Source organism: Kovacikia sp. CALU 1929 (assembly GCF_056784235.1).
This window is the reverse complement of sequence record NZ_JBXBCF010000074.1, coordinates 1-57,671: the sequence shown is the minus strand read 5'-3', so window position 1 is coordinate 57,671 and position 57,671 is coordinate 1. Positions and strand designations below refer to the sequence as shown.

General features: G+C 48.7%; 39 protein-coding genes, 1 tRNA gene, 2 pseudogenes and 1 CRISPR repeat array (1 of these 43 running past the window's edge). Of the genes and pseudogenes, 16 read left to right on the top strand and 26 right to left on the bottom strand.

All coding sequences use genetic code 11. The features are described 5' to 3' along the window. On the top strand, positions 1 to 389 hold the end of the coding sequence (locus tag AC1S52_RS18405; RefSeq protein WP_482030499.1) for a TniB family NTP-binding protein. Its footprint begins 442 nt before the window's first position; only the last 389 of its 831 coding nucleotides appear in the window; its start codon lies off the left edge, out of view; its stop codon occupies positions 387 to 389. Next, on the top strand, positions 389 to 892 hold the full coding sequence (locus AC1S52_RS18400; protein ID WP_482030498.1) for a TniQ family protein: 504 nt from the start codon (positions 389 to 391) through the stop codon (positions 890 to 892). The genes AC1S52_RS18405 and AC1S52_RS18400 overlap by 1 nt, the downstream gene beginning before the upstream one ends. Before the next feature lie 119 nt (positions 893 to 1,011). On the opposite strand, the gene AC1S52_RS18395 is transcribed toward AC1S52_RS18400, so the two are convergent. After that, positions 1,012 to 1,353: a helix-turn-helix domain-containing protein gene (locus AC1S52_RS18395; RefSeq protein ID WP_482030497.1), complete on the bottom strand. Its 342-nt coding sequence runs from the start codon at positions 1,351 to 1,353 to the stop codon at positions 1,012 to 1,014. Positions 1,354 to 1,436: 83 nt separating this feature from the next. On the opposite strand from AC1S52_RS18395, the gene AC1S52_RS18390 reads away from it, so the two are divergent. Then, positions 1,437 to 1,721 carry a phage integrase central domain-containing protein gene (locus tag AC1S52_RS18390; RefSeq protein ID WP_482030496.1) on the top strand — a complete coding sequence of 95 codons (285 nt, stop codon included), beginning with the start codon at positions 1,437 to 1,439 and terminating at the stop codon, positions 1,719 to 1,721. Between the two features lie 213 nt (positions 1,722 to 1,934). On the opposite strand, the gene AC1S52_RS18385 is transcribed toward AC1S52_RS18390, so the two are convergent. The 8 genes from AC1S52_RS18385 to AC1S52_RS18350 form a co-directional block, all read right to left on the bottom strand. Beyond that, the gene (locus tag AC1S52_RS18385) at positions 1,935 to 2,117 is read right to left on the bottom strand and encodes a hypothetical protein (RefSeq protein ID WP_482030495.1); all 183 of its coding nucleotides are present in this window, start codon (positions 2,115 to 2,117) and stop codon (positions 1,935 to 1,937) included. Positions 2,118 to 2,485: 368 nt separating this feature from the next. Next, positions 2,486 to 7,825, bottom strand: coding sequence for a DEAD/DEAH box helicase (locus tag AC1S52_RS18380; RefSeq protein WP_482030494.1), 5,340 nt, complete (start codon positions 7,823 to 7,825; stop codon positions 2,486 to 2,488). A 9-nt stretch (positions 7,826 to 7,834) separates the two neighbouring features. After that, positions 7,835 to 9,946, bottom strand: a complete 2,112-nt coding sequence (locus AC1S52_RS18375) for a 3'-5' exonuclease (RefSeq protein ID WP_482030493.1) — start codon at positions 9,944 to 9,946, stop codon at positions 7,835 to 7,837. A 131-nt stretch (positions 9,947 to 10,077) separates the two neighbouring features. Continuing rightward, positions 10,078 to 13,050: a hypothetical protein gene (locus AC1S52_RS18370; protein WP_482030492.1), complete on the bottom strand. Its 2,973-nt coding sequence runs from the start codon at positions 13,048 to 13,050 to the stop codon at positions 10,078 to 10,080. 120 nt (positions 13,051 to 13,170) lie between these two features. After that, positions 13,171 to 14,940 (bottom strand): DUF262 domain-containing protein, encoded by a 1,770-nt coding sequence (locus AC1S52_RS18365; protein WP_482030491.1) that lies wholly within the window; start codon positions 14,938 to 14,940, stop codon positions 13,171 to 13,173. A gap of 238 nt (positions 14,941 to 15,178) precedes the next feature. After that, positions 15,179 to 16,372 carry a hypothetical protein gene (locus AC1S52_RS18360; RefSeq protein ID WP_482030490.1) on the bottom strand — a complete coding sequence of 398 codons (1,194 nt, stop codon included), beginning with the start codon at positions 16,370 to 16,372 and terminating at the stop codon, positions 15,179 to 15,181. Next, positions 16,372 to 20,298 (bottom strand): Eco57I restriction-modification methylase domain-containing protein, encoded by a 3,927-nt coding sequence (locus AC1S52_RS18355; RefSeq protein WP_482030489.1) that lies wholly within the window; start codon positions 20,296 to 20,298, stop codon positions 16,372 to 16,374. The genes AC1S52_RS18360 and AC1S52_RS18355 overlap by 1 nt, the downstream gene beginning before the upstream one ends. Further along, complete coding sequence (locus tag AC1S52_RS18350; protein WP_482030488.1) at positions 20,295 to 23,147, bottom strand: helicase-related protein; 2,853 nt, start codon at positions 23,145 to 23,147, stop codon at positions 20,295 to 20,297. The genes AC1S52_RS18355 and AC1S52_RS18350 overlap by 4 nt, the downstream gene beginning before the upstream one ends. A 674-nt stretch (positions 23,148 to 23,821) precedes the next feature. Here AC1S52_RS18350 and cas12k point away from each other — a divergent pair. Further along, complete coding sequence (gene cas12k / locus AC1S52_RS18345) at positions 23,822 to 25,729, top strand: type V CRISPR-associated protein Cas12k (protein ID WP_482030487.1); 1,908 nt, start codon at positions 23,822 to 23,824, stop codon at positions 25,727 to 25,729. 517 nt (positions 25,730 to 26,246) lie between these two features. Beyond that, a CRISPR array of direct repeats spans positions 26,247 to 26,785; the repeat unit is 37 nt; unit sequence GTCGCAACCACCTGTCCTTTCGGGGGCAGGTTGAAAG. Between the two features lie 280 nt (positions 26,786 to 27,065). Here cas12k and AC1S52_RS18340 read toward each other — a convergent pair. Next, a tRNA-Gly gene (locus tag AC1S52_RS18340) sits at positions 27,066 to 27,136 on the bottom strand. 61 nt (positions 27,137 to 27,197) lie between these two features. Beyond that, the gene (locus AC1S52_RS18335; protein WP_482030486.1) at positions 27,198 to 28,175 is read right to left on the bottom strand and encodes a hypothetical protein; all 978 of its coding nucleotides are present in this window, start codon (positions 28,173 to 28,175) and stop codon (positions 27,198 to 27,200) included. Positions 28,176 to 28,397: 222 nt separating this feature from the next. On the opposite strand from AC1S52_RS18335, the gene AC1S52_RS18330 reads away from it, so the two are divergent. Beyond that, entirely contained in the window at positions 28,398 to 29,282 is an 885-nt protein-coding gene (locus AC1S52_RS18330) for a glycoside hydrolase family 19 protein (protein ID WP_482030485.1), read from the top strand. Positions 29,283 to 29,338: 56 nt separating this feature from the next. Continuing rightward, positions 29,339 to 29,779 (top strand): GNAT family N-acetyltransferase, encoded by a 441-nt coding sequence (locus tag AC1S52_RS18325; RefSeq protein WP_482030484.1) that lies wholly within the window; start codon positions 29,339 to 29,341, stop codon positions 29,777 to 29,779. An 11-nt stretch (positions 29,780 to 29,790) separates the two neighbouring features. Here the strand turns inward: AC1S52_RS18325 and AC1S52_RS18320 are convergent, their stop codons facing one another. After that, complete coding sequence (locus AC1S52_RS18320; protein WP_482030483.1) at positions 29,791 to 31,206, bottom strand: DICT sensory domain-containing protein; 1,416 nt, start codon at positions 31,204 to 31,206, stop codon at positions 29,791 to 29,793. Positions 31,207 to 31,383: 177 nt separating this feature from the next. Here AC1S52_RS18320 and argS point away from each other — a divergent pair, with 177 nt between their 5' ends. Further along, positions 31,384 to 33,144, top strand: a complete 1,761-nt coding sequence (gene argS, locus AC1S52_RS18315) for an arginine--tRNA ligase (protein WP_482030482.1) — start codon at positions 31,384 to 31,386, stop codon at positions 33,142 to 33,144. A 110-nt stretch (positions 33,145 to 33,254) separates the two neighbouring features. Beyond that, positions 33,255 to 33,689: a hypothetical protein gene (locus AC1S52_RS18310; RefSeq protein ID WP_482030481.1), complete on the top strand. Its 435-nt coding sequence runs from the start codon at positions 33,255 to 33,257 to the stop codon at positions 33,687 to 33,689. A 189-nt stretch (positions 33,690 to 33,878) separates the two neighbouring features. Here the strand turns inward: AC1S52_RS18310 and AC1S52_RS18305 are convergent, their stop codons facing one another. Then, a complete protein-coding gene (locus AC1S52_RS18305) occupies positions 33,879 to 36,581 on the bottom strand; it encodes a M1 family aminopeptidase (protein ID WP_482030480.1) in 2,703 nt (900 codons plus the stop codon). 175 nt (positions 36,582 to 36,756) lie between these two features. Here AC1S52_RS18305 and AC1S52_RS18300 point away from each other — a divergent pair, with 175 nt between their 5' ends. Further along, a complete protein-coding gene (locus tag AC1S52_RS18300; protein ID WP_482030479.1) occupies positions 36,757 to 37,734 on the top strand; it encodes a class I SAM-dependent methyltransferase in 978 nt (325 codons plus the stop codon). A 12-nt stretch (positions 37,735 to 37,746) separates the two neighbouring features. Here the strand turns inward: AC1S52_RS18300 and gatA are convergent, their stop codons facing one another. Continuing rightward, the gene (gene gatA, locus AC1S52_RS18295) at positions 37,747 to 39,195 is read right to left on the bottom strand and encodes an Asp-tRNA(Asn)/Glu-tRNA(Gln) amidotransferase subunit GatA (RefSeq protein ID WP_482030478.1); all 1,449 of its coding nucleotides are present in this window, start codon (positions 39,193 to 39,195) and stop codon (positions 37,747 to 37,749) included. 212 nt (positions 39,196 to 39,407) lie between these two features. Here gatA and AC1S52_RS18290 point away from each other — a divergent pair, with 212 nt between their 5' ends. Beyond that, positions 39,408 to 39,869, top strand: coding sequence for a PPC domain-containing protein (locus AC1S52_RS18290; RefSeq protein ID WP_482030477.1), 462 nt, complete (start codon positions 39,408 to 39,410; stop codon positions 39,867 to 39,869). Between the two features lie 6 nt (positions 39,870 to 39,875). On the opposite strand, the gene AC1S52_RS18285 is transcribed toward AC1S52_RS18290, so the two are convergent. From AC1S52_RS18285 to AC1S52_RS18270, 4 genes are all read right to left on the bottom strand, one after another. Then, on the bottom strand, positions 39,876 to 40,832 hold the full coding sequence (locus tag AC1S52_RS18285; RefSeq protein ID WP_482030476.1) for an RluA family pseudouridine synthase: 957 nt from the start codon (positions 40,830 to 40,832) through the stop codon (positions 39,876 to 39,878). Between the two features lie 66 nt (positions 40,833 to 40,898). Continuing rightward, positions 40,899 to 41,684, bottom strand: coding sequence for a uroporphyrinogen-III C-methyltransferase (gene cobA / locus AC1S52_RS18280; protein WP_482030475.1), 786 nt, complete (start codon positions 41,682 to 41,684; stop codon positions 40,899 to 40,901). Continuing rightward, a complete protein-coding gene (locus AC1S52_RS18275; protein ID WP_482030474.1) occupies positions 41,681 to 42,577 on the bottom strand; it encodes a sirohydrochlorin chelatase in 897 nt (298 codons plus the stop codon). The genes cobA and AC1S52_RS18275 overlap by 4 nt, the downstream gene beginning before the upstream one ends. 173 nt (positions 42,578 to 42,750) lie before the next feature. After that, entirely contained in the window at positions 42,751 to 43,137 is a 387-nt protein-coding gene (locus tag AC1S52_RS18270) for a hypothetical protein (RefSeq protein ID WP_482030473.1), read from the bottom strand. Between the two features lie 366 nt (positions 43,138 to 43,503). Between AC1S52_RS18270 and codB the strand changes: the two genes are divergently transcribed. After that, positions 43,504 to 44,796, top strand: a complete 1,293-nt coding sequence (codB, locus tag AC1S52_RS18265) for a cytosine permease (RefSeq protein WP_482030472.1) — start codon at positions 43,504 to 43,506, stop codon at positions 44,794 to 44,796. A gap of 136 nt (positions 44,797 to 44,932) precedes the next feature. On the opposite strand, the gene AC1S52_RS18260 is transcribed toward codB, so the two are convergent. Continuing rightward, entirely contained in the window at positions 44,933 to 45,130 is a 198-nt protein-coding gene (locus AC1S52_RS18260) for a hypothetical protein (RefSeq protein WP_482030471.1), read from the bottom strand. Between the two features lie 194 nt (positions 45,131 to 45,324). On the opposite strand from AC1S52_RS18260, the gene AC1S52_RS18255 reads away from it, so the two are divergent. Beyond that, entirely contained in the window at positions 45,325 to 45,900 is a 576-nt protein-coding gene (locus AC1S52_RS18255; RefSeq protein ID WP_482030470.1) for a thioredoxin family protein, read from the top strand. Here AC1S52_RS18255 and AC1S52_RS18250 read toward each other — a convergent pair whose 3' ends face one another. Together AC1S52_RS18250 and AC1S52_RS18245 are read right to left on the bottom strand one after the other, a co-directional pair. Continuing rightward, positions 45,901 to 46,275 carry a nuclear transport factor 2 family protein gene (locus tag AC1S52_RS18250; RefSeq protein ID WP_482030469.1) on the bottom strand — a complete coding sequence of 125 codons (375 nt, stop codon included), beginning with the start codon at positions 46,273 to 46,275 and terminating at the stop codon, positions 45,901 to 45,903. A gap of 435 nt (positions 46,276 to 46,710) precedes the next feature. Then, the gene (locus AC1S52_RS18245; RefSeq protein ID WP_482030468.1) at positions 46,711 to 47,406 is read right to left on the bottom strand and encodes a hypothetical protein; all 696 of its coding nucleotides are present in this window, start codon (positions 47,404 to 47,406) and stop codon (positions 46,711 to 46,713) included. A gap of 249 nt (positions 47,407 to 47,655) precedes the next feature. Between AC1S52_RS18245 and AC1S52_RS18240 the strand changes: the two genes are divergently transcribed. Continuing rightward, a complete protein-coding gene (locus AC1S52_RS18240) occupies positions 47,656 to 48,804 on the top strand; it encodes an AI-2E family transporter (RefSeq protein ID WP_482030467.1) in 1,149 nt (382 codons plus the stop codon). Positions 48,805 to 48,932: 128 nt separating this feature from the next. Here the strand turns inward: AC1S52_RS18240 and AC1S52_RS18235 are convergent, their stop codons facing one another. Together AC1S52_RS18235 and petH are read right to left on the bottom strand one after the other, a co-directional pair. After that, a complete protein-coding gene (locus AC1S52_RS18235) occupies positions 48,933 to 51,200 on the bottom strand; it encodes a protein kinase domain-containing protein (protein ID WP_482030466.1) in 2,268 nt (755 codons plus the stop codon). Between the two features lie 426 nt (positions 51,201 to 51,626). Further along, positions 51,627 to 52,862, bottom strand: a complete 1,236-nt coding sequence (petH, locus tag AC1S52_RS18230) for a ferredoxin--NADP reductase (RefSeq protein WP_482030465.1) — start codon at positions 52,860 to 52,862, stop codon at positions 51,627 to 51,629. Positions 52,863 to 52,909: 47 nt separating this feature from the next. Here petH and AC1S52_RS18225 point away from each other — a divergent pair, with 47 nt between their 5' ends. The 3 genes from AC1S52_RS18225 (at position 52,910) to AC1S52_RS18215 (ending at position 55,546) form a co-directional block, all read left to right on the top strand. Then, positions 52,910 to 53,035 (top strand): hypothetical protein, encoded by a 126-nt coding sequence (locus AC1S52_RS18225; RefSeq protein ID WP_482030464.1) that lies wholly within the window; start codon positions 52,910 to 52,912, stop codon positions 53,033 to 53,035. Between the two features lie 384 nt (positions 53,036 to 53,419). Continuing rightward, positions 53,420 to 54,427: a phosphoribulokinase gene (locus tag AC1S52_RS18220; RefSeq protein WP_482030463.1), complete on the top strand. Its 1,008-nt coding sequence runs from the start codon at positions 53,420 to 53,422 to the stop codon at positions 54,425 to 54,427. A gap of 519 nt (positions 54,428 to 54,946) precedes the next feature. Further along, on the top strand, positions 54,947 to 55,546 hold the full coding sequence (locus tag AC1S52_RS18215; protein ID WP_482030462.1) for a hypothetical protein: 600 nt from the start codon (positions 54,947 to 54,949) through the stop codon (positions 55,544 to 55,546). Positions 55,547 to 55,719: 173 nt separating this feature from the next. Here the strand turns inward: AC1S52_RS18215 and AC1S52_RS18210 are convergent, their stop codons facing one another. From AC1S52_RS18210 to AC1S52_RS18200, 3 genes and pseudogenes are all read right to left on the bottom strand, one after another. Next, positions 55,720 to 55,920, bottom strand: a complete 201-nt coding sequence (locus AC1S52_RS18210; RefSeq protein WP_482030461.1) for a hypothetical protein — start codon at positions 55,918 to 55,920, stop codon at positions 55,720 to 55,722. 270 nt (positions 55,921 to 56,190) lie between these two features. Further along, a pseudogene (locus tag AC1S52_RS18205) lies at positions 56,191 to 57,401 on the bottom strand (ISL3 family transposase). Positions 57,402 to 57,555: 154 nt separating this feature from the next. Then, a pseudogene (locus AC1S52_RS18200) lies at positions 57,556 to 57,671 on the bottom strand (IS1 family transposase); the annotation flags it as partial.

Here is a 57,671-nt window from a genome sequence, read left to right as displayed (position 1 = left end):
GCCTCAAACCCGAAACCTTTGCCGATGTGCGAGATATTTACGACAAATTGGCAATTTCAGTGGTTTTAGTGGGCACTGATCGTCTGGATGCCGTCATTAAGTGCGATGAGCAGGTCTATAACCGTTTTCGTGCCTGTCATCGCTTTGGCAAGTTGTCTGGTGAGGACTTTAAGAGAACGGTTGCCCTGTGGGAACAGAAAGTATTGCAACTCCCTGTTGCCTCTAACTTAACCAGTAAGGAAATGCTGCGAATTTTGACAACAGGTACAGAGGGTTATGTCGGGCGGATGGACGAGATCTTACGAGAAGCAGCCATTCGATCGCTCTCGTCTGGTTACAAGAAAGTGGAAAAGAAAATCCTTGAGGAAGTCGCAAGAGAGTACAAGTAATGGTCGATTCAGGAATTCAGCCCTGGCTATTTCAAATCGAACCTTATGAGGGTGAGAGCTTGAGTCATTTTCTAGGGCGCTTTCGCCAGCATAACCATTTGACTCCCAGCGGATTGGGACAGTTAGCAGGAATTGGGGCAGTGGTTGCCCGTTGGGAACGATTTCATTTGAACCCACCTCCCAGCGCAAAAGAGTTTGAAGCGTTGGCGAAAGTTGTTGGAGTCAGTGCAGAGCGACTTACAGAAATGCTGCCGCCCAAGGGAGTTGGGATGCAATGGACTCCGATTCGGTTATGTGGGGAGTGTTATGGAGAAACACCTTGCCATCGGATGGAGTGGCAATACAAGTCAGTTTGGAAGTGCGATCGCCACCAACTCAAGCTTTTATCAAAATGCCCTGAATGCGAGGCACCCTTCAAAATGCCTGCGGTTTGGGAAGAAGGTGCTTGTCACCGATGCCGGACACCGTTTTCCGAAATGGCTAAGAGGCAAAAGCTCGGTTAGGTTGGTTGAATTTTTCTATAGGCTTTACCACAGTAAGGACAGAAGCAGAATTTGAGGGAAGGAATTGGCTCATTGCAGTTCCAACAACGATCTCCCAACTGGTCTCCACAAGCAAAACATTACTTAGCACGCGGATGAGTCCACATAGGATCAGGGGGTGTGCCCGGTGCCCAGCATTTAGGACAGAACTTAAGCGAAGCGATCTCCTCTAAAGTCAAGCCTTTGCAGACTGCATCTAGATAATTTGCCGGGATGCCTAAAGCATACGCCAACCCACTTTTGGGCTTTTGCTTCAGTCGGGTCGTTTGCCCCCGCTCAATTTTGCCGACACTTTGAGGATGAATCCCTGCTTTTCCTGCCAGTTCCTTCTGACTTATACCCAGGCTAATCCGCACTCGCCTGACGTAATCTGCTAGGGATTCCTCGCGGTTTGGAGCTAATTCCTGATGTAAAAGCTGCATTGAAGTATAGATAAATCAATATCTTAAAGACTATATTAGTTGCCAGTCTTTGCAGTTGTTTTAACCACGAATCAAACTATGGAATGACTATTTCACTTGCTACAGTCGTAACCGATTTTTTGCAGCGTCCGGATTTGGCTCCAACCACCCTGCGTCCCTATCAATCAACCTTGATGCCGTTGCTCCAGGAGTATGGGCGATCGCCCATCGAAATCCTGACTCGACAAGCTTTGCAGGATTATCTCAATAGTCTGATGGAGATTTCCTACACTACCCATCATCGCCACCAGGCAATTATCCAGGCGTTGTTTAACTTTGCAGTTGAGCAGGGCTACCTGAAAACCAACCCGATCGCCCAACTGAAATGACGAAAACCAGACCAGAATAAAGGTGAACACACAACCGATGCGCTCATTCGCTACCTGACTCCCGATCAACTCAAAATTCTCTATCTTGTTATTGCTCCAAATCTACGGATGAATGCGCAGCAGAATGATGCGAGTGGTGTTGAGGTGATCGCTAATTTTAGGTACTGGGCGGGCAACTTACTTGGAGGGTTGAACTGCAAACAAGTTGATTGCCTATCCAAAGTTTGTCTTGTGAGAAAAGTTACCAATCCCAAAGATTCTTCGCAAATCCTTTTGTCGCCACAAGTAGGCAGGCTGTTGCAGGCGTTTCCTGAAAAGATTCACCTGGTAATCCTCTACCGCCTTCTGGAGCAGTTCCAATCCATACTGCGGAGTGAGGACAAACTCACGAATCATATCCGATTAGGTACGGTGAGTTCTTCGCAGTACTGTCTGAGAACTTCCATCATGGAGGTTGGCACTCTTACGTTTAAGTGTTCGATGTAACACTTGTCGCACTTGGACATTTTGTAATGGAAAGTTAGTTACACAGTGCGTCAACTATAGGACAAGTTTTCCCTTTTCTCTGCAACGGTAAAGATTTACAAAGCCGATGCTTGAATTGTGATCGTGAACAAGGCACTCAAGGCGGAAAGTCGAAATAGTCAGTAACGGTAAAAATGACCTAAAGGCTTTCTGCATCAATTTGTGGGTGCAGGATTAAAGAGCTTGAGCAATCGCCCTGATCGCCCCTTCACAATTCCTCGACCTGAAACGATTCTTCACTAGAATGAGTTCAACACATGCAACTTTGCCCTCCAATCTTCGTTGTAGCGGAAAGTAAGAACGTAGTATCCAGCAGAATATTTGAGGTTTTCCCTGGCAATGCGATCCTGCTCCTGTTGGTCAGGATGGTCATGAACTGAACCATCGCAGAAAATCGCTACCTTAGCGTCTCGATATAGGAAGTCAGGCTTTACATTAGCCTCTGGAATCAGTTCTTGGGCTGAATCTGGTAACTTCATGCCCTGGTTGTATAATTCATCGAGGAATTCTCGTTCAAAGGCTGAATTTGGGTCTGTCTGTGCGCGTAATTGTTGGTATTGTTCCTCACGAGACATCCCTTGAACATGACGGTTTATCGTGCTTTGTGTAAGCTGATCAAGGTACCCACGGATTGCATGGCGATCGAGTAATGGATGGTCAAATTGGTTGCGATAGGAGAGTAGACACTCATAGCAAGCCTTGGTGCAGCTCTCTTTTTCATGAACAAAGTGGCAGATATCTAGAGCTTCTTTTGCTAATGACTGGAATGCCGTTGGATTCTCCAGGATTTGAGAGAGGACACCAGCACCTCCCTCGGAAGCTTCCCAGAACAGAAGATATTGCCCCTGTCCCAGTCGCTCAGATGCAAGTTCGTTTTCTTCAAGCTTATATACAGCCTGAATAGCCCTTTCCATCGCATATTGGAAACTAGCCAGGAACTTATCTGAATGCTGTATCGGGATGTTGAAAGGTTTAATGAGGAGTACATTGCAAACATCCTCAACCATGAGATGTACTTCTGTTTGCAATGTATCAGAGTTCTCCTCACTGTTTGTATCTCCCCAAATCCCCGTTGCACGATCGACTTTGAATCCTCTTTCCTGACTACTCCTTAAGCCTCGGTTAACCCGCCAAATATTTGCTGTATCGCCATAGGTGATCTCCAGTAGCTTCGTGCCATCTTTGGCAGTAACAACGGCTAACTCTCGTTTTTGCTGTTCAAAACGGAAGTGGGTTGTGACGTTATAGCCGTACTTAAGCCGTTCTTCCTCATCACAAGTGATTCGTTCGCGTCGTCGAGTGAGCATCGTCTCCATACTCAATACTCGATTGAGTTTTGCAGGATTGCCATAGCTATCCGGTGCAATCTTGGTATTACAGTTTTCACATAAGTCTCGCTGCCAATCATCCCCCGCATGGAAATACCCACACTGGGGACAAAGTGCGACCCGCTGATACCCGCTTTCAATACCCTTTACAGGAATACGGGTCTTGGAGATCTGGAATTTACTTCCTTCATAATAAAGAATGTTTCGAGGCGCAAATTCACGAATCGCCACTACTCGTGGTCGGGAAACAAATTCTCCATCTTCCCCTGCCTGGATGTAGGCTCGCACTGGCAAGCGCGGAAAGTTATAACCTGGTAAGAAGCCTTCAGAAGCGAAGTAGCGATAGGGATAAAACTCTAACTGCGACTGATTCTTGCCTTGATTTGTCTGCCCCACCAGTAAGTCAATTTGTCGTTTTGCTTCTCGTTCTTGAGCTTCAGCATTATTGCGCTCTTCCTGAGATGCCAAACCTCGTGTAGCTTTATCAATCGTTTGCCGAGATACTTCAAGCTGTGTGACTGCATCGCGGTAAAGTTTTCGCCACCGATCGCAAGCTCGATCAAAGCTTGTCAGGGCATCCTCAATGACTTGGTGGAGAAAGTCTTCTGTATACCAAGTTGCCCGTCGTAAATCAGCCGTACAGAATGCATCCTCTAAAATGACTTTTGTTGCTTGAAAGCACCGATCCAAAGCGTCGGATGATAAAGTAAGCTGGTTGCGAATCGTCTCCTTGAGAGGGTAGCCATTCCCCTCCAAATCAAGAATTTGGTTCATTGAACTCTCAAGGTAAAGACCTGTATGAGCCAACCACAAAGAGTGAATATGCGATTTGATCAGATCCTGGTTTCCTAACTCCAACTTAGGCGGCACAACCACACCAGCAACCATTTGCTCCGGTCGCTTGAAGAAGTATTGATCATGTCCACTGCCAACGGAGGCGTAGGTAATGACTAATGCCTCCTGTCCACTTCGTCCAGCTCGTCCACTTCGTTGGGCATAATTGGCCGGACTGGGCGGTACATTTCGCATGTGAACGACATTCAGATCTGAAATATCAATTCCAAGCTCCATCGTGGGAGAGCAGAAAAGGGTTGAAAGTTCTCCATTTCTGAATCGGGTTTCTCTTTTTTGCCGATCTTCATTCTTCACTTGACCCGTATGCTCTCGCCCTTCCATATTGTGAACATTTGGGCCACTTCTGCCATAGAACTCCTGGAAAAACTGGTTAACCTCTAACTGCACATCTTCAGTCCCCTGCAATCGTTTTGAGGTCATCGGATCTGGCTTGATATGGCTAGCTTGCTGTGCCCTCCAAATCATCGCATCAACCCGAATTTGGATATCTTGCCCCTCTTGGAGAAGATAACCAGCATCTGCCAGCGCTGCTATGAGAGTTTTGATTAAGCTGTCATAGTCCGCCTCAGAAATATTTTGGTCACGCCAAGACCACGTTTGGGCAGAACGTAGAAATTTACCGATCTTGCTACGCGCTGTAAGCTTAATTAGATCTCTCCCTGCTTTCGCTGTTGAGATTGAGGCCCATCGCGCTTCGTTGAGACGCTCATATTCATCAAAGCACCACGGCTCTTTAATTGCCTGCCTCACCTCTTTCTTGAGCTGCTCGACCCGTTGAGGTTGTAGAAGTTCTGCATCCAGCACTAAATCCTTACGAAGCTGGTCAAGTACAGCTTTAATTACTTCGTAGCGTTGTTCCGGGCTGGCTTGAAGCAAAATTGGGTGGGAGTGTTTCTGCCACAATTCTGTTGCTCCACAGACCTCTTCAAGCCCCTCATATTCAATTCCCAAGAGTCCACACTGTTCTAAGTTCGGCTGAACGATCCGCCATCCTTTTCTCAGATCTTCGTAGAGTCGATATTCAATGAGATTGCGAAATGCCTCTTCATTCCGACGTTTACCAGGGCCATAGTCTGCAACCTGCTTGGCGTAATCTACCTGAGCTAGCCCCATCTGCTCCACCACCGCTTGGGCTAACTCTGTATGGGTTAGTTTTTGCTTAGCCTGCATTGCACCATTCAAGGAAGCCCGCAACAAACTCGTTTGCACGAAGTCGTTAAAATGGCCTGCCTGAAGTGAGGCATCCTGACGGTTATCGGTGAAACTCAGAATTTTTTGTGCCTGTGGTGATATTGCTCCGCTTGTCTTCAATCGATTCACGGTTGAAAGACAAAGCAAAGTTGTGGCGGTACTTCTACCTTCGCTACTAAGGCGCGAAAGTTTCGTGAATTCGTTTTTCTTTTTGTCGTGAACGACTCCACAGTTTAAGCAGGTCAGGAATGGCTTAGGGGTAAACCAGTAAGACGTACCCTCTAAAAGAGATGAAACGACTCGACCACTCGGCAGCACCCGCAACCGCTGAGGAATAAAGTCAGCGTATTCTTTCTTGGGAACCCTTCCCTGACGCTTCGTTTCATTGAACCAGGTATCTGGAAGGCGATCTTCTTCACTCTCATCCCATAATCCTGGTTCATCCAGGGTGATATATCCCTCTTGAATATTGGAATCTTCCAAACTGGAACTCAGGGCAGTTGGTAGAAGCGGTTTTACTTCGTTTTGGTCGCGATCGTAATGAACAAGATAATAGTCTTGACCACACTCCCGGCAAAATACGAGGGGATAGAGCAGTCGATCCTCAGTCGTTGAGTATTGCCCTTCGAGGGTCAGTAAGCGATCGCCCCGTTTCTCAGCCGTGGCATATACGCTTCCCCCTTGGGAAATGAATTGGTGTAACCGGAAAGCAAGCCCCTTCGTCTTACTCCCCCAAAAAAACATCTCCCGTAACAGTTCCAAACAATGGGCGACATCGGTTTGGGTCTCTGTTGCGAGTTTGGCTGCGCCAGTGGCTAGCGAAATGGGTGTTCGTCGAACTAGATGCCCTTCTTCTTCCTGAAGTCCAAAGGCCATCTCCATCCAGGCAGCTAGAGGGTGCGATCGGAATGCTTCTAAAGTTTGTTCTTCTTCTGGGGGTAGCCCTACGGCGATCGCCTCCCGTAGTTCATCCACTGTCGGATCGGGACGCTGAATCGTCCGTTCTAACGTTTCATCAATAACATTCTCTGCTTTAACCTCAATGCCAAAGAGCTTACTGGCGACAGCCGCAACGGTTTGATTTCGATTCGATCGCGTTCCTTCCGTAGACATCGTGGCACTGGTGCCAATGCACAATAGCTTCTGTCCACAGCGTTGTCGCAATTTACGGATCAGGATGGCGACATCTGCACCCTGACGACCCCGGTAGGTGTGCAATTCATCCAAAACCAGAAATTTCAGGTCAGGCGATTCGACCAGCTTCTCCTCCTGATTACGGCTGAGCATTAGCTCCAGCATCATGTAGTTGGTCAGAATAATCTGAGGTGGGTTGTTTTGAATCTCAGTCTTTTTTGCTAAGCTCTCCTGCCCTGTATACTGCTCAACTCGAATATGGGTTCCAGGTACCTGGCTTAAGAATTTATCGAACTCCTCTTTCTGAGAGTTAATCAGGGCATTCATGGGGTAGACCAGAATCGCCCGGACTCCCTTAAGACTCGGATTTCTGAGCAGGTCGTCGAAGATCGGCACAACATACGTCATGCTCTTTCCAGATCCAGTTCCGGTTGTTAGAACATAAGGCTCTTGGCGCTGTGCGACACGAAAAGCCTGTTCTTGATGTAACCGAAAGCTGTATTTGGAAACATAGTCTGGGAAATAGCGATCGCAGGACGGATGCAATATCCCCTCGTTCACCAAGGCAGGTATATTGGCTCCCTGCCGATAAGAAGGGTTAAGTTGAACCAACGGGTCTGGCCACAGTTCTCCCCGTTCTAGCTCTTGATCGACAAAATCTTTTATTCGCTGGTCGCGAATTTTAAGAAAACTTTCGATGTATTCCCGATAATCCCCGATCACCTCATCCCGAAGATTGAAAATATCCAGAGTGGGGCGATCGCCTGTTGCTGCTGGTTGAGCTGGGAATAAGTCTTGCCCAGACGTTCTGCCTCGTCGTTGGTTAATCCATTGCTCTAACTGAGTGGCTAGTTCATCAGTGAGGGTATCAACATTGATGATTGGCCAGAGGTCTGCAATATCCCAGTTGTCTGGCGCATAGGAAAAGAGAAGGTCTAATCGTTCAGGTTCTAGAGATTCCACCCCATTGCAATCAATCTCGGCACTGCCTTGACCGATCAGCATTAAGAACGGCTTCATGGCTTCATCACTTTGCTGGAGCAGCTCGTGTAACCGAACGGGTACCTTCATAGAACCTTCCTACTTTTTCCAATAAGGAGCCGAGAGACCTTCTAAAAACGATGACGGATTGGAGCGCGAACCGCTGACCAGCAGTGCTCGCATGGCTCGCGAACACCCCACATAGAATAGGCGACGCTGCTCGTCTGAAACAGACTTCATTTCGTCTTCTGGCAAATCCGCACCCATATAAGGAAGTGTGCCCTCACGCAACCCCGCGACTGCCACATAAGGAAACTCCAAGCCTTTGGCGGAGTGGAGTGTCATAACCTTGATATAGGTCGCATTGAGGTCAATATCATTGCCTGCAACGAACTGTGCTTCTGCACCCTGTTTCACCAGGCGTTGCGCGATCGCTTTACCCATTGCGACACTGGGGCAAAGCACTGCCCCTCCATGCAGCGGCAAGCGGCAACGTTTGGCAGCTTCAATAAAAAACGAATGAATCAAGCGACTTTCCTGCTCAACGCTATCGGTCAGGATAATGGTCGGAATTTCTCCCTGGTAGGCAGATGGCTCTTGAGCCAAACATTCAGCATCCCCGGCAGATGTCCCCTCTAAAATCGTGGCACAGGCCGCGATGATTTGCTCTGTGTTCCGATAATTTCGCTTCAGCAAGAGGGTACGTCCAGTAACCCTTAGATCGGCATGAATTTGCTTCCAGCTAAAACCACGCTGGTATAAGGACTGAGATGCATCGGCGGTAAGGTAAACCCCTTCGAGGGAGGGCACCAAGGCTAAGAGAAAGCGTAGGGAAACGGGTGATAAGTCCTGGGCTTCGTCAATTACAACGGCTTGGTAGGGAGATTCTGCTAGCTGCTCAACGACTGCCAACGCCTTACAGCGAAGCTGAGGCCAGGTGATATACCCGTCTTGCTCCATGAGTTTTTGCCAGGTTTGGTAAATGCTCCATAGGGCTTCTCGCAATTTTGCCTGGAGGGGTGCTCCCCTGCCTCGACGGTCTAAAGCTAGGTAGTCCTCCAGGCTCGTTACTCCCCAGCCTTCAATCACATCTTGGATTTCTTGAAGCAGGTAGGGCAGTCCAAGGCGTTCAAGGGATTGGCGACGACCCTGGCGATCGAAACTGTTTTTGGCGGGAATTTCGGCTGTTTGCAGGGCAATGTCCAGCAGGGCAAGGCACTGATCCTCTCGCGCAAATGTCGGTTTGCCGTAGGTCTTGACGTAGTAGTGGAAGGTTAAAGAATCAACGGTTGCAACTTTTACTCCCGCTTGATCCAGCGGTTGCCCGATAAGCTGGGTCAGCAGTTGTTCGGAATACGTGACCAGAGCTTTTGTGTAGGTCGTAAAGAGCACAGGCTTAAAACCCTGCTCTAGCAAGCTTTGTACTCGGTAAATCGCTAACGTTGATTTTCCAGTACCCGGTCCCCCTTTCACCAGAATGGGGCCTTGCTTACCAAAGGTTTTGAGCTTCTCCTGTTCTGGATCAAGTTTCAGCAGGAATGTTGTGAGGCTCCCTTCAACGAAGCGATCGAGATCCTCTGGCTGCTTCAATACATACTCACGTTCAGCAATAATCTCCTCAATGGGGCGAGGATAGAGATTATCAATGATGCGTTGGAGATAGTGATCGGGAATTGGCAATTCTAATAGGGCTTCAGAGTGCGGAGCAGCTAGAATTCCGGGCCAATGTTCAGAGGGGATTTGCCACTGTTTGAGAAGTACTTCTGTTAGTTTGAACGGTAATGCAGTGGTAATCGGGGACGGATTCTGGCTAGACGAGCTTGGTTCAGCTTGGGGGATGGGTTTAGAAGCGGTCACCTCTGCTGTTGGAGCCTCCTGATACTGGGGTTCAAGGATGCTCTCTTCAGGAGGTGGGGTAGGAGAATCTACTCCGGGCAGCTCGATTTCGTAAGTACGCTCGTCTCGCTTACGAACACTGAGCAGTTTTACCCATCCCTGTCCAAAGCTATAAAACAGTCGGTAGTCACCAATGCGAACGCGGTAGATGTTGTTGGTGTAGCCCTTCAGCTTTTTGGCATCACCCTGAGCAGAAATCGGATCAGTTTCGAGCACCTTCAACGTTTTGCTAATCTTTTTTTGAACTGCTTGAGGGAGGTTCAGCAGTTCACTAAAGAAGGTGTTAGTAAATGAAAGTGCCCAGGTGGATTGCATAGCCGAATTTAAGAGGATTGTAATGAATTAAATACAGATAGTGTGATATCGTTTCTGCTTTGACAAGATGATGCCTCAACCAAAATGTATCAAATCTACCTACAATTAAAACTGAGAGCAAAAGGTAGCTGTTAAGTCTGAGTGGGCAAAATTATGTCATCATCTTCGGAAGCAATTCTTATAACATATCCCTCAAATTGCTCGTTTTCAAGAAATTCAAAACTTTCGCTCAGTTCTAATAGAACTTGCGTCTCAAGATATTCCCGTTGATTTGCCTCACCCTGGTACTCCTCTAACCAAGGTGGAGGGTTTTCTAGAAAAGAACTCATCAAAACTGGATCAGTGGAGAATGCATCAACGCCTATATAGAAGAACTCGACTCTAGATTCGGAATCAACTCTTGACTTAGGTCGCGATCCCTCTTGAGGAGGCTTTTGAATTACTGTCGCTAGCTTCTCTTTATTCAAAATCAGAATAAGCTTCTCGTTTGGCTTACAGTAAACTTCATATATTGGAATGTCGAAATTATAGAAGGTCAGCCATCCTACTAAACTATTGACCGCATTTTCTGGAACTAATTCTTGATTGGTCCATTTAGACTTAAACTCACTTCTTTTTCTAATGAAGCTATTTAAGCTAGAGTTTGCGGCAATGATAAAGATGTTGCTTATACAGTTCTTTAAGGACTCCAGAACTTCGGAAAAGCTTTCAACATTAGCTGAAGTACTCCACTCAACCAGCTTACTTGTAAAATAGGCATTCTCTTCAAATGCAAACAGACGACCAAGGTCTTCTCCCATGAGGATGGTGTCTACATACCAATCTTCAAAGAACGCTTCCTTATCTAAAATCTGACTAGATGCAAGTTGCTCCTGTGAATTGCTAACTACCCCTATACTTCTATCTTCATAAAGACAATAGTGAATGAAGATGTCTCGTAACTGAGTACTTTCGCTAAATGCCTTTTTAAAGTCGGCTCTAAACTCTTGAACTTTAGCTCTACTAATCGGCTTGACTCTTTCAATTCGTTTGAAGTAATTCTCTATTCGATTTGTTAGTTCTCTAAGAAAAGGGATTAGAAACTCGTCAAACAACAGGTCGATCTGATTAATATCTAGCCCAAGCTCTCTTATCAGTGAGGGGGTTTGACGAATCTCACCTGCCAAGCTAATGTAGTATTCTTGAAGATTCTTCAAGTCATTGAGGAAATGAATATCCAGAGAGACAGGTAATTGGAAAGAATTTATCCTCTGTCTTAAATTTTCAGGGGTCTGAATTCCTCTAGGAAGCGTTCTTAATAGCAACAGTAGAAAGTATTTATCAAAATAGACCTTGGCTCCATGATGGTCATCCCAATAAGTGGATACCTTGCCCTCGAAGTGATACCGTCTTGAGTATTGAGTAATCACATCTTCTATGGTTGATGGCACGATACTTCGATTAAGCCATAATGCATCAGAATCAGGTGGTTGATTAAACTCCCACATGTACTTGATGTAATCGTATCTCTGCTTGAATAGGCAGTAAGCTCCAAACGCAATTACTAGCCCGTCTAAATTTCTACTCTTAATTAAAGCTGCTAGGCTAACTTTAATAACTTCTACACATTGCTTTAGATTTGGGCTGTTTTCTGAAAGCTGATGTATTTCTTCAATCTTAGATATAGAATCAATTTGCTCTACAAAGCTCTTATAATCGCTGAGGGAAATAGCTTTCCTATAAAGCGTATTAATTGACTTGAATTTTTCATCTATTTTGAATTCAGCATTTAATCTTGCATACATTTCGGTATTCGAGTCTTCAAGTGCTTCCTTATAGTCATCTGGCTCCTTAGGTTCTTGAATGCCACGATGGATGCCATTTACCAAAGACGAAATAAGTCCTTCGTAGACCTCTGTCGCACCTTGAGATATGAGGAACTGAACACCACGAAAAAAATATTCATCAAATAAATCCAGATATGAGAGTTCAAACTTATTAGAGATGCTATTGAATACAATATTAGTATAAAAGCTAACAGAAGTGGTATAGGCTGATGATATGTCTCCTTTGGAAACAGCTTTTCTTCGGATTTCTGCAAAGCTGCTCAAAACTTGTTTGATAAAAATAGAATTTTCCGTCTCCTCAGACATTTCACGTAGAAGTTGAAGGAAATTGTAAAGGGCGGGTCTACCAACTTCGAGGTTCTGAGCTTCAATTGCAGTTTCATGAATCCTGGTAAATTGACTTATTGCTGAAGTGAATGTGATGAGGTAATCCTCTGGCTTCAGGTGAATAAGTAACTGGGCATCTTGTTGTCTATCTCTATATGTTTCATAAAATTCAGGAGGAAATAGTAAACGTTCAAACTCTTCAGGACGAACTATCTTTAGATCAAGAAATTCTTTAATAACCAAACGCATTTCGCTAAGAGTTTGGATCAGATATTTATCACCCCTTCGACGGCTAACTTCGTAGGACAATATATCCCCAGTTCCCTCAAAAGCTGAAATGAGTTCGTTTTGTCTATCTGAAAGCTCTCTCTCACTGAATTTCTTCCTAGATTTCAGTTTAATCAACCCCTTCATGTCAATCAGTAATTGATCAATTAAGTATTTTGAGTTAACGGCATAGTCTCTAATAGTGTTGAAGAAATTTATCAGTAGGATAGTGCTTAGAAGAAAGATGGTTATAGTGAGCCATGCTAAAGTTTTCGGCAAAAGCAGAGACAGACCACCTGTGTAGAAGAATTTTAGTGAAACTGCCATAATGACATTGGCTATTAGCAAGTAAGGAAGTATCTTGACTGACCACTCATTACTGAATTTTCTGGTAATGACATTCGAGCTATATCTTTCAGATATTCTTGAGACTATTTCCAAACTCAATGGATAAGCGATCGCTATTACTGCTCCCTGGAAGGCAATAACATCTGATAAAAAAGCAACATCGGGAGTGAATGAACTAAAGGAATTCCAGAGGAACGTGTAAGCTTGCGTCACCCACAACTTAAGTGATTCAATTTGGATGGGTACTGTTTTTGCGAGTCTTGAGTGAAGCCTAATCAAGCCAAGCCAGTAACCAGAAGTGAGACCCAAACCAAAAGAGAAAGTGAATTGAATCATCTTGTTCTGAGATGCATTTCTAAGAAATTCGATGGCTTTCCTAAAGGAGACCTTGTGAAGCATATTTTCTTAATTCACTTATGGATCAAGTCATAGAGAATAATACTGGTAGGCATTGAGTTAAGTTTTGTTAATGAGGTTTATGATTCGAGTTTTTAAGGTGGTTTCCCGCTTGTCGTAAAACTGCTGAAAAATTTTCAGCTCTTCTGGCAATTGTCCTAAGTCATGACGATCGCAGTAGTCTTTAATTGCATTTTCATCGCCTTTTCCGTCATTTCCAGGATATCTATCTCTCAGCCACTGGATCGGAAGCGTAGCCTGTTTCTGAATATTCTCCTTACCTTCTAGAAGTTGAAGGTTGGGCAGTTTATCTCGGAGTTCCCGAAGCAGTTCTACACCAGCGTCATCAAACCCATCTTTCTTGAGCTGAGCAGGTTTGAATTGCGATCGAGGGAAAATATGATCGATATGAAATTGGTTTCTCAGGTCAACAAAGGGATAGAGCAAAGAAAGCAGTAGGAAAACTCTTTTGTCTCCATAGCTCATCGAAACCAGTTCTTCGATCTCTTCTGGCCCAAAAGTAAGCGACTTACCTCGTTGACCCATGGACTGGTTGAGATCGTCTATAGGAAATCCTGGGTCAGCCGAGCCTTTGATGACACTCCTTAGTGCTGTGAGCAACGTATCTAGACCACTACCCCAAATACCAGATGGTTTCAACAAGGAACGGAACAGCCATCCTTTAATCAGTATCCGATCGCCATCATAGGAATTATGAGTGCGGTAGTTATCTGAAAGATCCTTGTGGTAAAGGTAATAGGCGATTGGTAATACGGCACTGTCTGCTCGTAAAGTTTGCCAGTTCAAACCAAAATCAGCTATCAGGTTGACTGCCAATATGATGGCAGTACGAATCTTGGGCCAGAGTGACTCCAGCGTTTGCATATTCCCGTGATTGAAGTTCTCAACCTTGAATCCCACGCTACTGATATCTGCCAACATCAAGCCTGCTTTCAGTACAAAGTCTTGCGAGAAACTAAAACCATCGCGAATACCATTAATTTCATCGACTAGGTTATGGATTTCCTGCCGTGCATCCAGCTTCGACCACTGAGCCACAGCAACACTCAGCAAAAGGTCTGAATAGGATAAGACCGTTCCACCGCTATTAAGGCGAATGAAGATATTTAGGACTTTTTCAATATCCTGGCTGGTTTCTTCGTAATAGTGAACAAGGGGCTTAATGTGTACAGTCTCGTGGAGTTTTGCTAAAACTTCAAATGCTAAGTTAAGTCGATCGTTATCCAGATTTGGGTGCCTATCTGTAATCCACTTCAGCATGGAAGGGCCAGCTTTGAGGTTCAAGACATCAGAAACCTTGAACCAGATTTCGTCGCTGGTGTCCTTGGCTTTGGATGGTTCAAGAAATTTGAATCGGTATTTGAAGTCTTCGTACTCAGCATCATCTTTAGCAAGTAGATCAAGGTAAAGAAAGCATTTTGGAAAGGCATCAGGGCTACTCCACCACTTGTAAGGAACCTTCATCGACATTGAACCCCGAAGCCCAATGTTAAGGGCAGTGAGCCTTTGCTGCCCATCTAAAATGGCAGTTAGGTTTTGGTTAGGGAGTAGCCCCAAATCAGGACAATGGGGATTATCTCTTTTGTGATAGTCGCGGACAAAGCCATAAAACTTGAACGTGTGGCTATTAGCCGCCTCTACATTCCAGAATAGGAAGGTTCCAATTGGATAATCTTGCATCAAGCTATCGAACAGTTTTGCAATTTGTTCGGGTTGCCAAACGAATTCTCGTTGAATGGCAGGAAGCACATATTGATTGTTTTGAATGCGGGTTAGGGCATCGATAATAGGGCCGCCGGGTTTGTACATTGCATGTTCCTTATAAAGACAAAGACTGTGTAGACAAAGTTGTGTGGTAATTAGACAGCACTGATTAACTGTTGCAAATGATTGATTCCAAACGGTGAGAACGAGATGCTAGGTGCGGCATTCACCGAATTGTCTTATCTCGTTGTTTTTGAGAGTCGCTAAGTAACATGGGGTTTAGATTATTAAAGAGATCAATTCTTAACCAATAAGTAGATTTTCTATATCCATATCTCAAAAATTAAGCATGCTTGAAGATATCCACAAACGTAAGAACAGGTTTGTCGAAATTGTTTTGATGATCAAGAATACACACCGCTCTAAGCTCCGGAGAGATCCTATAAGAGTAAAGGTTGTCTTCACTTGAGCTTCGAATCTTACGAAAGTTGCCACTATATAAAGTTTGCCTGTCTGACATAATAAAATTCAATTTACTTGTAACTCTTTTTTGAAGTCCAAGAGGGAGAGCCGAAAATTTCTTCAAAAACTCCTCTGAAAGCTTTACAAAGACATCATGCTCAGAAGCATATGGAGCTTTTTCTTCTTGTATACCTTCAATTTCCTGCCTTGCTTCTGTTTTCTCTGCATCAGAAAGAGCTACCTTTGCAGCATCTAAAATCGCAAAAATTTCATCTCTCTTTTGCTTTAGGGCTTGAACTACACCATATCTCATAGGACGATGGTGCATAACCTTATGCCTTTCCCTAATCACAAATCGGATAGCCGTTTTAATTTTCTTCCATTGAGATGCATCTTGGAAGTACTTTGAAAAGAATCTATCCCAATATGATATTTCTTCAATTCTCTCTCTAATTTTTTCAACTACACTGGTGACTGTATTACAACCTTCAATTAGATCAAGGAGAAGTGTTACGCTCAAACCTTCATCAGGTGAGACTTTAGAATAAGTAGTGTCTATTATGGCAACCAGATCATCAAATTGAGTGCATTCAAGAGGATTTAGTAATTCACTTTTCCCTTCTGATTTTGCTTTTATCATCTCGACTTTCTCTCGGATATCAAGTGGAGCTATTTCACTCCACCAATTGAAGTTAAAATCTTCGACTTCAAGGATTGCCTGATGAACAAAGTTTCTGAATCTTTGCTCAATCTCTGCAAGAATTGGATATGCTTCTAATCGAGTTTTATCACCAACTTCATCTTCCACTCGAATGCAATTGAGTTTATTTTCAGTAAAATATCCCTTAAGTTTTTCATGACAATCATCTATTGTCTCTAAATTTGCCTCTATATGAAGAACTAAAAAATTATTCTCATTCCGAATATCTAGACTAGGAATTGATGATAAATTATCTCTTAATTCATGACGAATATTTGCATCAAGGCTGTCCCTTTCTATCTGCTTAGGATCTACCCAAAACTTTAGGGAATAAACATCCTTTAAATCTTCCATAATGTTTCGTTGTTCCTTCATTACAAACCTAATTTCTCCCAAGCCTCTAATACTAATCTTTGAGTGCGGTATTCGCCGAATTGCTTCATCTCGTTGTTTTTCAAGACGCGGAAGGTTTCGCTGGGAAAGTCGGGACCGTAGACATCGGCGGGGTCGAGGATGTAGCGGAGTTCGTCGCGGGTGAGGCCGTAGAGGTGGGCGTAGTAAGCATCAAGTTCTGCTCGAAGCAGGGCGCGGCGTTCTGGGTTCCAGGTGAAGGGTTCGCCGTCATAGCCCATGTCTTGAGCAAAGGGTTGCAGATCCCAGACGGTGTAGGTGAGTTCGAGGACGCGGTGGGCGATGAAGTCGATGTCGGCGTGGCTATAGCGATCGGGTGGGAGGACGGGGAGTTGTTTAACAACATAAAAACTCAAGTTACCGCCGCTAGCTTTTTGCTTAGCAACATAATCAAGAACTATAGAATTAAAATTCGCTACTAAAGTACAAGCTAGCTCTGGACTATGCTGAGGAAAAACAAGTGGTAAGGAATCACCGATCCCAACCAAGGGAAGAACAGAAAATATTACACTTCGAGAGTCTGCAACCGCGCTAATTGTTCTTCTAAATCCTATCAACCAATTATATTTCCATAAGCTAGACAAAGCCTTTCTAACTTCCGACTGATGAATCCAATATCTTACTAATACAAACCAATTCCGATCTTTTAACTCATCTGTAGTTGCCTTTACAGTTTGTGGACGAATCCCGTATATTTTGTCAGTCTGAACCCCAAAAAAAGTTGCTTTTCTATGGTTAAACTGTTCGATGAACTTAGATTCATATAATGGAAGGTAAATAGTTGAATCTTTTTCAAAGATGTATCCCTTAGAACAAAAACCAAGGCTCTCTAGCTCATCTTTTCGCTTAAACAAGCTGCTGTCTGACGTGATATTAAATAATCCTTGTCTATAGAGTAAATGCCAAAGTCCATCATCAGAACAAGCCTCATTGTCTAAAATGGGTATGGCTTTATGAATACGCAAAAGGATATCTACATCTCTGGAAGATTTGATGATTGGTAAATTCAAAGTATTTGGATTTAGCGTTTTAATATCTTCTGCACTCAGCTGATAAGTCCTAATGGAATCTTGCAAGTGCTTAACTTGCCATAGCTGAGCTGCTAAGCTAGCTCTTTTAATGCTGAAGCCCGACAGTGTTAACAATGCAAAAGAAAAAGTGCTTTCAGTCTCTCGAAAGAGATAGCCTCTATTGGTAAAGTCATAAAAACTATCTAAAGCTTTCTTATTGACAACATCTTGGATAAATTCTTTGGTTGAATCATCAGTGGCAATTGCTGTGGGTAGGATAAGTCCTGCCTTGCCAGTTTGAGAAATTATTCGATAGCTAGTTTCAGCAAAAATAGAAAAAGAATTTATCTTTCCTTTTGCAGTTAAGGGAAACCGATAGGATTCTCTAACAAATTTATTTTGAGAGTCAGCATCATGCTTAGCTATTTGAAATATTTCTACTAAGTGAGGATGCGTTTTTGGAAGTAGTTTGATCGCTTTTTTTCTTTCCTCTCCCGGTAAACGGGAAATGTTAGGACTGAGTGCAGCAAAAAATTCTTGCTCCTTCAGTTGAAAAACTTCCCAGGGAGGATTGCCCAGTAGACAATCAAAACCACCCTGCTTAAACACGTCTGGATACTCCAGGGGCCAATGGAAAAACCGCTTTTCCTCCGCCAAGCGATCCGCTGCATCTACAATTGCTTGTGTTGCCCAGTTACCCTTCAATAGATTATCCAAAACTCCTGAAGTGGGCAAAAGCTGTAGATTCTGCTCTGTCAAAGGCATAAAAAATGCCGCCGTCCATAGATTACATGCCGAGCGATCTCGTAACCACGACACCAGATGGCGGCTGCGTTCATACTTCTTCTGCTTTTGATGCACTGCTGCCGGGTCATCATCCTTCATCACCTCAATTTCACGCCACGCCTTGGCATACTCCTCTCGGTCTTTCTCAAAGGTTGACTCTAATGCGAGGGCGAGTTGACCTTGTTGAACATTTTCTAGATCTTTTTTGTTTGTTTTCTTAATAAGGGATGCAATGGCTTTGTCATCCCCCGTCACAGGTTTGTAGGCATTGTCTGGAATTCCTTCCTTCAAGCAATCTAGATCCAGCACTCCCACAAGCGAGTTTCCGCACTTAATTCTGTGATCCAGAAAGTTAAGCGATAATCCTCGGCAAAGTCCCTCTAACCACAACGCCACCTTACACAAATCCACCGCCAGCGGATTCAAATCCACCCCATAAATACAATGCTGAATCACATCGCGAATCGCTACCCGCAACGGCTCAGCTCCTGGTTGCATCTCTCCCGTTCGTACCCGTGCCAGTTCCTTACCAATGCGTCGTGCTGCCGCCAGCAAAAAGTGCCCTGATCCACAAGCCGGATCACACACCTTCAACTTCAACAGGGCTTGCTCTTGAGCCTCTACTGTTGCGTTCGCTCCCAATGATGCCAGCCGCTCCGCAATCACTGGCTCCAACGCACTCTTAATCAACTGCCCCACCAATTCCGGTGGCGTATAGTAGGAACCCGTCGTCTTCCGTTCACTCCCCGTCACCAACTGGAATTCCCAAATCCCATCAACCTGGCTTACATAAGGGTGGAACTCCAGCAGGCTTTCGTAAACACTGCCCAACTCCTCAACATCCAAGGCTCCATAGTTAACTCGACGTAATTGCCCCTTCTGCTCATAGAGCGACAATCCTCGCAACGCCAACATCAGATCATGGTTGTCGATGCCACACCCCTCCAGATCAACTAAGGTATGCGACCCAAACAGATCACCATCCAACGGCGACAATCCCAACACCTGTCCCCGCCAATTCTCATCAAAGAGCTGAAACGTAACCCGTAACCCCTGCCACAGATCCTGAAAGCCTTCCCGCCGCCAGCTCGGTCGCTCTACCAATGCTCGCAGCCGCTCAATGCTGTAGTACTCCCGGTAAATCCGTGCCTTCTCTGGATCGTCCGTTGAAAGCAGCAGATTTCGCGATTCCGCCACCATCAAAAACAGGAGACGATAAATCAGCATTAAAAGCTGTCGGTAATACGCCACCTCTGTCAGTGTGCCTGCCTCCAACTTCTCGCGTAGACTCTGACTTTGAGGATGCTGTAAAAATCCTGTTCCCAGTCGCTTAAGGGCAGATTCTACGCCGTCACGGAGGCGATCGCGAACCCGTCCACCCTGCTGCAACGACTCCTGGTGATAAAACTCCAGCAGACACTCATCCGCGTCGTCGATGCTTTCCGGCAAACGGGAACGATGGAACAGCCGATAAAATAAGCCAAACTCAGCAAAGTTCTCCCCATTGAGGATCTGCTCCAGGTCAAACTCAACGTAGGTCAGCCGCGTCATCAACGTCGAGTCTCGCAGCAACCGCCACCGCAGACCGTTGGTCACTACTGACCAGAGATGCTCCGTGCGGTTGAGGTACTCCTGTACTAAGGCATGGGCAGAAAGTCGGGGTGTACCGCTAGGAGGTCGCTGCTCCAGTCGTACTCGACTGCCAATAATGTGAACAGGCGGCTTATTCTCCCCTGGTTCGGCTCGGTGGGAAATTGCATAGGTTTGTCCCTCTACCACTTCAGCCTTCGCCACATACACCGGGTCATAGCCCAGACTTCGGAGCAATGGCACCACCCACTGCTCCCGTGTCACTGTCGTAGCCGGATCATCTTCCGATAATCGGGATACAGCCCGTTGAAATGCAGCCCAGTACGCTTTGGCATCCCCCCATGCCGTCGCAATCTCATCTGCTAGCTTGTCGCCTTTGGTAAGACCAAAGTCCTCCGGTGCTTGACCCTTAATCTCCCCAAGCACCAACTCTGTGGTCAAATCCGGCGCGATCAAATTGCCTTGAATATCAACCCCGACTGGCATATCAATCGTATTCTTCATGCCACATTCCTCCGCTGACCAGGCTGGAGAACAAAGATTCCGAGAATATCCATTGGCAACTGAGGCTTCACACGTACCTGTCCTTCCTTGGTTACATTGCGAACTCGTCGGTGAGATTGAACGAGTCCTTGGCTCCGTATTTGGGCGATCGCATCCAGTTCTTCTTCAAGCTCCCCCAAACTGCTCAGCACATCCGCAATGTCTAGTTGCTTTAAGGCAGGAGCAATATCTCCTACAGGCTCCGCTTGCTGGAGCAAATTCTGTGCATCTTCAGGCTCTAGCCACAGGGGATTAGAGGGTGAACCTGTAAACCCCACCACAAAACATTCTTCAGCTAAAAGAGACTCGACTTTTGGACTGGTCAGCAAATAGCGCGATCGCAGCAATAACAGTGTAGTGTGTTGCTCAACCGCGTCGGTAATCGTAAAGCCACAGCGAGCAGCAATGGGATCATGGTTATTCACCAGAGTCTCTTCTAATAAATAGCGGGCTAAACCCTCTACCAATGCATGGTTACGTCCGACATATTCCACCCCTTCCGGTGCGGGTGTCGTGAAGGTAATCGTGCGGGGCTGTGTACCCAGACTGGGTTGCAAGGGCAATGGGATCGACGGCAGTAGCCAGGATTGCTTTTTCTTCTGTAAGGACGCATTCAAGCGGCTACAGGCAGCTTTGACAAATCGTTCCACATCGGCTTCATTGCCAAGAATCTGATCCGATTCCACCAGCTCCTGTTCCACTTCGTCCGGTTTAATCGCCCGTTGAGCAAACCGAGTCCGGCTAACCTTCTCTCGCTCGACCGCCCGATCCCAATTTTTATGAACTTGCTCAACAGCAGATTCTTCGTTGTCCAGCAAATCCAGCAGGGAAAGTTGCTGAGCATCAGCTTTCCGGTCAAAGAGGGATTTGAACACCGCTTCTGAAACCGTAGCACTATCCATAGGCACGGGTACTGTAATGCCCAGAGTCCTGTGGATTTCCACCGCTTTCCGAATCAAAACGTCCAATACTGCCCCATCGACTGGATTGTCTTGCCCATAAATCAGATAGCTTTTCACCACAGTTGCCGTCTGACCGTAGCGGTCAATCCGGCCTTCTCGCTGTTCCAAGCGGTTCGGGTTCCAGGGCAAGTCGTAATGAATCACGGCATTGAAATGCTCTTGCAGGTTTACCCCTTCGCTGAGGCAATCCGTTGCCACCAAAATTCGCTGCGGATAGCGGGTCAATTCCTCCAAGCGAACTTCCCGCTCGTCCTCAGATAACTCGCCTGTGATAGCGATCACACGGGTTGTGCTCCCCCGCTTTTTCTCAAATTTGTTTCGCAATTCTTCAGCGACGTAGTTGGCTGTAGCAATGTAGCGACACCAGATAATCGGATTAAAGCCCTCAGCCAGCAGCTTAGTGGTTGTGTCGATCGCCGCCTGTAGCTTGGTGTCTTTTGCCCCTTTGAGCTTCGCCGCTGCCTGAATAAATCCCCTCAATTTACGCCGATCAGAATCCTGGTAAGACCGCTGCCCCTGCTCAAGGGCGATCGTGGGTTGGGCATCAATCGCCTGCTCCTGATCGGTTGGATCATAGGTATAGGCCACCATCAAATCTTCGTCGATGTCGATCTCGGTACCCTGCCCTTCGTCCGTTGCGGTCTTAATCACCTGTTTACCTAATGTTGCGATCGCAGCCTCAGGTGATGACATCACACAACGAATGAGTGCCAAGGCTGCCCAATACCGTCCTCGGCGCTGAGCGTAGCTCATATCCTCAGTTGTCGTTTTGACCAACCCACGCGCAAAGTTATAGACCTCCTCAAAAAGATCCCTGTATTCCTTGGATAACTTATAGGGCTGTTCCAGGGGGTCACGCTCTGGGAAAGGTGTTTCGTTCCCCAACCATTGCTTCACATCTGCTCGGCGACGCTGGACAAAATGATTAGCTAACTCAATTCGTTGCTCCTGGGTCAGGTTATTAATGTCCCAACTCTCAAATTTACCTTTGAGTAGACCAATAATTGAGAGGAATGATTCTTCAATCCCGCTGTGGGGAGTTGCTGTCAAAAGGATAAAATTCTGCTGCTCTCGCTCGGCTAGTTCCTGAAGTAATTGATGCCGCTGCTGCTGGGAGGTACTCCGTCCCCCTGGGCGAGCACAGGTATGCGCTTCATCCACAATTACCAAATCTGGACAGTGGGCCAGAAAGCTCGCTCGACGGCGGTCTGACTTTGCATAATCCAAACTCACAATAATGTGGCGGTAATACCCGAAGACGTGGTGATCACCTCCAGGCAAGCCACGCTCCAATTTGCTGACTGTGCCCGATCGAATTACGACCGCATCAATGTGAAATTTCTCTCTCAGCTCTCGCTGCCACTGATCACATAGATGAGGAGGGCATAAAACGGCCAGCCGTTTGACTTCCCCACGATCGAGCATTTCTCTAGCAATCAGCCCTGCTTCGATCGTCTTGCCAATTCCCACATCATCCGCAATCAGAAGCCGAATGGTCTCTAACCGTAGCGCCATGAGCAGTGGCACAAGCTGGTACGGTCGAGGACGTACTGATAGCCGACCCAGCGACCGAAAAGGACCTGCCCCGCTTCGTAAACTCAAGCGAGCTGCGTCCATGAGCAGTTGAGCAGCGGTGTGGTCTTGAATTGCGTCTGCTTTCGGAACCGGGAACTGAGCTGAGGTAATTGGCTCCAGCTCTAGGGGGTGATAGATGCCACAAACTTGATCCTCATTGCCACTCAAAGGGCGCAAGCGAATGACCTCAGGAATTTCTGAGGGGAGTACAACCCATTGGCGATCGCGGCAAGTAACCACAGCGCCTAGAGTAGGAAGGAAACGATCAGCCATTCAAGCCCCCAGTAGCAAGCAAAATAAAAACAAATGGACTCATGCCCAGTTACTATGCGTGCGCCTTTATATACCTTCAGATTTCTTTACTTTCAGAAGCAGCATCAAACATAGAAATTAATCCCAATTGGTTCTAATCAGGAATTTGACATTACTTAGAGAACTCCAAAGAACGATTGATCCTGTCATGCTGAGCAAAGCGTCAGCGTAGTGAAGCATCCCTATTCATCGCAAACCTGGAGATTCTTCGCTTCACTGCGTTCTGCTCAGAATGACAATGGATCATTTATTTCTTGGACATCTCTTATTGAAGCACGGTGAAAAAGAGAGCTGTTAATCCTCAAGATCTATAATAAACTTCAATCCTTTCCAGGAGGAATTAATTAGGTGATTCCCCCGCCATAAATTCGTCGTCTGCCGCAAACTGCAATACTGCCCACCTCCTCTAACCAGATGATCCAGCAGCAGAATCCCCACCATCCAAATCGCCTGAAGCAATGAGTATTTAGTAGTCGATGCTAACGAACCAAAGAGGATTGTCTGAAAATTCTTCAAATTCTCCACTGAGGCGAGATCGCTCAAATCACCCCGAACTCTTCAAGAAAACCTATTAAACCCCTTGCAAAGATTATGTACCTCTGGTATTGTCATCTCAGATTTAGAACAAATGTTCTATGAGTCAGATTACGATCCAGTGTCGCCTAGTTGCCTCCCCAGAAACCCGCCAACAGCTCTGGACGCTGATGGCAGAGCGCAACACGCCACTGATTAATACGCTCATTGAGCGTTTGAGCCAGCATTCTGAGTTTGAAACCTGGCGACAAAAAGGTAAAATCTCTTCTGCTGTAGTTTCCCAGCTTTGTAAAACCCTTAAAACCGATCCCCGCTTCAGCGATCAACCTGCTCGTTTTTATGCTTCCGCAGAGCACGTTGCAGATTACATTTTCAAATCCTGGTTAGCGCTTCAGAAACGGGTTCAGCAGAAGCTCGATGGCAAATTGCGCTGGCTAGAAATGCTCAAAAGCGATGAGGAATTGGCTCAGGAAAGTGGAGTGGAACTGACCAGAATTCGCGATCGCGCTACTGCTATTTTGCAGCAATTTCAGGCAACAGCGGCTTCAGTTAAGGCAATCCCCAATACAGGTAAGAAGGGTAAGAAAACCAGGAAGAAAAAAGACCCCTCCGATCGCAGTTTAGCCAATCAGCTTTTTGACCGCTATCACGATTCAGACAATGGACTGGAGCGAAGCGCGATCGCCTACTTACTGAAGAACGGCTGTCAAATCCCTCAAAAGGAGGAAGACTCTGACAAATTTGCCAAACGCCGCCGGAAAGTTGAGATTCAGGTCAAACGCCTGCAAGAGCAAATCGAAGGACGCATCCCTCACGGTCGGGATCTAACTGGGCAAAGCTGGCTGAGCACTCTTGAAACCGCAACCAATAGCGTCCCAAAGGACAACGCTGAGGCAAAACAGTGGCAGGATCGATTGTTAACCAGGTCCAGTGTTCTTCCATTCCCACTCAACACTGAAACCAGCGAGGATTTAGTCTGGGAGAAGAATGAAAAAGGAAGACTTTGTGTACATTTCAATGGGTTGAGTGACCACACCTTTGCCATCTACTGTGACCAACGCCAGCTTCACTGGTTCCAGCGATTCCTGGAAGACCAGCAAACTAAAAAAGCCAGCAAAAACCAGCATTCCAGTGCTCTATTTACCCTCCGTTCTGCTCGTCTGGCGTGGCAGGAAGGCAAGGGAAAAGGGAATCCCTGGGATGTACATCAGCTAACCCTCTACTGCACGGTAGACACTCGCCTCTGGACTGCTGAGGGAACTGAACAAGTCCGGCGGGAAAAAGCCGCAGAGGTCGCCAAGAAGATTACTCAAATGGAGGGCAAGGACAATCTTCTGGAGACCCAGCAGAATTATGTCAAACGCCTTAACTCCACCCTGAGCCGTATAAACACCCCTTTCGATCGCCCCAGCAAGCCCCTATACAAGGGACAGCCCCACATTGTAGTCGGGTTAAGTCTGGGTTTAGAAAAACCTGCCACGATTGCTGTTTGGGATGCTGTTACCCAACAGGTTCTTGCTCAGTACGGCATTCGTCAACTGTTAGGTGAAAATTTCAGGCTACTTACCCGAAGGCGTTCCGAACAGCAGAAAACAGCCCATCAACGCCATAAAGCTCAAAAACGCTCATCCCCTCACCAATTTGGAGAATCTGAACTAGGTCAGTACGTTGACCGATTACTGGCGAAAGCGATCGTCACGATTGCCAAAACCTATAAAGCTGGAAGTATTGCAGTCCCAAAACTGGGAGATATCCGAGAGCTTGTAGAAGTAGAGATTAAATCCAGGGCAGAGAAGCAATGTCCGGGTTATTTGGAGGGACAACAAAAATATGCCAAGCAGTACCGTGCCAGTGTTCACCGTTGGAGCTATGGCAGATTAATTGAGAGCATTCGGAGCCAAGCAACTAAACTTGGCATTTTGATTGAGGAAGCGAAACAACCTCTGACTGGAAAGTTAGAAGAGAAAGCGAGGGATGTGGCGATCGCTGCCTACCAAGCCCGCACTTAAAGGGGCTGTAGATACAAGTTTGTACCTTGAAAATCGAATGAGAAATAGCGCCGCGACATCTGCTGCTTGCAGCAGATGCTCGTGCAAAAAGAGGGTTAGTTTAGCTGTCAAAAGACAGTTTTGCTTTCTGACCCTGGTAGCTGCTCACCCTGATGCTGTCGAATGAGAGACCTACTTGTTTCTCATTCGAGATTAAGTCATGGTTGAGGAGTTCGTCTGCTTCAATTATGGCGTAGGTGCGCTCCCAGCAAAAAGGGTGCGGATGTACTGCTGTAGTGGCTACCGAACCACCCCCAATCAAGGGGGAACCCGCTTCTATTATCCATTTCAGCGCCCAGTCAAAGGACTTATTCCTTGAAGGGGTTCGCGCAAAGGTCTAAATGCTTTTGCCAGCTTGGCTTCAAGGTTCTAGATCACCTCTAGACCTTGAAGCAGAAGGTCCGGAGAGAGGATAGGCAATGCGATCCGCGCAAACACCTTCTGAAACCTTTGCTTTGTTTAGGTTCAGAGGGCTGCCGTCGCAACCACCTGTCCTTTCGGGGGCAGGTTGAAAGAAGAGTATCAAGTTGACTATGCCGTTGTTGCTTTCGTCGCAACCACCTGTCCTTTCGGGGGCAGGTTGAAAGTCTTAATGGCAATTGCTAACTCATTTAACAATGAAGTCGCAACCACCTGTCCTTTCGGGGGCAGGTTGAAAGAGATCTCCCAAAGACCCTTGCCACCAGCAATGAATTATGTCGCAACCACCTGTCCTTTCGGGGGCAGGTTGAAAGTTGTTGCAATCGACTGATTGCAATGGTCATTGCCGTCGCAACCACCTGTCCTTTCGGGGGCAGGTTGAAAGACGTTAGAGACCGCAAACCTGGAGATGGCAGCGTCGCAACCACCTGTCCTTTCGGGGGCAGGTTGAAAGTAGCTATCAGGCTATAGCCGAAGTGACCGGCTATAGTCGCAACCACCTGTCCTTTCGGGGGCAGGTTGAAAGTTGTTGCATCGCCTTGCCTGGTGTCCAAGGGCGAGTCGCAACCACCTGTCCTTTCGGGGGCAGGTTGAAAGCGATAGACCTGCTGGAAGGCGATCGCTCCCACCAAAATCGCAATCATCCGTTCTAATTAGGGCAGGTGAAAGAAAAGGAAGAACCGCAAATTTTCAAATCAGAAGGATTCCTTAATCAAAGCGGGTTGAAAGGTAAAACCTTAGCCTTCTTTAAGTTCTTTGGATGACAGTAATTTGTCACCACCTCTTCAACGACACTAATTTGTCACGATGACAGTAATTTGTCACTAACGACAGGAATCTGTCACCGATGACAATTAATTAGTCACTGTACAACAAAAGCGGGCGGCGAGAATCGAACTCGCATCATTAGCTTGGAAGGCTAAGGTTTTACCACTAAACTACGCCCGCTGGTGACCAGTTTGCAAAGCATCTGCAACGATAACATACGGATCGAGCAAGTTCAAGTATTTCAACGAAGAACTGTAATCCTAATCTTAACAATCAGAGCGGACAGCACAGGTTCTGGCGGATCGCCGTCCTGGGCAGCCATGAAACTCATTTCGTTGAAAATCACACTGATGGTTTGCGCATCGATTTCCGATGCGTCTGGGTTGTTTGGCTTGGCTGTCAAAACTTTTCCCGTCGAGTTAATTTCCAGGTAAGCTTCAAGTTCAATCGGTTGCTGGGGAGACCCTGGCGGCATATAGAGAGAGATTTCCTGCTCTTCGTGCAGGGGTTTGGCTGGTTGAGCTTTAAGATCACTTCGCATCTGACGAGTACTCAAAATTTTGACCAGGACTTTTCCCTGGAGGGAAGGGAGTGGCTGTCCAGAAGTAATCGCTCCTTTCGGGGTAGAAGATGGTTCTGAACCGCTGGCAGGTGCTGGCTCCTGGAGTTCGCCACTGAGGGGTTTGTTGGATGGCTGAGGGGAAGTGGGATTTTCGGAAGGAGGCTCTGAGGCGGTTTGTTCCGGGTGGGGAGAAGGGCGAGATTGACTGGGAGTGGTGGGTGGCTCTGAGGGTTGGGCAGGAGAGGGAAACTCCTGGCGGAATGGGGGTCTTGGGGGTGGTTGCCGGGGAATAGATGGCTGGGGACGTGCCGGGAAAGGTTGTGGGGGAGGAAGGGAGGCGATCGCCCCCTGCCGCTCTGCCGGTTGAGGTGGAGCCGCCGATGAGGGTTGACTTCCTATCCTGGGAGGCGCTGCCCGCTTTACTGGAGCCGATCTGGGTTTAGCTATAGAAGGGGATGGCACAAACTCCACAGCGATAGGAGCGCGTTCCGCTTCAACTTTCACCCGGTGAGTCCAGTACTGACGCAGGGCAACGAGTAAACCCAGATGCAGCAGAACGGACCCAATGGCAAGCACAATCCACAGAGCCGCTGGCTCTGAATGCCGTCGCAGGTCAGACAAACGCGAATCGACTGGAGTTTCGGTAGAATTCATCATCGAATACGCGGGATAGTTAGCTGGCGCAGAGTTGATCCTAGCTTATCGATACCCATTTGATTCTTCAGCCTGACACCGGACCTTTAACCCCGCTCAAACATGAAGTCAAAATCCAAAACTGATATGATAAATTCATTTCAAAAAATAATAGAGCCAAAGTGCCAGTATTTTCTTGGGCTATTTCTGCGGCTCTAAACTTTAGCTGGCGAAGGTGCGACTATTATGCAATTGCAAATTTGGAGACTTCAGGCACTCATTCGACTGTTGGCGCTGATTGCCAAACTAGAGGGTGATACGAACAAAACTGATGAATTGGTGGATGCGCTGATCCGACGATTAAACAGCCAACCCGATCGCCCCACTGACAAGCCACCCTACGTAGGGATTTTTGGACTAACCGACACTAATGCGGGGCGAAAAAAAGCCTGTGAACAACTTCAAAGTGGCTGGAACAAACTCCAGGGAGAGTGTAATGATACGGATGGTCTGGTTGATAACTTGCTCCGTTCTCTCAGTAACTTGCCTGCCAGACCAGCCGATAAACAACCCTATGCCTCCCTGTTCCCAGAGTCAAGAATGGCGTGGTTGAGACCGGACAACCTGCGGGCGATCGCACCAGAGGCATCCCTGAGTCGGGCTGAACAACTGGTTCCCCAACTCAATCGGACAATGGTGGAGTATAGCATCAACACTCCCTTGCGCCAGGCTCACTTTCTGGCGCAGATTGCCCATGAGAGCGATCGCTTCAATGCGTTGGAAGAATATGCCTCCGGTGAAGACTATGAATATCGCAGCGATCTGGGTAACACCCAACCAGGGGACGGGGTTCGCTTTAAGGGGAGGGGGTTAATTCAAGTGACAGGACGAACCAACTACCTGGAGTGTGGTCGAGCATTGGGTGTTGACCTGATTAGCAATCCTAAACGGCTGGCAGACCCAGACCTGGCATGTCGCAGTGCTGGCTGGTACTGGAGCACGCGGCAACTGAATGGAGATGCTGACCGGGATGATGTACGCACGGTAACCCGCGTTATTAATGGAGGCTATAACGGGTTAGATGACCGAATTCACTTGCTCCAGGCAGCAAAGAGAGCCTTAGGGACTTGAACTGTGAATCAATCGTTCATTCGCCCACCTGTTCATTGGTAACGGAGATCTGTGACGTGCTACCAACCGGATTGACCCTTCGCCCAGCCCATTCCAAAGACATGGGTGCCATTCGGAGCCTGGTGCTGACTGCGATGCTCGACCCAACCCAATTGCGCTGGTCTCAGTTTTGGGTGATTGAGCAGGCAGGAAAGGTGATTGCCTGTGGTCAGTTACGCAACTTCCCTGACGCGCAGGAACTTGGCAGCATAGTCGTTGATCCAGATTTTAGAGGGCAGGGCTTGGGAACGCATCTGATTCAATCCCTGATTCAGCAGGCAACCCAGCCTCTCTACCTGGAGTGCCTGGGCAAGGGATTGGCACAGTTTTACACTCGCTTTGGGTTTGTTCCAGTTGCTTGGGAAGAACTTCCCCCAGCCATGAAGCGCAAGTTCAGGTTGTCTAACTTCGCTGCCAGGGTATTTCGTTTGCCGGTGACAATTATGCAGTACCAGTAGGGCTTATGCGGTCAGGAAAATAAATTTTCGCCGCAACGGGAATCAATTAGCCAGAGTCCTGATGAGATTTTTGGAATATTGACGGGCAAGCTGAATCCCTGTTGCAGCCCTCTGACCAGCAGTGTCAGGGTATCTATCAGCTTCGGATCCCAGCGGCTGTTCTGTGCCTGCTGACACTCAGCCAGGGCTTTAGCCATACATTCAGCCATAGAGGGAATCTCATCCTGCGTACCCATGCTGGTTTGTAGATAGGTAACTCGTTGCTGAAATTCAGTTGCCAGTCCCAGAATGCGTGATTCTAAAGGAATTTCATCCCCGGCGAGTCCGGCGGGCTGGCCGGTTCCGTCCCAGTGTTCTGTTTGATGGGCGATGATGGTGGCGATCGCCCGCAGTCGGGGCATCGTTCTCAGTACCTGCGCTCCTGGTACCAGGGGACAACTGGGAGCAGCATCCGGCGTATTTTCTGAGTACCGCTGGCTGCTCGACTTGAGCACCGTTTCTGTTTGCTGAAGCGAGACAAGACGATGGAGCAAACCTGCCAGTTTGAGTCGGTTAATTTGCCAGGAGGGCAAATCGAGCAACTGCCCGATCGCCTCTGTCAGAGCCGCGACCTCTGCGGCGGCATCTGGATTCATGCTATCTGTCTGGTCAGTCAACTGTGCCATGCGCAGAAAAGCTTGCACCTCGTTGGATACCAGATTGTTGTCCAGAATGTCCTGGTGCAGTTCTAGAAGCGGTTGAGCCTGTATCGCCTGATTCAGGTTTGACTGTCCCTCTTTGAGGTAACTAACAACCTGAGAAACAATGGCAGACAGGTCATCGCGTTGATCGGTTCGGGTAGCGGTAATTCTGTCTACCTGGGCAGTCAGTGCCTCTGCCAGGGCAGGGTTGTAGGAACGGATATGGGCGATCGTCAGTTCTACCGTCTCCTGCACCAGGTTGGTTTCAAATGTCCAAAATCCGTAAAACTTCCGTTCTAAATCCTGAGTGGGCAGTCCTTGCTTGCCATAATCTTCTGCTGAAAGTTCCTGGCATAGAACCATAGCTGAGTAGGTGGGAGCCAAAATCATTAAATGCCATTCCTGCGCTACCGGATCAGACGGTTCCAGGTTAACCAGTTCTACATTTGCCTTCTGACTGGTGGGGTGGTCTGCAAAGCCTGTATCTGGGGCTGCCATGATTACAACCTGCTCAGATTTTTCCGCCAGGTCTGCATATCGCTCCGCCTCTTGCAAAAACCACTTTCCCCGCTGAAATGCCGCGATCACCAGCGGTTTGCTGCCCGCTGACAGAATGCAGTCTTCCAAAGCATGACACAGGGCAACCAGGGTATTTTTGTAGTAAACCCCAAAGTTGAGCGATCGCCGACCAACTTGACCAGACTGGTGTGCAGCTTTTAACTGATAAAGTATTGAACCTTCTAGCATGTTCGCAATTCCGGCATTCCCAAGTGCTTTATTAGAGCTAACCCCTCACTTCTTAACATAAGTTTACCAGTTAATTGGTGGGAATGAGGTGTTTCAGCAGGTAAATCAGAGCGAAGTGGAAAGTGATAGGGTTTTAATGTCACCAGCCGTCATGTCATAAGCCATCCTAACCACCCCATGAGTTCTACGATCGCCCATCTAAAAACCCAACTTGAAAAAGCGCTGGTTGCCGCCTTTGGTGCGGACTTTGCAGGAACCGATCCGATTCTGGTGCCTGCCAGCAATCCCAAGTTTGGAGATTACCAGTCAAATGTGGCAATGTCGTTGACTAAAAGGTTGGGTAAGCCACCGAAAGCGATCGCCGAGCAATTAGTTGAGCATTTAGACATAGCAGAACTCTGCCAGCCCCCTGAAATCGCTGGACCTGGGTTTATTAACCTCACTCTGAAACCGTCCTATCTAGAAGCACAGCTCAATTCCATCCAAACAGATCCTCGTTTGGGAGTCTCCCCCATCTCTAAGCCGCAGCGCGTCATTGTCGATTATCCCAGCCCTAATATTGCCAAAGAAATGCATGTCGGGCATTTGCGTCCTGCCATTATTGGTGACTGCATCGCTCGCATTCTCGACTTTATTGGGCACGATGTTCAGCGGATCAGCCATGTGGGAGACTGGGGCACCCCATTTGGAATGCTGATTGCCCACCTGCAAACGGCTTACCCAGAGGCATTGACCAGCACCGAAAATCTGGATCTGGGTGACCTTTCTACCTTTTACCGGCAGGCAAAGCAGCGGTTTGACCACGACGAAACCTTCCGAGACACGGCCCGTCAGGCAGTGGTGCAACTCCAGGCTGGCGATCAAGCGACCCTCCGCGCCTGGGAAATCGTTTGCGATCTGTCGAGTCGGTCTTACCGAAAAATCTACGACCTGATGGGCATTCTGCAATTTATTGAGCGGGGTGAATCCTTTTACAACCCATTTTTGCCAGAGGTGGTCAAGGAGCTAAAGGAGAAGGGGCTGCTGGTGGAAGACAATGGTGCCCAATGTGTGTTTCTGGAAGGATTTACCAATAAAGATGGCAACCCTCTGCCCCTGATTGTGCAGAAGTCAGACGGGGGATACAATTACGCCACGACTGACCTGGCAGCCATTCGCTACCGGGTAACAGTGGACAAAGCACAGCGAGTAATTTATCCCGTTGGGGTAGAGCAGACCAATCACTTTGCCCAGATTTTTCAAGTCGGGCGGCGGGCAGACTGGATCACAGAGGATACTGAGTTTTACCATGCCCCCTTTGGGTTGGTGCTGGGTGAAAACGGGCAAAAACTGAAAACCCGTTCAGGAGAAGCTGTTCCGTTGTGGGAGCTATTGCAGGAAGCGATCGCCCATGCTCGTCAGGATCTCACAACCCGCCTTCAGGAAGAAGAGCGGCAGGAAACCGAAGCGTTTATTGATAATGTCGCCCGTATTGTTGGCGTTGGCGCAGTGAAATATGCGGACCTGAGCCAGAACCGCACCAGCAACTACATCTTCAGTTATGACAAGATGTTGGCACTCCAGGGCAACACGGCTCCCTATATGCTGTATGCCTATGTGCGAGTGCAGGGCATCAGCCGTAAAGGACAGATTGACTTTGAAAACCTGGGGTCTAATGCCAGAGTTCTGTTAAATGAAGAGACCGAATTGGTACTGGCAAAACACCTGTTGCAACTGAACGAAACCCTGACCCAGGTTGCCCAAGACTTACTTCCCAATCGCCTTTGCCAGTATTTATTTGAACTGAGCCAGAAATTTAACCAGTTCTACGATCGCTACCCCGTACTCCAGGTAGAAGAACCTTTGCGAACATCCCGCTTGATTCTCTGCGACCTGACTGCCCGTACCTTAAAACTGGGCTTATCCCTACTGGGTATCGAAGTGCTAGAGCGCATGTAATTCTGACTCCTGACTCCTGACCCCTGACTCCTGGACCCTAACACCGACCATCCCAAGAGCGTTAAGATCAAAAATATTCTCTGATTAACTTGTTGAGAGGAGCCTGAGGTATGGTGCAGAAATGGTTAAGAGGATTGATGGTAGTTTCAGGACTGTTCTTGATCAACAGCATGATAGCTCCAGCGTGGACTCAGACTCCTCCCCCTAGAACCTTTCAACCGGGCCCCTGGCAGCCCGTAGCACGGGTGAATCCCCGTCAACCCATTCGGGTGCAACTTATCAATCGGACGGCTATTCCGGTGGAATATATCTTGACCACCCAAACAGGCTTTCGGCAGCTTGCCCCTGGACAAACGGCTCAACTCAGCGGGTTTTCCCTACCAGCCTATTTGAACATTAATCCCACCCGCGATCGCACCATCATCACCTATCGCGTGTCCGTCAATCCAGAAACTAACACCGCCACTGTCGAAATTCATCCCTCCCCTACGGCTGGGCTTCACTCAATTAACATCGATGGGACTGGGGCGATTTATGTTTATTAGGACAGGAGAGCAAACACAACATATCCCGGTACGGGCTTGGCACTGCCAAGCCCCTCCTGAACTTTGATGTGCCCAGAAATCCGTTTAAATCGGGATAACAATTAACAACCCATTTTTCCTTTCGCCTTACTCCAAACTTTCAACTTTTCTCCCTACCCTCTGCTCCTCTGCTCCCCTTCCCCCTCATCCTCACTTCGCTTTCGCTTCCAGATTTTCCAGACGACTCTTGAGTTCCTGGTTTGCTTTCTTTAACTGGTCGAGTTCTTCCCGTAACTGCTTGACTGCCTTATCGCTGCCAATGTTCTTTTGCACTCGTTGAACGGCTTCTTCGGCGATGCGGCGAACGCGCCCATCTGGGGTCTGGTCTGCCAGGGATTGCAGGATGCCGATCGCCTTAGGGGTTTCCATCTGACCGAGGGCGTTGGCAACGGCAACCTGGGTCAGAAAGAAGGATTCCCTGGACAGTTCGCTCAACCGATCCAGGATGCGTTCCAGGTTAATGTTGGTTTGCCCGCTGGAAATGGTGCCCAGCGATCGTACTGCCGCCAACCGGAGTGCCTGGGGAGTTCCCGCTTCGGTATAGTCCAGAATCAGGTTGAGGGCATTTTCCGAGGTTTTCATCTGGCTGAGGGCAGCGATTGCGCCTGAGCGCACGACTTCATTCCAACCCCGGCGCTCTTTCAGCACAGACTTCAACAGCTTCAGTGTCTTTTCTTCTTTGTTTTCGATCAGGCTGGATGCCGTCAGGCTTCCCAGGGCGCGAATGGCAGCGGCTTCCACGTAGTAGCTGGGGTCTCCCTTTTCTGCCAGGGGCTTGAGGGCTTTGTAACTTTCTATCGTTTTGATGCCTGCCAGTGCCTCCACCGTTGCCCGTCGGACTCTGGCATCACCATCTTCCAGTCCTGCCAGCAATCCCTCAAATGCCTGATCTAACTTGACATTTGCCAAATTTTTGACAACTTCTATTCTTACCCCCCAGAAAGCCTCCTGCTTCAGTGCCTCTGCAAGAGCTTTAACCGCTTCCAATCCACCCTTTTTAGCCAGTGCTTCTGCCGCAAAGATACGTGATAAGGGATCGGGATCCTGTTGCAACTGCGCCTTGAGTTCGGGAACGGGATATTCCAGCGTGACGGTCTTCAGAATGTGATTGCCAGCGTCAAAGCTGATAAAGTCCGGCTTCTTTTCCAGGGGAAAGTAGAAGCTCTGTTCCCGCTCATGCACCCGCAGAGTGAAGGTTTTCAGGTGAGGGGTAGGGAGTTGAGAGTTGAGAGTTGAGAGTTGAGAGTTCGGAGTTGACTGATTTCCCTCTGCTCCTCTGCTCCTCTGCTCCTCTGCTCCTCTGCTCTCGTCTCCCCTCTCTCCTCTCTCCTCACCCCCAACATAGCCAAAAGCAACTGGGAGCTTGAGATCAAACAAATCATTCCGGCTACCGTTGTTGCTGTCTTTTGCCTGGGTTTGGGTGATGGTCAGTTTAGCGAGGTTGCTGTCGCCATCCCAACTGTAGGCAACTTTGTAGTCGGGATGTCCACCCCGGAAAACAAATTGGTCAAATAGGAAAAGAAGATTGCGTCCTGTGGCTTTTTCGATCGCCCGCAGCAGATCAATGGTTTCTACGGTTTTGTGGGCGTTGTCGTTGACAAAGGTGGCGATCACGTTGAAAAACAGGTCATCTCCCAGTTCTGCCCGAATCATGTGGTAGACACAGGCACCTTTTTCGTAAAGGTGGCGATCGTAAAGTTCAATCGCTTCCCGGTAGATGTGGGTGACGATGGGGCGACGGTAACGGGATGCATCTTCGTCCAGATAGCTGCGGGCTTCGTTGAGCCGGTAGTAGGCAGCATCCTCTGCTCCGTACTCCTGCTCCGTCCACATGACTTCCGAGTAGGAAGCCATTCCTTCTTTGATCCAGGCATGGGACCAGTGTTTGATCACAACCAGATCGCCAAACCACTGGTGCGCCAGTTCGTGGGCAACCAGACTCTCGGTACCCCGGTTATCGAGGGAAGCCCGTTCATCCAGCAGGCAGCGATCGGTCAGCAGGGTGGTAGAGGTGTTTTCCATGCCGCCAAAGATGAAGTCATCGACACATACCTGGGCGTACTTGGGATAGGGATAGGGATAGCCAAACTTCTCACTGAAAAACTCAATCATGCGGGGGGTTTTTCCCATGCTGAGGCGGGCTTCCCGCTCTTTACCTTTCTCAACGTAGTAAGTCACGGGTTTCCCGTTCCATTCATCCCGCAATTCAGCAAAATCACCCACTGCCAGAGTCATTAAATAGGTGGGGTGGACTTCTTTTTGGAACCAGTGATAAATCTTGTCGTCACCCTTGGCTTCGGTCTTGACTAGCTCTCCATTGGAAATGGCAATGAATTGTCTGGGCACCCGTACCCGAATTTCGGACGTTGCCAGTTGTCCCGGATAGTCAAAGCAGGGAAACCAGAAGCGGGAGTCTTCATCTTCGCCCTGGGTCCAGACCTGGATGGGCTTATGGGAGTAGTGCTTGTCAGGCGCAATGAAGTAGATGCCACGCTGGGGGTTTTCGACCCGGTAGGCGATCTCCAGTTGAATCACTTTTCCCGCCTCGGTGGGCTGGTCCAACCGGACGTAAAGTTGCTCCCCGTCATAATCAAACTCCTGGGGAGTTGTGCCAATTTTGACGGACTGAATATTCAGATTCACGGCATCCAGGGTCAGGCTTTCGATCCCACTCCGAACCGGGTTGAGGCGAATTTCGCAAGTACCCTGATAACTTTTGTTGGCAATATCCAGGGTCAAGTCCAGAAAAATGTGTTCGACCTGACCGGGGCGATCGGGGTTGTAGTGAGGTCTGGCACCAGGCAACTCAAACGACTTGCGACCGTTTTCACCATCAAAATAAGACTTCGACATGGAAGAATGACCCTATAGAAAGAATTGCTAAATATGTTTTGGGCGATAAAAGATACACCGTCTTTCCAGAGTAGCGCCTCGGCATTTTGGATGGGCGATCGATCTGCCTGATTTAAAGTTCAGCACAGCCTGCAATAATAGGTCTGGTAATTTCTGATTAACAAACTGCTTAAATATGACCCTTACAGCCAGTCCTGCGCCCACTCTGATGTCCCGTCTGGTGAACGGTGTTCTCTCGATTAAGCCCCTGGCAAACCTGGCAAAAAACCGGGCACGGGAGATGATGATGAAACGGGCAGCGGCGATCGGGGTTTACTGGACTAAAGAAGTGGAGACGTTAAAGGCACGGGATTGGAGTACAGACCTGGAAGCCGTCCAAAACCCGAATGTGACCTACCCAGACTATTACCTGACTTCCTTTCATGCCTATGAAGAAGGGGATCTGGGCTGGGAACCTGCCCTGGAGGTTGAAGTCGCTGCCCATACGGTTCATGCCGGCATCTGGAAGGAGGCTGGAGCAGAGGGGGATGCCCGCCTGCGCCAGAGCTACCACGACATTCTTAAGACCAGTTTGCCAGAGACTCCCAGGGATATTGCAGATATAGGCTGTAGCGTTGGTATGAGTACCTTTGCCTTGCAGGCAACCTATCCTACTGCCAACATCACCGGAGTCGATTTGTCTCCCTATTTCCTGGCAGTTGCTCGTTACCGCACTCAACGTCGGGAGCAAGGAATCCCCTATGGTGTGCAGGAACAGTTTCTCCCCACTCCCCACTCCCCACTCCCCACTCCCCACTGGCTACACGCCTCCGCCGAAGCAACGGGGCTACCCGATGCCTCCTTTGACCTGGTATCGACCTTTTTGATCTTCCATGAACTGCCCCAGGATGCAGCGGTCAAAGTTCTACAAGAAGCTCACCGAATTCTCCGACCCGGCGGTCATTTCGCCATGATGGATATGAACCCCCAGTCAGAGATTTACGCAAAAATGCCGCCCTACATCCTGACGCTGCTAAAAAGTACAGAACCTTACCTGGATCAATACTTCAGCTTCAATTTGGAACAGGCACTCATTGACGCAGGCTTTGAGCCACCAACGATCACCTGTAACAGTCCGCGGCACCGCACGGTGATTGCCAAAGTAAAGAAATAAGCTGCCTCTACCCTACAATTTGGGCGATCGCTGATGCCAGTCGGTTGCCTGTTCGTAGGCGTAACCCACCTGAAGCACCTGGTCTTCCCGCAGCACATTACCGATAATTTGCAATCCCACGGGCATTCCCTGGGAGTCAAACCCACAGGGGACACTCATCGCAGGCAACCCTGCCAGATTGACAGGAATCGTCATCAGGTCTACCAGGTACATGCTGAGCGGGTCTGCCGACTTATCGCCAGACTTGAATGCCGTGGTCGGTGCTGTGGGAGAAACCAACACATCCACTTTGCTAAAGGCTGCTTCAAAATCCTGCTTGATCAGGGTTCGTACCTTCTGTGCCTTCAAATAATAGGCATCGTAGTAACCGGCAGAAAGAACGTAGGTGCCAATCATAATCCGGCGTTTCACCTCTGAACCAAAGCCCTGGGCACGGGTGCGGGTATACATCTCGACCAGATTTTCGGCATCCTCAACCCGCAGCCCGTATTTGACCCCATCATACCGGGCGAGGTTTGCCGAAGCTTCCGATGGCGCAATGATGTAGTAGGCGGCAATTCCATAGCGGAAACGAGGACAGGAAATTTCCTGGACTTCGGCTCCCAGATCTTTGAGCTGGGCGATCGCCCCTCTGACTGACTGCTCCACCTCTGGGTCTAACCCTTCCCCAAAGGTTTCTTGAATCACCCCCACCTTCTTCCCTTTCAGATCCGCCGTCAGGTATTGCGTGTAGTCGGGGATCTCCACATTCAGGCTGGTCGAGTCTTTGGGGTCATACCCGGCGATCGCACCCAGCAGAATAGCCGCATCTTCCACCGTCTGGGCAAACGGACCAATCTGATCCAGGGAAGAGGCAAACGCCACCAGCCCATAGCGGGAAACCAGCCCATAGGTCGGCTTTAACCCCACAATGCCGCAGAAAGAAGCCGGTTGTCGAATCGAGCCACCCGTATCGGAACCGAGGGAAACCACACATTCTCCCCCCGCAACCGCCGCCGCCGAACCCCCAGAAGACCCCCCCGGCACCCGTTCTAAATCCCAGGGGTTTGCGGTCAAATGATAGGCAGAGGTTTCCGTCGAACCACCCATCGCAAACTCATCCAGGTTGGTTTTACCCACCATAACGGCTCCGGCGGCTGCCAGCCTGGTCGTCACTGTGGATTCGTAGGGGGGCACAAAATTTTCCAAAATGCGGGATGCACAGGTCGTTGGGATGCCCTGAGTACACATGTTGTCTTTGATCCCAATCGGAATCCCTGCCAGAGGTCCAATCTTTTCTCCCGCCGCAATTTGGGCATCCACCTGTTTTGCCTGCTGCAATGCCCGTTCCGCCGTTACCGTCAGGAAACTGTGCAATTTCGGCTCCAATATCTGAATCCGATCCAGGCTTTCCTGAACGACTTCAACCGCAGAGCGTTTTTTCTGGGTGAGTTGTTGGTGCAACTCGCGGATGGATGCCATGCAATGACCCCTTTTTGACTGAATATTCAAAACTCCAGTATACGGTTGCTCGTTAACCATGAGCTAAACCTCATCCAAGTTGAGAACTGGAGATTTTTCCAAGGAAAAACTATGGGTTTGTAAGTTGGTGAGGTTTATCGATGGAATTCTTTGCTAATCTACTTACTGCCAGCTTTTTCTGTTGCGGGCATTATGCAGGACTCGTTAAATTCATGGCTTATTGTTTTGCTGCCAGATTTCAGTCTAGTTTTGTTCTCGCCACGTTACTTGCAGCAGGCATCACTCCAACCATAGCCAGTGCCCAGAACAAGATTTATAACCCGATTCCCCTCACTCCCGGTGTCACAGTTACCGATCGCCTGACGGATAAAGACATTCCTACCGGGCAGGGTGGTTTTGCCCGAGACTATGTATTGCAGTTAAAGGAAGGCAGCCAACTGGCGATCGACCTGACCTCCGATAATTTCGATAGCATTGTGGCACTGATTGCAGGAGACGGTTCTACCGTTGCCGAGAACGACGACGGTCCTGATGGCACTACAAATTCCCTGCTATTCACCCGTATCACTCAAACGGGCACCTACTACATTCGAGTGCGAGCCTTTGGCGAAGTTGCTGGGGGAAACTACAAGCTTAAGGTGACGCTGTTGAGACCCGTTGAGGGGGGGAAGTGAAGGGAGTCACCCTGCCCGCCGCCGCAGTATTTCTAGCAGGGTTGAAAAGTGGGCAGGAAGGGGGGCGATCGCTTCAATCGGCTTTTCCGATAGGGGATGCTGGAGGCGTAGTCGCCAAGCGTGGAGTGCTTGACCGGGCAAATTAACGCCGATGGAACGCCCTGCACTGTAATCTGGGTCGCCAACGATGGGAAGCCCAATGTGGGCAGTGTGAACCCGGATCTGGTGGGTACGTCCGGTTTCCAGTTCAAAGTGGATCAGGGTGTAGTTACCCAGCCGTTCTTTAATCTGCCAGTGGGTGACTGCGTGCCGTCCGCCCTGCTCTACAGGCACGATCGCCATTTTCTTGCGATCAACCAGGTGCCGCCCAATCGGAGCATTGATCGTACCCTGCTCAGCTTTAGGCACGCCATAGATCACCCCCCAATATTCCCGTCGAGCAGTTTTTTCTTGAAACTGTTGTTGCAGGTGAATGTGAGCCTGATCATTTTTGGCAACGGCGATCGCGCCCGTCGTATCCTTATCCAACCGATGCACAATACCCGGTCGTTGAATGCCGCCAATCCCAGACAGGGTACTTTTTCCCGATTCCGTGCGGCAGTGCCACAGCAGTGCATTGACCAGGGTGCCGCTAATGTGCCCCGCCGAGGGATGAACCACCATCCCGGCAGGCTTGTTGATGATCAGCAGATCATTGTCTTCGTACAGAATGTCCAGAGGAATGTTTTCTGGCTCAATATTGAGCGGTACCGCATCGGGAATCGTCATCTGGATGCGATCGCCCACCTGCACCGTTTCTTTCTTAGACAGGCAAACTTCCCCATTCACGACAACCTGTTCCTGCCCAATCAGCTTTTGAATACGCGATCGGGACAAATCCGCCAACTGATCTGCCAGAAAGGCATCTAAGCGCTCCCCCGCCTCCTCTTCCTCAACCCACAACTCAATTTCCCCATTGCCCATTACCGATCACCCATTCCCGATTCCCCATCCACTTCAAAACACTAAACCCTTCACCCCTTCACCCCTTCACCCCTCCACCCCGTGTATTTTCAATCCATGCTGAGGTCTACAGTTCTTCAGCGTAGAGTGCAGCTTGACCACAGAGCCAATAATGGCGATCGCGGGTGCTCCAAACTGCTGTGCTTCAACCTGTTGCACAATGGTTTCCAGGGTGCCAGTCAGTTCTTCCTGGTCAGGGCGTGTGCCCCAACGGACCAGGGCAACTGAGGTTGAATCACTCAACCCCGCTGCCCGCAATTGCTCCACGATATAGGGCAGGTTGTGGATACCCATATAAATCACGATGGTTTCAGAACCGTGGGCGATCGCCTGCCAGTTCACGTCTGGACGATATTTTCCGGCTCCTTCATGTCCCGTTACAAAGGTGACAGAAGAACTGAAGTGGCGATGGGTCAGCGGAATTCCGGCATAGGCGGGGGCGGCAATCCCGGATGTAATTCCCGGCACCACTTCCACCGAAACCCCTGCCCGCACTAACTCCTCCATTTCTTCGCCACCACGTCCAAAAATAAACGGATCTCCCCCCTTCAGTCGCACTACAATGGCAGCTTGTTTTGCCTTTTCAATCAGCAGTTGGGTCGTGTCTTCCTGCAACATTGAGTGCATGCCCCTGCGCTTGCCCGCATGAATCTGCTCTGCCTGGGGGTTAATCATGCTCAAAACCTGGGGGCTAACCAGGGCATCATAAACCACAACATCGGCACACTCCAGTAAGGCTTTGCCCTTCAATGTCATCAACCCCGGATCTCCAGGACCAGCACCAACTAAATAAACCTTGCCTGATTGGGTCATAGATTAGGTGAGCGAGTGAGAGTATTATTTTTAATCTTTTCCTCGACCAGATCTACCAATAAATCTGCCAACTCTGGGGTGGCATCTAAAGGTGGGATGAGATCCAAATCGAGGGTCGGAAATTGAGCAGCAAGGCGGGCGACCAATTGGGCGATCGCATCCGTCACGCTGCCGCTAAACAAAAAATAAGGGAAAATGGCAACTCGTTTAGTGCCTGAATTCACGAGTTCAAGTAAACGGCTCTCTAAATCGGGAGGAACGGACCAGTAGGCAGGAATCGCCCCCAAGCGTTCTGCCAATATTTCCACTGCCTGATTCGCTCCAGGGCGGCGGCTACCATGCGCCAATAAAATCCAGGCTTCGGCAGGGAAAGCTGCCATCCGTTCGGTGATCAATCGCTGTAGTCTCAGACGGGAGCCAAGATGGGATGTTATCCCCAGCCTGACACTGTTTCCTAGAGCCTGTTGAGCCAGAGCCACTTCCTGAGGAATGTCTTCCATCACATGCACCCCCTGGAGCAGAAATAGCGGCAATATCTGAATCGTAATTGGTTCAGACTTGACCGGGTTCCTTGCTATCGTCTGAAGCGTGTTACCCAATCGAACGATCGCTGCGTGCAACGATTCGGAGCTACATTCAAGGGCGGCAATAGCAACGATGGGTTGGCTTTCCGTGGAAACAGCCAATGAATTGGGATAGCTTGACCAGGCTACCCGCCGATTGTCTTCCCAATCATCCGGGTCAACTGCGATCGCGCTGGCACTGCCTGATGGAGCAAGCTGAATGTGTTGGATGCGGCAGGAGAAATATTCAGACAGTTTTTCGACTGCCGCCTGGGGACGGCGATCGCGACTACCATGAAAAACCAGCAAATAAGCAGAAGGAAGTTGCAAAGTGGCAGGGTAAGAAGAACATTTCTCGAATTCTAGCGTCCTGCTTAGTAAACCGGAACTAACCTGCCTTATCTGAGCGACTAAATCCAGTAGAGTACTTAGGCACGCCATAGACAGAAGGGGCGCAGTAGACTGCGCCCCTGGGAGGTTTGCGGAAATTTACCGCTATAGATTTATTTCTTCTGTCCTTGCTTAGATGCCTTTTTCACTGGCTCGCTGCTGTCGCCCTCGGCTTCAGGGGCAGGGGTGACTTGCTTTGCCATTTCTCGGTAATCATCTGGGTTCCCAGTGGAAGTTGAAACACTGTCGGTTGCTTCAGCATTTGGCATACCGGGCATGGAAGCGGTGACTGCCCTTTCTCCTGACTGGCTGCCACTGAGTTTCTTAGAAGCCTCGTAGTCAGCGTCTAAGTCAACATTAGGAGCAGACTGCTCCCCTTCCTCGATCGCCTCAGCAACTTGATGGGCATCATAACTTTCAGCGGATGCCGCTTCGGACTTTACATCTACATCAGACTTTTTAGCTTTTCCAGAATCAGATTTATTAATTTTCTCAGCCATAAGAGAACTCCTATTTCAAAACGTTTTGCTTCTTTTGCTAACGTTGATACCTTAACGAAGGAGACCCCTCGGCTTCTAACTTCCTCAGACAGATTTCGCTCCCCTCTTTAAGAGAGATTTTTCCAAACAATTACAATCTCGATTGCTTGACTGTTGGGATGGCAAAGACGCGATCGCAACACTCAAAGGAACTAAGACCAGTGGCAAGCATAAGCCTGGAGATCCCTCTCTGGCTACACCAAAGCGCCCTACACTTAATCGAGAATTTCGTCCAGTTGATTAATAAATCAGATGTCATTTGAAATACTGTTTAATTTTTTCTTTGGGACTATACAGTGGACAAATCAATTATTTTCCTCAAATATTATGAGTTCTACAACAGAGCCAAGTTTGGAGAGCCACGACATCGTTGAGGACGATTATCCACTTAGTTCAGTTCCCCAGAGTGCTCGTAAACCAATCTGGTCACTGGCTCCCCTCCTAATGGGTTTTACTCTAACCTCAACCACGCTGTTTGCAGGCGGAAAACTGGGTCCTGCTTTCAAGTTTTTCCCTGACCTGCTAGCGCTGATTGTGGTGGGAAACCTGATTTTGGGTGTGTATTGTTCAGCGCTTGGCTATATTGCCTATAAGAGTGGTTTGTCTACCGTGCTGATGGCACGCTTTAGCTTTGGTAACTTTGGCTCTAAGTGGGTTGATTTTATTCTTGGATTTACTCAGATCGGCTGGTATGCCGTTGCCTCTGCCGTGATTGCCGAAGTCGTTGGTAAACTGCTGCAAATTCCCCCTTCCTGGAACTGGTTACTTGTCCTATTTTTCACCTATGCCTTTTGCTCTACTGCTTATATTGGCTACCGGGCAATGGATTGGCTCAGTCGCCTGTCTGTACCACTAATGCTGATCCTGATTTTTTGGAGTTTGATCCTTGCAACGGGTAAGGTGGGAGGTTTAGAAGGTTTAGAGGCAATTGAACCAACAACTCAAATGACGGTTGGGGCTGCTCTGACCACGATCGTGGCAACCTTTGTTTCTGGCGGCACGCAGGCAACTAACTGGAGCCGCTTCGCCAGTTCGCCAAGGGCGGCGATCGGCGGTACATTTCTGGCTTTCTTCCTGATCAATGGGTTAATGGTGTTTGCTGGAGCTTTCAATACTCTGGTGTACGGTAATCAGGACATTGTCGAAGTAATGGCAACCCAGGGCATTTTGATGGGTGGTTTTTTGCTCCTGTTGCTTAACATCTGGACGACTCAGGACAATACCATTTATGCCTTTGCGATCGCGGGCTGTCATATGTTTCGCACCCGCAAGCGGTCTCTCTTTGTATTGGCGGGTGCCACCATCGCTCTGTTTCTGGCATGGGGTGGCATCTACGAAATGTTGGTGGATTATCTTATTTTTCTCGGCTCAGTCATCCCCCCGGTTGGCGGCATCATCATGGCAGACTTCTGGCTTAAGCATAGGGGTGCTTTTCCGTCACTTTCAGAGCCGCAACCTGCATTCAACTGGGCAGGTGTTGTCTCCTACGCGATCGCTTCCATCGTTGCTTATGTTTCTGCCAATTTCCCAACCGGTATTCCTCTCTTCGACATTGCTCCTCTGAATGGAGTCATTGTGGCTGGGCTAATGTATGTAATTCTGTCAAAGGTGATCAAGTAGCTACTAACGGGATGGGCAACTAATGTGCCCACCCTACGGGAAGCAAGCTAGATCCCCACCCTTCTCCTCCAGGAGAAGGGCTTTCAGACATTTCCTGTCCCCTCCCCCATCGGGCTATCCATTACGCAAAACCCACTCAACACGTGATGTAGATAACCTTTCGGATGCTAACACTCTGACCGATCAACCCTTTTTGGAGGGGGTCTGGGGGACGCAACCGTCCCTCAGCAGGGGGTACGGGGGACAGTTCCCCCGATTTTGCGGCTCCTGCCGCCCCTAGATCTTTGCTGTTGCCCTGCTCAACCATTGGGTCAAACTTCACGACCTCAACCATTTCAGAGACTTCTGCCTAAAGGATAGCCCCATCGGGAGAGGGCTAGGATGTGGCTTGCTTCCCGAAGGGTGGGCAGTTCTTGCAGGCATTTCAGCAAAGTTGCACATCGCATTATCTAACAACTAACCACTAATCCCTAACAACTAATTTCGCTGTACCCTATAGCCTGTACCCCTATACCCTCAATCATTCCTATGGCACTGACTCCTTCAACCATGCTGGCGCTGGGAACTTCTGCGCCAGATTTTTCATTGCCGGATGTAGTGGCTGGTAAGTCCGTTTCTCTCGCAAGTTTTGCTGATCAACAGGCATTACTGGTTATGTTTATTTGCCAGCACTGTCCTTATGTCAAGCATGTCAAAGAGGAACTGGCAAAGATTGGCAAAGACTATCAGGAAAGCGATCTGGGCATTGTTGCCATCAGTGCAAATGATGTTGCCAATTATCCGGGGGATGCCCCTGAACAGTTAAAGGAAATGGCGATCGCCCTTGGGTTCACCTTTCCTTTCTGCTACGACGAAAGCCAGGAGGTGGCAAAAGCTTACACTGCCGCCTGTACGCCAGACTTTTTCCTGTTTGATCGCGATCGCAAACTGGTCTACCGGGGGCAACTGGACGATAGCCGACCCGGTAATGGGTTGCCCGTAACTGGAAAAGATTTGCGGGGGGCGATCGATCTTGCCCTGGCAGGACAGCCCATTTCGGCTGACCAAAAACCCAGTATTGGCTGCAATATCAAATGGAAATCGGGGAATGAGCCAGGTTATTAATTAACGTCTGGCTTTGGGAGACTCAGCATCAATGTACTCACGCCAGCGTCGGATCTGCCCCTGCTCGAAATCTACCGCGATCGCATCTTCCGCCTGAGTCCGTTTTCCGGTTTGAGTCTCCGTTTCTTCCCAAAACCACTCTACAACCGCACGATTGCCCTCAACTAAAATTCGACGAATATCAACCCTGACATCGCAGTGGGTAGCGGTAAACTCCGTCATGACATCATGAATTGCCTGCTGCCCTTGCCAACGATGACCGGGCACAATAAATTCACCATCGGGTAGAAACAGAGTGGCAAACCTGTCTGCATCACCCCTGACCCAGGCTTCGCCTGCCTGCCTAATGGCTGCCCTAATCTGCTCTGGTGGCATTTTCATTTCCTCAAAAACCTGATGATTTTCCAGAAGTAATGATTCCTTCGAGAATAATTCCTTTGCAAAAAATACAGGGCTTAAACTGACAAAATGCAGCTCAAGCCCCAGTTCTGTATATATCGAACCCAGACGTTTCCCACCTCAGACCGCTCTGGTAAAGGATTTAACCTTTCCTTGGTAGGAACAAAGTGGAGGAAGCGACAAAAACTCCACAACCGTCTGCCATTTTATCAGCACTGCTCTTCTCCCTACCGTCGCTCTCTTTCGAGAGAAGATGCTGGATCACAGCGGCAAAACATCCATTCAGTGCGTTTATCTTATGAGTCCATAATATTCGGCAAACCTGAAAAGCTTCACTGTCTAAGGGTAGAAGGCAACGCTTCTTAAGAAAGAGGTTGATGGTTCGTTACACTCTACTGGCGAGAGAAGACATCAGCGTGTGCGCTCGGTCATCCGTAATTGATGTTGGCGCTGATTGAACTCTTGCTGCTCAACGGCCAGCAAAGCGTAGTCAATCGGTGGTCGCATATCCCACTGCACCTGTGCCAAAAACAGTAAGCTGCCACCAATTACAAACCCGGTTACTAAAAACTGCCATGCAACCAGGTTCTGGACATACCAGGCACTCGCGAGATGAATTATGCCCAGCAGCACGAAGGTACGGGATTGCAGCCCAAAACCCGTGCAAAAATAGCCGATCGCACTCAAGCCTAGCCAGAGCGGACACAGACTGGCCAGCACGGTTCCCCAGCCTAGAAAGATACCCAGATCCGTCAACACAACTCCACCCAGCATCAGGGTTGCCCAGCAATAAACCAGCCACATTAGCCGCTCGACCCGTGCCCAAAATGTGGTCAAACCCACCATGCAAATGACCCCAATCGCCGTTAATGCCGACCAGATAATTGCCTGCACACCCCAACTCAGGGGTATTACCTGTGCCACAGAAAACATCAGAACTGCCATCAGTCCCCAAATCACAAAGACCTGATCGATACGGGTGTAAACGGCTGAAAACTGGCGATCGCCAACCTGCCAGCCAATTTTCCAGGCACCATCTAAATCCTGAAGATCGAGCATTTCCTGCTTGCGCGTCAGGATCGGGGCGAGAGAAAAGAATCCCTTCATGGGTGGTTGAAATTAGTTAATAAGTTAAGCAGAAATACTGAGGATGAACGCACTTAAGGTAATCCTGCTACTAGCTTAACAATACCCGTGCTCCCAAAGCGATAGCCCAGCTTTATGCCATCGGTACGGATTTCCGTATGGCAGAAGTTGACTGACCCCTAAAACAAAACAGCGCTTTACCATCTGCGTTTAGAATGGGAGTGTTTAACGTAACTCATCGTTGCCACTTTCCCCCCCTTTGGCGACTCTATGTTTGAATCTCTTAGCAAACTTCCTCGCCAATTCTCAATTGGGCTAACGTTTCCAATTATTTTCCTGAATCTCTGGCTGTTGCTGGTACTGGTTGAACAGCTTCAGCCGTTAGTCAGTATTTTGATTGTGGCGACTCTGATCGCATTTTTGTTGGATTATCCCATTCGCTTCCTTCAGCAGCTTGGGCTGCGGCGGAGCTTTTCAGTTGGCATTGTGTTGCTGGTGGCACTGTTGATTCTGGCTGTCCTGGTACTGGTGCTGGCTCCTCTGATTTTGCAACAGGCAAATGAATTAATTATTCGCCTACCAGATTGGTTGCGCTCAGGGCAGCAACAGTTGACTAGCCTGGAAGATTGGGCAGTGGCACAGCAACTACCCATTGATCTGCGTGCCACGATCAACCAATTAATTGAACGATTGACCAGTGTGCTGCGATCGCTGACGCGAGAGATCATCAGTCTGGCATTCAGTGCGATCGGCAGTATTGTCAACGTTTTCCTGACGATTGTGTTTGCGGTCTTTCTGGTGCTGCGGGGCGAAAGCTTGTGGCAAGGCATTTTGGGCTGGCTACCTACAGACTGGAGCAGTCGAGTGCGGCTGTACCTGCCCCAGAATTTTGAGCGCTACATTGTGGGTCAGGTCACAATGGCATCGATCCTGGCAATTATTCAGTCAACAGCGCTATTCATTTTGGGAACGCCTTTAGCACTGTTATTTGGCTTCATGATTGGGATTGGCAGTATTATCCCCTTTGGGGGATTGACGACCATTATTGTGGTTAGTTTGCTGGTTGCCCTGCAAAATTTCTGGTTGGGTGCAAAGGTACTGGCGGTGACGATCGTCATTACTCAAATCAGCGAGAATGCGATCGCACCTCGGATTGTAGGCGACCTGATTGGGCTAAATCCTACCTGGATGCTAATTTCCCTGTTTATTGGTGTCAAGCTGGGAGGCGTAGTGGGCTTGATTGTGACCGTTCCGGTTGCCAGCTTTATCAAAGGGACGTTTGATACTATTCGATCCCAAGGGCTTAGTTTTTCAACGGTGTCATTGGCGCAGGCTCCTGTTGAACAATCGACCACTGCTGATGAGGGTCCCAGCCTGGAAAAAAGCAACCCAAAGGTAACTCAGTCGGGGGTTTCATAATTCTGGATTCTGGATTCAACTTCACAGACTGTACGGGCGGGTTTAGCCGTTTTCCTTTGCATAAGCCACCCATCCACACGCAATTGTGGTTTACTCATCTGAAAATAGCTGTAATTCCCGTTCCTCAGCTATCCCCAGGTTCTGATTGTACCGTCCCAACTGGCGCTGGCAAGGGATGTGCCGTTGGTATGAAAGACAATGGCAGAGATGGAACCCTGTCCGCTAAAGGTGAAAATTTCTTTGCCCGTGCGTGGATTCCACAACTGAAGGCGATCGCTCCCAATTGCCAACAGTTTCCCATCTGGGCTAAACGCTAGAGCGCTGATCCGACCGGACTCTGGGAGAATTACTCGCTTTTCTCGCCAGGTTTGAGTGCTCCACAACCTGACACCGCCATCCCAACTGCCAGTGGCAAGGGTCTTTCCATCTGGACTAAATGCCAGGGAAGCGATCCCCTGGTCGTGTCCTTTGAGCGATCGCAGCATTTGCCCACTACCCATATCCCATAAGCTAATTAGGGCATCGCCTCCGGCACTGACGAGGATGGTGCCATCAGGGTTGAATGCCAACACTTCTACCCGACCGGGATGCCCAGTTAGTGTCCCCTTCTCTCGCTGGTTGTCCAGATCCCACAGCCTGATTGGGTCATACAGGCTACCGCTGGCAAGCAACCGCCCATCGGGGCTAAGGGCAAGGCTCAAGACCGTATCCGTATGCAGATTAAGGGTGCCCAATCGCTGCCCAGTATGGGGATCCCAGAGCCGGATGCTTTTGTCGGCACTGCCGCTAATTAATAGGGAACCATCGGGACTGGCAACCAGGGAATAAATTAGATCCAGGTGCCCGGTGAGGGGACGAATGGGCTGAGCGGTTTGCATATCCCAGAGCTTGAGGGTGGTACCGCTGGTATGGGCAAGGATAGAGGTGGAAGGGCAGAGGGCGATCGCATACACCTTGCCCCCCGTGGTCAACTGATGTATACATTGCCAGGTTTGGGGCTGGGTCCTGGTTATTTTTGAGCGGCGTTTTGAACCGGGTGACACTTTGGGGGCAGGTTGCTTCGGAATCGGTTCTTTGGCAGCGGGAGTTGGCTGACGCACAGAACCCGACGGGACAAGCGTTGGCACAGGAGGACTATGGTGTTTCTGCCGGATGGCAACCGATGGTTTCAAGGGTGGAGGAGAAGGCGACGGCAAGGGCAACTGAACTTCCAGGTCTTGCAGAACCTCTGGCACAGACTGGTAGCGGCGGCTCAGTCCTGACTCCAGCATCCGCTCCAGCACCCTCCCCAGTTTTTGACTGATCGGGCTGACCAGATATTGTTGCCAGATCCAGGCATCGTGGCTGGTGTCAAACAGGTCAAAGGGCGATCGCCCAGTCAGCAAATGAATACAGGTAACTCCCAGGCTGAAAAGGTCACTGGCAAAAACGGCTCTGCCTCTGGCTTGCTCCGGTGCCAGATATTCTGGACTACCAATCGCCGTTCCCGTTCTAATCAAAGCAGTTCCCACTGCCGCCTTTGCCGCCCCAAAATCAACCAGTACCATCTGCCCACCAGCAGCCCGTCCCATTTTTTGCTCGTACTTGCGGCGCATTTCGTAGAGCAGACGGCTGGCATCGGCAACCAGAAATTGGCGTTGAGAGTAGGTTAGGTCAGGGTAGGTGGTAAACATGGCAGACATCTGCTGCCAGCGCCCATAATCCGCGATCGCCATATCTTTAGGCGGTTTTGCCAGACTCCGGCTGAGAAACTCGCTAAACCTTTGCTGGCTGGTGATGGAGTCTCGGAAACCCTGGGCAGTTTCCACAGAGAGCGCCTGCAGCATACCTGCCCAGTCCGTCTGGTTAGCCCGCCCCCGACTGCCCACCTTACTGCCCGGCGTGAGAATAATATTGCTGGGCTTAACATCTCGGTGAATCACGCCATGGGAGTGAACAAACTCCAGCACCGGCAACAGGCTCGTCAGAACCTCCCAGACCTGGGATTCGTTGAAAGGTCCTTGCTCGTCCAGTAGCGCTGAGAGCGTTTTGCCATTGATGTATTCCTGCACCAGGTATTGCCGCCGATCCTGGCTGAAATGTGCCAGCAATGCCGGAATTTGCGGGTGACTGCCTAACTCCTCCAGCCGTAAAGCCTCCTGCTCAAACAACTCCGCCGCTTTTTTAACGTGGCGGGTGCTCTGTGAGTTGGGTAAAAACTGCTTGATTACACAGCGGGGTTTGGAGGGCTTATCTTCATCGATCGCCAGAAACGTTCTGCCAAACCCCCCTTGGGCGATCGGCTTGATGGGGCGGTATCGGTCTTTCAACAGCAGTTTTGCTCCACAGCTCCGACAGGACTCAATCGTGTCTGGATTCTGAGGCTTCCGACAGTTAGGGTTGAGGCAATAGCTCATAACCTGGGAGCAAACGGCAAGTATATTATCATAAGCATTTGCTAGAGTTTGCTGGTTAAGATTGGCAACGAGTAGCCAGCTATAGCAGGTGACAGGTTTCGGGTGTCAGGTACTGGTGGGGCAAAGGGCGTTGTGACAGGAGTTTGCGATCGCTACTTGCCTTGCCCCTAATGGCGACCGCTATACCAAAAATCGGGTAGGCTAAGTAAGCCTACCCGATAGATCGGTATTAAACCAATTAAACCGTTAAGTTAAGTGGGCGTAACTAAACATAGGATGCTTTAGGCACAGCCGTAACGCATCAACCCTTTAAGCGGCATGGGTTAGACGACTAGTAGAGCTTGGCGTAAATCTGGCTACCGTTCCTGGTACCTGGCACCTGATACCTAACACCCTGAATGGTTGCCGAACTTACGCTGCAAAGTACTAGTACGTTTCAACGTGCCAGCGACCTGCCTTCTTCATTGCCTGACGGTACTCTTTCCATTCAACACCGAACTTAGCCGCTTCAGCCGTAAAGGCTTCATCAATGCCGTCTTCCATTCCCTTCAACCCGCAGATGTAGGTGTGGGTCTTCTCATCTTGAAGCAGTTGCCACAGTTCTGGTGCATATTCCGCAACCCGGTGCTGGATATACATCCGACCACCTTCTGGGTTCTTCTGTTCCCGGCTGATGGCATAAGTAAGACGGAAGTGATCAGAATACTCTTTTCGCATTTCTTCCAGTTCTTCCTTGTAGAGCACATTAGGCGTTGTGGCAACTCCAAAGATCAACCAGGCAAGCCCCTTAAACTGGTATTCGGGATTGAGCTTCCGTTCTCCTTCTTTGAACATGCGCCACAGGAACGCTCGGAAAGGAGCAATTCCTGTTCCGGTTGCCAGCATGATGATGTTGGCATCTTCATCGGGAGGGAGCAACATTTCTTTGCCGGTGGGTCCGGTAATTTTGACTTCGTCACCGGGCTTCAAATTACAAATATGGGTCGAGCAAACCCCAAACACTGTTTCCCCAGTTTCGGGGTGCTTGTACTCTAGCTGGCGGACACAGAGCGAAACGGTTTTGTCATCCAGGTCATCCCCATGCCGGGTGGAGCCAATGGAATAGAGACGGAGCTTTTCAGGCTTACCATTTTTATCTACCCCAGGTGGAATAATTCCGATGCTCTGACCTTCCAAATACCGCAGATCGCCACCAGAAATATCAAACTTGACGTGGTGGCAGGTGCCAATACCACCCGCTTTCACCAGTTCCTTATTCGAAATGACTCGACCAATAAAGGGATTATTCGGACGGTAGATATTCACGGGAATATCGGTCTTTTCCTTTGCTTGAGTCATGGGCTTTTTCTCAGATGCTTGGTTACCCTGTCCAGTCTCTACTGGAACACTCGTAGGTTTCTGTTCTGAGGTAACGTTCCCATTCATTTTGGGATCGGCATTCAGTGGTTGGATGCTAACAATCTTGCCGCCCAAGCTTTTAATGCGTCGCATAGTTGCACTCATACGACTGTAGGGCGCAATGATGTACGTGCTGCCACTTGTCCGAATAGAGTAGTTGAGAGAGTCCGTTTCATTACTCTGACGCATACCGATGAGTTCAAATCGGTACATACGTTCGCTTGAGGATGTGTTGGCGGCACCTGCCGCTTTTGAACTATACATATGTGCTCAAATCTCCGACCTAACCTAACTTACTATTGTCCTGCAAGGTGCCCCTTTTACCTAATTTGACCCATACAACAGCACAGGTCTACACAACATGCTGGTCAAGGCACCATCAAAATGTCAAGTTTGTGACCGTTTTAGTTTTTGGGGCGAGGGCGATCGCCGCCTAATTCCGCATCTTGATCAGGCATTTACGGTCAAAGCTTGTAGGGAAGATCCCGTTTTTGGTAAGATCACTTCAACGGTAGTACTAAATACTTACCTGAAGGGCTGGAGTTCTTCCTGACTGGCAGAAGGCAGCGTTCTTGCGGCGATCGATTCTTGGATAGCTAGGGTCGCTCTCCAGTGTCGAATCTGGCAGAGGAGCAAGTATGATCTGCAACAGCCCTGGTTGACTCTCTCTCCCAGGTTTTCTGCATGGGAGCTTACGGTATTAGGAGATGTGAAGTCCTGTAAAGGGCACTGCATCCTGAGCCAACGAGATAGCCCTTAGACCGCAAATTTAGCTTACTCCAGACACAGTTAGCAGTATCTTTTTCGTTTAGAGGAAACCTATGACCAGTAAGCCAGACCGCGTGGTTCTGATTGGCGTCGCCGGAGACTCCGGGTGCGGCAAGTCTACTTTTTTACGCCGAATTTCAGATTTATTTGGGGAAGACTTTGTCACCGTCATTTGCCTGGATGACTATCACAGCCTGGATCGCAAGCAGCGCAAAGAACAGGGAGTGACGGCCCTTAACCCGAAGGCAAACAACTTTGATCTGATGTACGAGCAGATCAAAGCCTTGAAAAATGGTGAAACCATTGATAAGCCTATTTATAACCACGAGACTGGCATGATTGACCCGCCTGAGCTGGTTAAGCCAAATCATATTGTCGTGATTGAAGGGCTACACCCCCTGTATGATGAGCGGGTTCGTAGCTTACTTGACTTCAGCGTTTACCTTGACATCAGTGACGAGGTCAAAATTGCCTGGAAAATTCAACGGGACATGGCAGAACGGGGTCATAGCTATGAAGATGTGCTGGCAGCCATTAATTCCCGTAAGCCAGATTTCAAGGCATACATTGATCCTCAAAGAGAGTTTGCTGATGTTGTGCTTCAGGTGTTACCCACCCAACTGATTAAAGATGATAAAGAGCGCAAGGTTCTGCGGGTGCAAATGATTCAACGGGACGAAGTGGAAGGGTTTGAGCCTGCCTACCTGTTTGATGAAGGCTCCACGATCGACTGGATTCCCTGTGGACGGAAGCTAACCTGCTCCTACCCTGGTATCAAGATGCACTACGGTCCTGATACCTACTACAAACACAGTGTTTCTGTCCTGGAGGTAGATGGTCAGTTTGACAAACTAGAAGAAGTGATTTATATCGAGCGGCACCTCAGCAAAACTTCTGCCAAGTATATCGGCGAGTTAACCGAATTGCTCCTGCAACACCGTGAGTATCCCGGTTCTAATAATGGAACGGGTCTGTTCCAGGTTCTCACAGGTTTGAAGATGCGGGCAACCTATGAGCGACTAACTGCAAAGCAGCCTCAGATTGCGGCTAAAGTCCAATAGGCGTGATGCTGAATAGAAGTATGAATTGGAACGAAGTTTCATTCATACAACTCTCAATTCATACCCAAAATCAGCAATGTCTCAATAGGTGACAGGGGTTAGGGAGAGGTGTCAGGGGTTGGTTCAGTGCCCTCTGGCACCTGACACCGTTTTTTGGATGGGTGTGTCAGGGGTAAGAAGGCGAAACTCTTCGATTATCATTTATTACCTATGAACGCTCAAATCTTAACTCTGCCACCCCCCTCCCCACCGACTTCTTATCACTTTAATTAGATATTCCGATTGGAACAGCAGGTTTTGTCTGCAATTTACGAGGTGAATGGAGGGCATTTCAGCTTATAATATTTCCTTAAGATTTGGTTGAAAAAAACATAGGCTGAAGTGATCAGGCTTCGAATTTGCTGCCGTAATGAATGAAAGTCTATCCGGAAAGCCTTAACTGCCCAAAAAAACCGGCACTTAATCCAGCAGGGTTTCGGATAAGCTTTAAGCCAGATTTGAAATTCAAAGGTAATTACTATGACTGCCAACAGCACCGCCAAGGTAAACGGTCGCAGCAGAGCTAAGAGCAGCTCTAAGTCTTCCTCGGAGACGGCGAATGCAAGCACTGAAGCGCCAGCGACGAGTGCTGAGACCTCAGTAGTCAACCCGGATAGTTCAGAGGTAAGCAAGGAAGAAACTATGGCTACCGATAATGTTGTTAAAATTACTGCTCGTCCAGTTCAATCAGAATCCGATAAGGATGGCTCAATCCAGCTTCGTCAATCGTCCCTTACCGTTTGGAACCGCCCAGTCATGCCCAGTGATATTGAAGTGACCGATACTATTACAGTTGCTGGAGTTCGTCCGATCGCTGCCAGTCACTTAGACATTTACGGCTCCTATCTCAATGGTCGTCCAATTTCAGCTAGCCATCTTAAGGTGGCTGAAATGCTTCCGGGCAATCGCCCCATCTTTGCCAGCGAGTTCCACTCAGTTCAGGGGGCTTTACTTCCTGGAGATCGTCCCATTATGGTCAGCGACCCCCATCTCCTGGAAGCCTCACTTTTACCGGGGAATCGCCCCATCGCTTCCAACGAAATTGACGACCCTACTACGCTGATGGGCTTCCTCGATTAAAGCTCAGGCTAGTTTGACTTTCATTGCTGTCATGACAAACGGCTTTTAGAGGGCTTGGCGATCGCCAAGCCTTTTTTTGTGAGACAAAAATCTTGGTGCATAATCCAGAGAATGTCAGTCCAATTGACCACCTGCTTGCTCCCTGAGCTAACAGTCAAAGAATTAAGCTGTAATTACCTGGCATTTTTCAATGCAGAATGGGCTTGTTCAATCTGATCCAGCGATCGCTTGGCTTTCATGATTGCTTTCAGGTATGCCAGTTCCTTGCTCCAGGCAGTGCGGGGAAGAATCTTTTGTTCAGCCTGTTCTGGCGAATCGTGGGATGCCTCAACAGCAAAAATCACTTGTAAGCTAGAGAAATTGTTGTCCGTCATACAATGTCTCCTGATCAGGAGGGAATGGATGAAAGGGTGGGAGGGTAGATGAAGGTGTAGTTCCCCATGCTACCCATCTCATTCCGTAACCGCTGCGCGAGAAGCGTTGCTGATTTTGGGTATGAATTGGGAGTTGTATGAATTGAAACTTCGTTCCAATTCATCCTGCTATTCAGCACCACCCTGCGCGAGATGGGGTTTCGTTCCACCAGCGATCGCCCCAGCTTTCAGACCAGTGCGTCTTTTCGGGCTCTATCGTCTAAGTTATGCTTAATCAATAGCTAAATGCCAACAGATTAAGCAGCGTAACTGAAAGTTATCAAAGTTTCTGAACCCGTAACCAGACCGCTTGATCAGCTTCAATTTATTGTTAATGCCCTCCACAGCACCACTGGTTGTGCGGTTGTCGAAATAGGCAGTGACTTCACCAAACCATCGACAAATCGTTCTGACACTTGCCTGAAAAGTGCCCTGAGCTTGGGCTAGCCACTCGAGCAGTTGAAAAGTTCCATCCTCCCAGTCTTGTGCTTGCTCGAAGATGGCTCTAAATGCTTCCTTCTGCTGATGCATTTGAGCCAGAGTGGGTAGCACTTCTCGAATTTCTTCTAGTTTGGCTTTTTGCCTCTGCGTTAAATTCTCCTCCGGCTTGAGTAAGGCATATTTACTCTGCTTGAGCGCAGCTTCAATTCGGGCTTTCTCGCTTGGGTTTACTGTCTGGTCATTGGCTTGACATAGAGTTTTTCGAGCCGTATCTAAGTCCTGATTAACAATCTTCATAACATGGAATCGGTCAGCGACCACCGTTGCATTGGGTAACAATTTATTGACCAAACTTTTATAGTTTCCAGATAGGTCAATGCTCACCTCAACAATCTGGTTCAACACAGCTTCTCCCCATCCCTCAAGCACTTGCCTCACATCTTCCTGTTTTCGAGAAGGCGCAAAGCCCAACGGTACCCGACGATCTAGATCGACTAAAACGACAATGTAATCCCCTTGCCCTTTTCGTAAGGCAATTTCGTCTATCCCTAGCCGTTTCAGGGAACTCATATCGATTTTGAGGTTTTTTTACTGATATATTGCACCATTGACCATACTTCTTCATCAGTTAGATCATTCGCAATCGCAACATTATGAATATCACTGTGCAAAACCTGTTGCACAATTGACTGAGCAAATCGATCAGTTTGCTGGCGACGACTGCCGATGAAATCGAGCGTCTCACTGAATGGCTTACCACAAGTTTGACACTTAAACTGGCGGCGATTAATCTTGAGCAATACGCTTCGGCCACTGATGCTTAAATCTCGCGCTAGATGCCAATGATTCTGGTGTAAATGATGACTTGTTTGTTGGCAACGAGGACAAATTGCTTCGGTTGTCCTTGCTTCAACTTCTAGAATCAGTTGTCCTGCGATATCGGTGTAGTCTTCAACTTCGATTCCGGGTAGGTTTAGTATCTCGGTTAGAACTAGCTGCATATCCCAGTCCTGTATAAGTTGCTACATTAGCATACCAAAGCCGATAGACCCAGGTTTCTTTCAACCCTTTAGAACTTTAGGAGAAGTGGCTGCGCAAGGGATTAGCAGGATAACTTGAAGCTGAAAAGGCGGCGTTGCTGAATAGAAATATGATTTACTGCGGGACGGGCACATCACCAAATTTGAGGTAGTGTAGTAGCAAGCGAATCGAGTGCTTCAGCATTTCTACGGACTTGGAATAGCACAAGGTCTTGCGATGCAACCGGGCAA

Coding starts and splice junctions, on each gene's coding strand:
- AC1S52_RS18400 (WP_482030498.1), top strand. CDS start 389: ATGGTCGATTCAGGAATTCAGCCCTGGCTATTTCAAATCGAACCTTAT.
- AC1S52_RS18395 (WP_482030497.1), bottom strand. CDS start 1,353: ATGCAGCTTTTACATCAGGAATTAGCTCCAAACCGCGAGGAATCCCTA.
- AC1S52_RS18390 (WP_482030496.1), top strand. CDS start 1,437: ATGACTATTTCACTTGCTACAGTCGTAACCGATTTTTTGCAGCGTCCG.
- AC1S52_RS18385 (WP_482030495.1), bottom strand. CDS start 2,117: ATGATTCGTGAGTTTGTCCTCACTCCGCAGTATGGATTGGAACTGCTC.
- AC1S52_RS18380 (WP_482030494.1), bottom strand. CDS start 7,825: ATGAAGGTACCCGTTCGGTTACACGAGCTGCTCCAGCAAAGTGATGAA.
- AC1S52_RS18375 (WP_482030493.1), bottom strand. CDS start 9,946: ATGCAATCCACCTGGGCACTTTCATTTACTAACACCTTCTTTAGTGAA.
- AC1S52_RS18370 (WP_482030492.1), bottom strand. CDS start 13,050: ATGATTCAATTCACTTTCTCTTTTGGTTTGGGTCTCACTTCTGGTTAC.
- AC1S52_RS18365 (WP_482030491.1), bottom strand. CDS start 14,940: ATGTACAAACCCGGCGGCCCTATTATCGATGCCCTAACCCGCATTCAA.
- AC1S52_RS18360 (WP_482030490.1), bottom strand. CDS start 16,372: ATGAAGGAACAACGAAACATTATGGAAGATTTAAAGGATGTTTATTCC.
- AC1S52_RS18355 (WP_482030489.1), bottom strand. CDS start 20,298: ATGAAGAATACGATTGATATGCCAGTCGGGGTTGATATTCAAGGCAAT.
- AC1S52_RS18350 (WP_482030488.1), bottom strand. CDS start 23,147: ATGGCTGATCGTTTCCTTCCTACTCTAGGCGCTGTGGTTACTTGCCGC.
- cas12k (WP_482030487.1), top strand. CDS start 23,822: ATGAGTCAGATTACGATCCAGTGTCGCCTAGTTGCCTCCCCAGAAACC.
- AC1S52_RS18335 (WP_482030486.1), bottom strand. CDS start 28,175: ATGATGAATTCTACCGAAACTCCAGTCGATTCGCGTTTGTCTGACCTG.
- AC1S52_RS18330 (WP_482030485.1), top strand. CDS start 28,398: ATGCAATTGCAAATTTGGAGACTTCAGGCACTCATTCGACTGTTGGCG.
- AC1S52_RS18320 (WP_482030483.1), bottom strand. CDS start 31,206: ATGCTAGAAGGTTCAATACTTTATCAGTTAAAAGCTGCACACCAGTCT.
- argS (WP_482030482.1), top strand. CDS start 31,384: ATGAGTTCTACGATCGCCCATCTAAAAACCCAACTTGAAAAAGCGCTG.
- AC1S52_RS18310 (WP_482030481.1), top strand. CDS start 33,255: ATGGTGCAGAAATGGTTAAGAGGATTGATGGTAGTTTCAGGACTGTTC.
- AC1S52_RS18305 (WP_482030480.1), bottom strand. CDS start 36,581: ATGTCGAAGTCTTATTTTGATGGTGAAAACGGTCGCAAGTCGTTTGAG.
- AC1S52_RS18300 (WP_482030479.1), top strand. CDS start 36,757: ATGACCCTTACAGCCAGTCCTGCGCCCACTCTGATGTCCCGTCTGGTG.
- gatA (WP_482030478.1), bottom strand. CDS start 39,195: ATGGCATCCATCCGCGAGTTGCACCAACAACTCACCCAGAAAAAACGC.
- AC1S52_RS18290 (WP_482030477.1), top strand. CDS start 39,408: ATGGCTTATTGTTTTGCTGCCAGATTTCAGTCTAGTTTTGTTCTCGCC.
- AC1S52_RS18285 (WP_482030476.1), bottom strand. CDS start 40,832: ATGGGCAATGGGGAAATTGAGTTGTGGGTTGAGGAAGAGGAGGCGGGG.
- cobA (WP_482030475.1), bottom strand. CDS start 41,684: ATGACCCAATCAGGCAAGGTTTATTTAGTTGGTGCTGGTCCTGGAGAT.
- AC1S52_RS18270 (WP_482030473.1), bottom strand. CDS start 43,137: ATGGCTGAGAAAATTAATAAATCTGATTCTGGAAAAGCTAAAAAGTCT.
- codB (WP_482030472.1), top strand. CDS start 43,504: ATGAGTTCTACAACAGAGCCAAGTTTGGAGAGCCACGACATCGTTGAG.
- AC1S52_RS18260 (WP_482030471.1), bottom strand. CDS start 45,130: ATGGTTGAGGTCGTGAAGTTTGACCCAATGGTTGAGCAGGGCAACAGC.
- AC1S52_RS18255 (WP_482030470.1), top strand. CDS start 45,325: ATGGCACTGACTCCTTCAACCATGCTGGCGCTGGGAACTTCTGCGCCA.
- AC1S52_RS18250 (WP_482030469.1), bottom strand. CDS start 46,275: ATGCCACCAGAGCAGATTAGGGCAGCCATTAGGCAGGCAGGCGAAGCC.
- AC1S52_RS18245 (WP_482030468.1), bottom strand. CDS start 47,406: ATGAAGGGATTCTTTTCTCTCGCCCCGATCCTGACGCGCAAGCAGGAA.
- AC1S52_RS18240 (WP_482030467.1), top strand. CDS start 47,656: ATGTTTGAATCTCTTAGCAAACTTCCTCGCCAATTCTCAATTGGGCTA.
- AC1S52_RS18235 (WP_482030466.1), bottom strand. CDS start 51,200: ATGAGCTATTGCCTCAACCCTAACTGTCGGAAGCCTCAGAATCCAGAC.
- petH (WP_482030465.1), bottom strand. CDS start 52,862: ATGTATAGTTCAAAAGCGGCAGGTGCCGCCAACACATCCTCAAGCGAA.
- AC1S52_RS18220 (WP_482030463.1), top strand. CDS start 53,420: ATGACCAGTAAGCCAGACCGCGTGGTTCTGATTGGCGTCGCCGGAGAC.
- AC1S52_RS18215 (WP_482030462.1), top strand. CDS start 54,947: ATGACTGCCAACAGCACCGCCAAGGTAAACGGTCGCAGCAGAGCTAAG.
- AC1S52_RS18210 (WP_482030461.1), bottom strand. CDS start 55,920: ATGACGGACAACAATTTCTCTAGCTTACAAGTGATTTTTGCTGTTGAG.